Genomic DNA, 56392 nt, shown 5'->3' on the forward strand with positions numbered 1-56392 from the left:
CGGATATACGTGAGCAGTCGATCCGACGACCTGAACTGTGAAATGCTAGCAAGCCGGGAGGAGTCCATATACGCCCCGGCTTCCCTAGACACTTGTGAGCCGTTGGAAATATTGCATCTCATACTCTACCGGCGATAGCCCGTTTGCAGAACGGTGCCAGCGCTTTGAGTTGTAGATCATCTCGATGTAATCGAAGATGTCACGACGGGCGTCCTCCTATGCTCAAAACATAGGGCAGGATTGCCTACTGGAGCCGGGGCAGTCCAATGGGGATGCGGATGTGCATGGATAGACATCAAAACGGCAGCCTCCCCCCTGTCAACCGACACAACTAAACAATTGATAATCAAATAGTTTTTTGTTGACCACCGCACAATTCCCTCGCCGACAGCGTTTCCGCATAAAATGCCCTTCTGAACAGACAAGCAGGAAATAAAGCCAAGCATGGCCACCATTCTGGTTACCGGCGCCGCCGGCTACATCGGGTCGCACACCTGCGTCGAACTCCTCGCCGCCGGGCACGATATCGTCGCCATCGACAACCTGTGCAACAGCAAGCGCGAAGCGCTCAAGCGGGTGGCGCGCATCAGCGGCAAATCGCCACGCTTCTACCAGGCGGACATCCGTGATCGCGCGGCACTTGCCCGCGTGTTCCGCGAGCACGACATCGACGCGGTCATCCACTTTGCCGCGCTCAAGGCGGTGGGCGAATCGGTCGCCCAGCCGCTGACCTACTACCACAACAACGTCGCCGGCACGCTGTGCCTGCTCGAATGCATGCGCGAGGCCGGTGTCCGCCGCCTGGTGTTCAGTTCTTCCGCCACCGTTTACGGCGATCCGCACACGGTGCCGATCCGCGAGGACTTTCCGCTCGGCCCGAGCAACCCCTACGGCCACAGCAAGCTGATGATGGAACAGGTGCTGCGCGACGTGGCGGCGTCCGAGCCCGGCTGGCAGATCACCCTGCTGCGCTACTTCAACCCGGTGGGGGCGCACGAGAGCGGGCTGATCGGGGAAGACCCCAACGGCATCCCCAACAACCTGATGCCCTATATCAGCCAGGTCGCCGTGGGCAAGCTCGAAGCGCTGAACGTCTTCGGCAACGATTACCCGACCCCCGACGGCACCGGGGTGCGCGACTACATCCACGTGGTGGACCTCGCCGTCGCCCATTCACGCGCGGTGGAGAGCGCCCACGACGGGGTGCTGACACTGAACCTGGGAACCGGACGCGGCTACTCGGTGCTGGAGCTGGTGGCCGCCTTCAGCCACGCCAGCGGACGTGACATCCCCTACCGCGTCGCGCCGCGCCGGCGACATCGCCTGCTGCTACGCCGACCCGGCACAGGCGGAGGCGAGGCTGGGCTGGCGCGCCAGCCGTGACCTGGCAGCCATGTGCCGCGACAGCTGGCGCTGGCAGCAGCAGAATCCGGCCGGCTACCCCGACGACGCCACGCGATAACCCCTCCGCCCGGCAATCTGCCGGGCCTCTTGCTTGGCGCGGATGGCGACACCACTGCCGCTCATACCGCCTCGACGTTGCTGTGCACCTCGCTCTGGTGCAGCACCTCCTGAGTCCACAGGACGGCGTCTGTGTGGTAGCGGTTGATCAGCTCGTCGTCGAACTCCAGCATCTTGGCGATGGTATGCACTCGCGCCGTGTCGCCCTGCTCGCATGCCATGGCCAACAGCAGCTGCGGCGCGAACAGCCCCTTGTGGTTGACGATGGCCTCGCGCACCGGCGCCGGCAGTTCGATCGCGTTCAGCGTGTCGGGAAACGGGATATTCAGCAGGGCATCCAGCAAGGAGAACATGCCGGTCAGGAACAGGTGCTCGGCTTCCAGCTTGTTGCCCCGGTAGGCGCCGAGCCTTTCCATGAAGCGGGCGCGGATCAGCGACTTCTCGAGCAACGCCACCGAACGGCCGTCGTCCTTGCGCGCGGTGAACAGCAGCATCGACAGCCACTTGAACAGCGTGTCGCGCCCCAGCAGCATCAGCGTTTCCTCGATGCTCTGCACCTTGCGGCTCAGGCCGTTGACCGGCGAGTTGATGAAGCGCAGCAGCTTGAACAACAGCACCGAATCGAGCTTGAACTGCGCCTCGATCTCGCGGGTATCGGCGTTGGCGCGCAACAGGCGCATCAGTTCCAGCACCCGCACCTGGCTGGCGTCGCTCTTGCCGGTTTCCAGGCCGCGCACCAGCGTGACGAAGGAACCGTGGAACAGCGCGAAGCGATGGCTGCCCGGCGCGTGCAGGCAGACGTCCAGCTCCTCGGCGGTGCCGACGTTGCGCGCCAGCCAGCGTGCCTGCGGGTAGCGCTTGGGAAGCTGGTCGAGGATCGGCCCCAGCACGCGCGTGGACGGCGCGGCGAAGTCGAGCACCATGAAATCCATGCGGCCGAACAATTCCGGCTGCAGCCGCTCGGCCAACGCCTGGCTGTCGTAGCGCGCCGGCTCGACGGCAAACCGCAGGCCCTTCTGCTTCAGGGCATCCAGTCGCGGCAGCAGCGCCTCGGTCAGCGGCTCGTCACTGATCGGGTCGAGCACCAGGATCACGCTCTTGGCCGGCAGCTCGTCGAGCAGGGGCTCGTCGAGCGAGGCGATGGAGATGTTGACGAAGGCGCGGCGGTACGCCAGCAGGCGGAACACGTCCATGTTCTGCAGCGTGGAGAGCATCAGGCGATCGAATTCGCACTGCTTCTTGCCGGTCATCGCCGCCTGCTGAGCCTTGCGCACGGCGAACTCGTACGCCACCACGTGCTGCTGCCGGTCCATGATCGGCTGATGGGACACGAAGCCCAGCGTCGGCGGCAGGGTGACCGGCTGCTCGCGCGCCGCCAGGGTCATCTCGGTGTCGGGAGCGGAAACCGCCTCGGCGGGAGGGGGCTCCACTTCCTTGGAAGAGCCCCCCGTCAGGCTACCCAGCAGATTTTTCAGCATGATCAGAACATCCTTGAAAACCGCACGCTATGCATGAGGCATCGAGCCTCATACCACTCTAGCCGATCCGGCCGGGAATGCGCGGGGTATCGACGTGCACGTCGCCGCATTGCGCGCGATGGCGCAGGGCGTGGTCGATCAACACCAGCGCCAGCATGGCCTCGGCGATCGGCGTGGCGCGGATGGCCACGCACGGGTCGTGACGGCCGTGGGTCTCGACCATGATCGGGTTGCCCTGCTTGTCGATGGAGCGGCGTGGCGTGGCGATGCTGGAGGTCGGCTTGATGGCGATGTTGACCTCGATGTCCTGGCCGGTGGAAATGCCGCCCAGGATGCCCCCGGCGTGGTTGGAGGCGAAACCCTCGGGCGTCAGCTCGTCGCCGTGCTCGCTGCCCTTCTGCGCCACCGAGGCGAAGCCGGCGCCGATTTCCACGCCCTTGACGGCGTTGATGTTCATCATGGCGTAGGCGATGTCGGCGTCGAGGCGGTCGTACACCGGTTCGCCCCAGCCCACCGGGACGTTCTCGGCCACCACGCGCACCTTGCCGCCGACCGAGTCGAGGCTCTTGCGCACCGCATCCATGTAGGCTTCCAGCTCCGGCACGATGGCCTCGTCCGGGGCGAAGAAGGGGTTGGCCGAAACATGCTCCCAGCTGGTGAACGGGATGAGCTTCTCGCCGACCTGGCTCATGTGGCCGCGGATCACGATGCCGTGCTTCTCTTTCAGCCATTTCTTGGCGATGGCGCCGGCGGCGACGCGCACCGCGGTCTCGCGCGCCGAGGAACGGCCGCCGCCGCGCGGGTCGCGGATGCCGTACTTGTGCCAGTAGGTGTAGTCGGCGTGGCCGGGGCGGAAGGTCTCGGCGATGTTGCCGTAGTCCTTGGAGCGCTGGTCGGTATTGCGGATCAGCAGCGCGATCGGGGTGCCGGTGGTCTTGCCCTGGTACACGCCGGAGAGGATTTCCACCGTGTCCGGTTCGCGGCGCTGCGTGACGTGGCGGCTGGTGCCGGGCTTGCGGCGGTCGAGCTCCTGCTGGATGTCCGTCTCGGATAATTCCATGCCGGGCGGGCAGCCGTCGACGACGCAGCCGATGGCCGGTCCGTGGCTTTCGCCAAAAGAGGTAACGGTAAACAGCAGGCCCATGCTATTGCCAGACATCGCTTTATCCCTTGCTTATTTTTCGGTGATCGCGATCGATTTTAGCACGGGAGCGGCTTTGCTTCTGCGGCACGTTCGGCCGGCGCGGCAGGCGACCAACCCGCTACCAGGGGACGCTGCCGCTGCGACGGCGATACCAGCCGGTGACCGACAGGCGCTGCTGGCGGGCGGGCAGCACTTCGTGCCAGAAACAGTCGGACAGGAACAGCACCAGCGTGCCGGCTTCCGGCTCGATGTCGACGAACTGCTGGCATTCATCGTCCAGATAGAGCCGGATCTGCCCGCCCGCGTCCTTCGGCCAACCTTCGTTGAGGTAGAACACCGTGGTCAGGGTGCGCGCGTCGTCGTCGCGGAAGCGGTCGAGGTGTTTCTTGTAGAACGCGCCTGCCGGATAGACCGCGAAGTGCGACTCCAGCTCGGCCAAGCCCAGGTAGAGGCCGCGGTTGACCCCCCACATCACCTCGTCCATCACCGCGTTGTACGCCGCCACCGCCGGTTGTTCGGCCACCTGGTCGAGCCACAGCACCGAGTCGGAACGGATTTCGGCACGCCGCGCCTGGCCGTCGGCGCGGCCGGTGGCGGCCTCGTGGAACAGTCCTTCCTCCCACACGTCCAGGCAGGATTCACGCAGCGCCGCGGTCAGCTCCGCCGGCAGGGCGTGGGGGATGACGATCCAGCCGTGCTCGGCGAGGGCGTCGATGGCGGTGTCGAGATCGAAGTTGAGCGCGCTCATAGGGTCTTTCAGCAAAATCGGTATGCTGCGGTTTCTATCATAGGCGCCAGCCCCTGGCCAATGCGCCAGATCAAGGCGCGGCGGACGAGCGGGACGGATGAGCCCTCAGCGCCTGTTTACGATCTCGCGAGCTAGAGCGAGGCAAGGCAAAAACGGCTGAGGAAGCGGAGTTTACAAGCAGTAAATGAGCATTCCGAAGACGTTTTTAACGCCGTATCGCCGACGCGCAGCAGATCGTAAACAGGCTCTCAGCGCGCCCAGCGGGCGGCGCGCCATTCCGCCAGCCCGGCCTCGTCCAGATAGCTCCACGCCACCAGCCGGCTCGTCTTCTGTCCCTGCGCCATGGCGATGGTTTCCACGCGGCGGGCACCGGCCTGCTTGAGCGCGCGGTACAGGCCCGGCAAGTTGGCCTCCTTCGACACCAGCGACGAGAACCAGCAGCACTGCCGGGCGAAGCTGGCGCTCTCGCTGACCATGGTGCGCAGAAAACCCGCTTCGCCACCGTCGCACCACAATTCCGCATGCTGGCCGCCGAAGTTGAGCACGGTCTTGGCCGGCCGCTTGCCGCTCAGGTTGGTGAGCTTGCGGCGCGTGCCCGCCTCCGCCTCCTGCGCCGAGGCGTGGAACGGCGGGTTGCACAGCGTGAGGTCGAAACGGTCGTCGCGCTTGATCACGCCCCGGAACACGTTGGCCGAAGACGCCTGGCGGCGCAGCCTGACCGCCCCGGCCAGCACCGGGTTGGCGTCGACGATGGCCTGCGCCGAGCGCAGCGCCAGCAGGTCGATGTCCGAGCCGACGAAGCGCCAGCCGTACACCGCGCGGCCAATGATCGGATAGACGCAGTTGGCGCCGACACCGACGTCGAGCGCGTTGACGCGCGCCGGCAACGCCCCGCCGTTGCTGGCGGCCAGCAGGTCGGCCAGGTGATGGATATAGTCGGCGCGGCCGGGGATGGGCGGACACAGGTAGCCGGGTGGAATATCCCAGTGCGCGATGCCGTAATGGTGCGCCAGCAATGCCCGGTTGAGCATCTTCACCGCCGCCGGGTCGGCGAAATCCACGCTGTCGTCGCCGTAGGCATTACGGGCGACGAAGCGTGCCAGATCCGGACAGGCGGCGATCAGCGCCGCGAAATCGTAGCGCTGACGATGCGCGTTGCGCGGATGCAGCCCGGGTTTGGGTGGCGTGGTTTTGGGGTGGGTCATGAAATCGGCCACAAACAGGATGCGGCGGATTGTACGGGGTTTGCTCCCGCCTCAACACTGCCCCGTCGCCGCCGAGCCAGAACGCGGCCTGAGCCCATCCACGCCGGGCACAAAAAAACCGCACGGCCATGGGCCGTACGGTTTGGTGCCGTCCGCGAGAACCGGGGCTTGCGGGGCTCAGGCGTCCAGGTTCTTCGACACGATCTCGTACACGTCGCGCGACAGCGGCAACGCCAGCAGACGCTCCAGCTCGGCCTTCATCAGGCCTCGGCGCACCGGCTCGAGTTTCTTCCAGCGGTTGAACAGTTGCACCAGCCGGCTCGCCACCTGCGGGTTGAAGGCGTCGATGGCGGCGACCTGCTCGGCCAGGAAACGGTAACCGGAGCCGTCGGCGGCGTGGAAGTGCAGCTGGTTGCGGCCGAAGCTGCCCAGCAGCGCACGCGCCTTGTTGGGGTTCTTCAGCGAGAAGGCCGGGTGTTCCAGCGCCTCGCGCACGCGCGGCAGCGTGTCCGGCAGCTGGCAGCTCGCCACCAGCATGAAGTACTTGTCCATCACCAGCGCGTCGTCCTGCCAGCGCCGGGCGAATTCGGCGAAGCAGTGGTCGCGCTCCGCGCCGGCGCGGTCGCGCAGCGCCGACAGCGCCCCCATCTGGTCGGTCATGTTGTCGGCCTGCAGGCACTGCGTTTCCGCCGCTTCGGCCGGCCAGACGTCGTCGAGACGGCACAGCATGGCCAGCGCCAGGTTCTTCAGCGCGCGCTTGCCGGCATCCTGCGGCCGGTAGCTGCGGGTCTGGTAGAGATCGTAGGCCTCGTGCCACTCGCCGCGCAGCGCCTGCGCCAGACCGTCGAGCATCGCCTCGCGCACCTCGTGGATCAGCACCGGATCGGCATCGTCGACCAGTTCCAGCAGTTCCGCCTCGGCAGGCAGCGCCAGCATCAGCGCCTTGAACGCCGGATCGGCGGCATGGTCCTTCAACACGGCGCGGAACGCCGCCACCAGCGTTTCGGAGGACGAGCCCTGGCGCCCGGCCTGACGCTCGGCGATCTGCTGGCGCAACAGGCGCTGCCCCAGGGTCTGGCCCGCCTCCCAGCGGCAGAACGGATCGCTGTCGTGCGCCATCAGGAACGCCAGTTCGTCGTCGCGCCAGGCGAAGTCGAGCCGCACCGGCGCCGAGAAGCCACGCAGCAGCGACGGCACCGGCTCGGCCGGGACGTCGACGAACACGAAGCGTTGTTCGGCCAATGTCACGTCGAGCACGCGCGAGGTGCCCGCCGCGTCGCTCTCGCCCTCCAGCCGCAACGGCAGGTCGGCGCCGTCCTCGCCCAACAGGCCCAGCGCCAGCGGGATGTGGAACGGTTGCTTGTCGGACTGCCCCGGCGTCGCCGGACAGCTTTGCTTTACCGTCAGCGTGTAGCTCTGCTCGGCCGGGCTGTACTGGCCGCTCACGCTCAACAGCGGCGTGCCGGCCTGGCTGTACCACAGCGCGAACTGCGCCAGGTCCACACCGTTGGCGTCGGCCATGGCGGCGCGGAAGTCGTCGCAGGTGACGGCCTGACCGTCGTGGCGCTTGAAGTACAGGTCCATGCCCTTGCGGAAGCCGTCGCGGCCGAGCAGGGTCTGGTACATGCGCACCACCTCGGCGCCCTTCTCGTACACCGTCATGGTGTAGAAGTTGTTCATCTCGATGTACGACTCGGGACGGATCGGGTGCGCGGTCGGGCCGGCGTCTTCCGGAAACTGCAAGGCGCGCAGCTGCTTGACGTCGCTGATGCGGCACACCGCGCGGCTCGACATGTCGGCCGAGAACTCCTGGTCGCGGAACACCGTCAGCCCTTCCTTCAGCGACAGCTGGAACCAGTCGCGGCAGGTGACGCGGTTGCCGGTCCAGTTGTGGAAGTATTCATGGCCGATCACGCCCTCCACGTTGTGGAAGTCGTCGTCGGTGGCGTTTTCCTGTCGCGCCAGCACGTACTTGGTGTTGAAGATGTTGAGGCCCTTGTTCTCCATCGCCCCCATGTTGAAGTCGCCGACCGCCACGATCATGTAGATGTCGAGGTCGTACTCGAGGCCGAAGCGGTCCTCGTCCCATTTCATCGCGCGCTTGAGCGACTCCATGGCATGCGCCACCTTGTCCTGGTCGGCCGCCTCGGTCCACACCTCCAGCGTCACCTGGCGCCCGCCCGGGGTGGTGTGGCTGTCGCGCCGCACCGCCAGCCGCCCCGCCACCAGCGCGAACAGATAGGCCGGCTTGCGGTAGGGGTCGACCCAGCGCACCCAGTGGCGCTTCTTGTCGACCATGCCCTCGCCCACCTTGTTGCCGTTGGACAACAGCACCGGGTACTTCTGCTTGTCGGCGACGATGGTGGTGGTGAACTTCGACATCACGTCCGGACGGTCGAGGTAATAGGTGATCTTGCGAAAGCCCTCCGGCTCGCATTGGGTGAACAGGTTGCCGTTGGAAGCGTAGAGCCCCATCAGGCTGGTATTGGCGGCCGGAACGAGCTCGGTCTCGATCTCCAGGATGAAACTGTCCGGCACGTCGGCGATCACCAGCGTCTCGTCGCCCAGGCGGTAGCGCCCTTCGGCCAACCTTTCGCCGTCGAGCGTCACCGCCACCAGCTTGGCGCAGCCGTCGAGCCGCAGCTCGGTATCGTCATAACCGCTATGGCGCCGCACGAGCAGGCGCGAATAGACACGCGTCACCTCGTCGAAGATGTCGAACTTCAGGTCCACGCGGTCCAGGTTGAACGCGGGGGCCTGGTAATGTTTCAGGTATTTCACTTCGGGTTGCTGGGCCATGTCTTCACCTAATCAAGGGCCGTTTCAGGTGATTCCGCCCTGCTGCTGCTCGCTGGCGTGGTCGGCCAGCCGCGCAGACACCACTGCGGCGGGATAGCGCCGCAGCGACAATTCGGCCCGGCGATGGCGGGCCTGGCGGAATCCGTGTTTCAGTGTTTGAGCCAGCGCGCGCCGGCAGGTTTCAGCAACAGCCGGCAGGTATCGGCCGGGGCCGCCTGCAGCAGCACGTTGAACGTCATCAATTGGTCGCGCCGGAAGGCGTGCAGCTTGACCGTCTCGCCCGGCTGGAAGCGCGCCAGCGCCTTGTCCAGATCGCCCACCTTCAGGCGGTCGAGCGCCACCACCACGTCGCCGCCGGAGAGGCCGGCCTGCTGCGCAGCGCCGCCATCCAGCACGTGGGTCAGCTTCACCCCGAGCGGGTCGCTGGCGCTGCGCACGCCCAGCACCGCCCGCGCCGGCTTGCCTGCCAGCGCGTCGACCACACCACCGCGGTCGTTCGCCCCCTCGGCCGGCGCCAGCGCCATCTCCACCCCCTGGCTCGCCAGCAGCTCCGGCAACGGCAGATCGGCGGTGGAACGCAGCGCACCATCGAAGAAGGCGCGCAGATCGAGCCCGGTGGCCTCTGCCGCGAGGCGCTCCCACTCGTCCTCGGCCAGAGCCTGGCCGTCGGCCAGCCACTTCTGCCACAAGGCGCGCATCACGTCGTCGAGCGACTTGGCGTCGCCGCTCTCGCGCCGGATCAGCAAGTCCAATGCCAAGGCCGCCAAGGCACCCTTGGTGTAGTAGCTGACCAGACTGTTGGGGCTGTTCTCATCCTGACGATAGTACTTGGTCCAGGCGTTGAAACTGGATTCTTCCAGGGTCTGCTTGCGCCGCCCGGCCCCCCGCTCGACGCCGCTGATGGTCTCCGCGAGCAGGCCAAGGTAACGTTTCTCGTCGATCAGCCCGCAGCGCACCAGGGTCAGCTCGTCGTAATACGAGGTCACGCCCTCGAACGCCCACAGCAGGCGGGTATAGTTTTCCCGGCTCAGGTCGTAGGGGGAGAATGCCGCCGGCTTCAGGCGCTTGACGTTCCAGCTGTGGAAGTATTCGTGGCTGATCAGCCCCAGGAGGCGCAGATAGCCGTCGCCGATGGTCTTGTCGCCCGCCTGCGGCAGGTCGTCGCGATTGGCCAACAGCGCGGTCGAGGCGCGATGCTCCAGCCCGCCGTAGACGTCCTTGCCGACGTAGAGCAGAAACACGTAGCGCTCGAACGGCGCAGGTTGGCCGAACAGATTGATCTGCCATTCGCAGATCTTCTTCACGTCGCGAGCCAGGCGCTTGAGGTCGGCACGGAAACGGCCGGCGACGACAAACTCGTGCGGCACGCCGCAGGCCTTGAAGCTGACCCGTTCGAACACCCCCATCTCCACCGGGTGATCGATCAGCTCGTCGTAATCGGCTGCGCGGTAGACACCGAACCCGGATTTTTTCTTGACCTCGTGCGCCGGCAGGCTAGTGGCCAGCTGCCAGTCGGCGAATGCCTTGCCCGCGGGCGGCAGGATCGCCACCTCGCAGGGGCTACTTTGGTAGCCTTCCGCCATCAGGAACACGCTGCTACCGTTAAAAAAGCCGCGCTCGCCATCGAGGTACGCGCCCCGCACCGACAGGTCGAAACAGTAGACCTGATAGCGCAGGGTCAACGTCCCCGCCACCGGCGCCGCCTGCCAGCTATGCTTGTCGAGCTGGGTCAACGCCACCGCCTGTCCGGCGGACTCGGCCTGCAGCGTCACGATCTGGCGGGCGAATTCGCGGATCAGGTAGCTGCCCGGAATCCAGGCCGGCAAACGCACGATCTGCCCCTCGCGGGCCGGGCGCGCCACCGTCATGACGACCTCGAACAGATGGGCTTCAGGCGAGAGGGGGGATATCTGGTAGCAGACGGGCACGGTCATGGCGAATTACCTGTCATGGCGAAAAGCGCCGATTCTAGCATCGCACTGCGCGGAATGCTGCCCGGCAAGCCGAGTTGATCCAAATCAAAGGTCCCTTGCCTGATGACAATATAATCCGGAACAGTCGCAGCATCGGGTGAGAGCACCCGGGAGGGAAATTCCGCGGACCGAAATGCCGGACGATAGGCGCCAAAAGCACAAGCCACGGCTGGTCCGGCCAATGCAATTGTTTTAGAATGATCAGATAAATAAAGGGGGAAACTGCGTCTGTTGCCGCCATGAGCGAGCAGTGGCGCGCCCCGGGCAACGATCATGCCCTTGATTTATCTCAAGTTCGGAATTTCAGCGAGTTGAAGTCCCTTTCCACATGGGGACGGAAAACCGGGCTTCAAGTCGCCACGGATTGTAAAAAAGTTCTGAGTTAGCAACCTTGGAGAGAATCGTAAATGGAATCGCAATCCACTTATAACTATAAGGTGGTGCGCCAGTTTGCCATCATGACCGTCGTATGGGGCATTGTTGGCATGCTGGTGGGCGTCGTCATCGCCGCCCAGCTGGTGTGGCCGGAGCTCAATTTTGGGCCCTACTTCCACTTCGGCCGCCTGCGCCCGCTGCACACCAACGCCGTCATCTTCGCCTTCGGCGGCTGCGGCCTGTTCGCCACCTCGTACTACGTGGTGCAACGCACCTGTAACGTCCGGCTGATCTCGGACAAACTGGCTGCCTTCACCTTCTGGGGCTGGCAACTGGTGATCCTGGCCGCGGCCATCACCCTGCCGCTGGGACTCACGTCCAGCAAGGAATACGCCGAGCTCGAATGGCCGATCGATATCCTGATCACCATCGTCTGGGTCGCCTATGCCATCGTGTTCTTCGGCACCATCGCCATCCGCAAGGTCAAGCATATCTATGTAGCCAACTGGTTCTACGGTGGCTTCATCCTGGCCGTGGCGCTGCTGCACATCGTCAACAACCTGGAAATCCCGGTGACGATGTGGAAGTCCTACTCGGTGTACAGCGGTGCCGTCGACGCCATGGTGCAATGGTGGTACGGCCACAACGCCGTGGGCTTCTTCCTGACCGCCGCCTTCCTCGGCATGATGTACTACTTCGTACCGAAGCAGGCTGGTCGCCCGGTGTACTCCTACCGCCTGTCCGTGGTGCACTTCTGGGCGCTTATCTTCACCTACATGTGGGCCGGCCCGCACCATCTGCACTACACCGCCCTGCCTGACTGGACCCAGTCTGTCGGCATGGTGTTCTCGCTGATTCTGTTCGCACCGTCCTGGGGTGGCATGATCAACGGCATCATGACCCTGTCCGGCGCCTGGCACAAACTGCGCACCGACCCGATCTTGAAATTCCTGGTGGTCTCGCTGTCGTTCTACGGCATGTCCACCTTCGAAGGCCCGATGATGGCCATCAAGACCGTGAACGCCCTGTCGCACTACACCGACTGGACCATCGGCCACGTGCACTCCGGCGCTCTGGGTTGGGTCGGTTTCATCACCATCGGCTCGATGTACTACCTGCTGCCGCGCCTGTTCGGCCGTGAAGAAATGCACAGCGTCAAGCTGATCGAAGCTCACTTCTGGCTCGCTACCGTCGGCGTGGTGCTGTACATCGCCGCACTGTGGATTTCCGGCGTGATGCAGGGCCTGATGTGGCGCGCACTGAACCCGGACGGCACCCTGACCTACGCCTTCGCCGAAGTCGTCAAGGCCACCTACCCGTACCACTTTGTCCGCCTCTTGGGTGGTGCCCTGTACCTGACCGGTATGCTGGTCATGGCTTACAACACCTTCCGTACCGTCACTGCCGGTCGCGCCGTTGACGCCAAGATCCCGTCCGTCACCGCCTCGGCACACGCTTAAGCGGAAAGGGTTAAGAAGAACATGGAAAAGATTCAGAAACTGGTTGAAGAGCACGTCGGCTACCTGATCGTATTGACCGTCCTGGTGATCAGCGTGGCCGGCCTGGTGGAAATCGTACCGCTGATGTTCCAGAAATCCACCACCGAGCCGGTCGCCGGCGTCAAGCCGTACAACGCGCTGCAACTGGCGGGGCGTGACATCTACATCCGCGAAGGCTGCCACGTCTGCCACTCGCAGATGATCCGCCCGTTCCGTGCCGAAACCGAGCGTTACGGTCACTACTCCGTGGCCGGCGAGTCGGTTTACGACCACCCGTTCCTGTGGGGTTCCAAGCGCACCGGCCCGGACCTGGCCCGTGTCGGCGGCCGCTATTCCGACGAATGGCACCGCGTGCACCTGACCAACCCGCGCGACGTGGTACCGGAATCCAACATGCCGGCCTTCCCGTGGCTGGCCAAGAACCTGGTCGACGCCGAAGTGCTGCCAAAGAAGATGGCCGCACTGCGCAAGGTAGGCGTGCCGTACACCGACAAGGACATCGCCGAGGCAACCGCCCAGGCGCAAGGCAAGTCGGAACTGGACGCTGTCATCGCCTACCTGCAAGGTCTCGGTCTTGCACTCAAGAACGTACGTTAAGCCATGGATTGGACCAATCTGGGGCGCAGCCTGTTCACGGTGTTCTGCTTCGTCGTGTTCATCGTGATCCTGCTGGGGGCCTACAGCAAGAAATCCAAGAAACGGTACGAGGAGGCAGCCAACCAGCTGTTCCTCGATGACGACAAGGTGCAGGAGGCCGGCAAGGACTCGCCGGCCTCCAACGGAGCAAAACAATGAGTGATTTCGTAAGTGATTTCTGGGGCGTATACATCGCCGTCGTGGTAATCGTCGGCATCGTAGGCCTTGCCTACCTGCTCTTCAGCCAGTCCAAGACCAACCTGAAGAAGGGCGAGAAGGTCGAGACCGTCGGCCATGTCTGGGACGACGACCTGGAGGAGTACAACAACCCGCTGCCGCGCTGGTGGATGATGCTGTTCTACATCACCCTGGTGTTCGGCGCGGTGTACCTAGTGCTCTACCCCGGCCTTGGAACCTTCAAGGGTATCCGCGGCTGGACGTCGGTCGGCCAGTACAACGAGGAGCGCAGCCAGGCCGAAGCCAAGTACCAGCCGCTGTACGACAAGTTCCTGAAGCAGGACATCCAGACCGTGGCGGCCAATCCGGAAGCCCAGGCCATGGGCAAGCGCCTGTTCCAGACCTACTGCGTGCAGTGCCATGGTTCTGACGCCCGCGGCGCCAAGGGGTTCCCGAACCTGACCGACAACGACTGGCTGCATGGCGGCACGCCGCAGAAGATCGAGGAGACCATCACCATCGGCCGTCACGGTCAGATGCCGGCCTGGGGTGCGGCATTCGGCGAGGAAAAGGTCAAGGACGTGGCCAACTACGTGATGTCGCTGTCCGGCAAGAAACATGACGCCGACCGCGCGGCTCGCGGCAAGGAAACCTTCTCCGCCGTGTGCGCGGCCTGCCATGGCCCGGACGGCAAAGGCAACCAGGCCATGGGGGCTCCGAACCTGACCGACAACATCTGGCTGTACGGTGGCACCGAAAAGACCATCATCGAGACCATCACCAACGGTCGCAACAACCAGATGCCGGCCTGGAAGGACTTCCTCGGCGAAGGCAAGGTACACCTGCTGGCGTCCTACGTCTGGGGGCTGTCCAACAACACCAAGGCTCAGTAAGTCTTGATTCGCAATACTGCCCGCTCGTCGCGGGCAGTATTGCTTGGCACCAATGCTTAGCATGCAAACATAATATAAAATTTTTAATAGAAGCTTTCGGCAAATCGGTATACACCGCTTTCCCAAAATCTTTTCGCAGGAAATCACGATGCCCGAATCACTGAAAGATATCCCCATCAAGGTGGAGCAACGTGCCACGCAGAAGAATGCGGCACAGGACACCACGGAAGTGTCGTTGTACGAAGAGCGTCAGAAAATCTATCCGCGCAGCGTCAAAGGCCTGTTCAACAACTGGCGCATCGTGTTCGTGCTGGGCACTCAGCTCGTCTTCTTCGGCATTCCCTGGCTGATGTGGAACGGTCGCCAGGCCGTGCATTTCGACCTGGTCAACCGCCAGTTCCACCTGTTCGGGCTGACCATCTGGCCGCAGGACTTCGTCTATCTCGCCGCCCTCCTGATATGCAGCGCCTTCGGTCTGTTTGCCTGGACCACCATCGCGGGTCGGCTGTGGTGCGGTTATTCCTGTCCGCAGACGGTGTACACCGAGATCATGCTGTGGATCGAGCAATGGGTTGAAGGCGACCGCAACAAGCGCATGAAGCTCGACAAGCAGCCGATGAACCTCACCAAGTTCCGCATCAAGTTCACCAAGCATACGCTGATGGTGCTGTTCTCCTTGGTCACCGGTTTCACCCTGGTTGGCTACTTCACGCCGATCCGGGATCTGGTCGCCGCCGCGCCGGGCTTCAATTACGGTCCGTGGGAAACGTTCTGGATGTTCTTCTACGGCGGCTTCACCTATTTGTTCGCCGGCATGATGCGCGAGCAGGTGTGCAAGTACATGTGCCCGTACGCCCGCTTCCAGGCCGTCATGTTCGACGCCGATACGCTGATCATTTCCTACGACGAGAAGCGCGGCGAACCGCGTGGCGCCCGCAAGAAAGGCCTCGACCCGCGCAGCGAAGGGCTGGGCGATTGCATCAACTGCAGTATCTGCGTGCAGGTCTGCCCGGTCGGCATCGACATCCGCAACGGTTTGCAATACGAATGCATCGGCTGTGCCGCCTGTATCGACGGCTGCGACGAGGTCATGGACAAGATGGGCTACCCGCGTGGCCTGATCCGCTACACCACGGAAAATGCCCTGGAAGGCAAATACAGCGAGAAGGAGATCGTGTCGCGCCTGAAACGGCCGCGCGTGGTGCTGTACTCGCTGCTTCTGCTCACCATTCTGATCGCTGCCGTCGTCTCGTTCTCGCAACGCAAGCCGTTTAAGGTGGACATTATCCGTGACCGCGCCTCGCTGGTCAGAGAAACCGACGAAGGCTGGCTGGAGAACAGCTATAGCGTGAAAATCATCAACGTCTCGGAACGAACCCAGCGCTTCCAGCTCACAGTCGAGGGTCTGCCGGGAATCAAGCTGGAAACCGACAAGCCGATCATCACGGTCAAGGGTACCGAAACCGAAACCGTGCCGGTACGTGTCGAGGCCGACCCGCAATACGCCACCAAGGGCAGCCACGAAATCCACTTCGTGATCCAGTCCGCCGACGATCAGGCGCTGCGCGTGGAAGAAAAATCAAGTTTCATCGGAGAATAAGAGATGCAGAAGGCCCTCAATGTTTCGCGTCCCTGGTATCGGGAGCGCTGGCCATGGCTGCTGATGGCGGGCCCCGCTATCGTCGTGATCGCGGCCTTCGTCACCTTCGGCATCGCAGTCAAGAGCGACGACGGCATGGTGGTGGACGACTACTACCAGCAAGGCAAGGAAATCAACAAGCAACTGCACCGCGATGAGGTGGCCAAGGCCATGGGGCTGTCGGCCCAGGTTCTGTTCAGTGACGACATGCGCCAGGTGCGCGTCATCACCAGCAGCAAGCAGCCGCTGCCGGCCGAGCTGGAGCTGCAACTGCTGCACCCCGCCCAGGACGACTTCGACCAGCACATCACACTGCACCGCGTCAGCGACAACGTCTACCAGGGCACAGTGAAGCCCGCGCCGGCCAACCACTGGTATCTGCACCTGGAAGACAAGAGCAAGCAGTGGCGGGTGCAGGGCGATTGGCGCTCGACCGAAGGCAACCAGGTTCTGCTCGGCACCCCTGCCCTGACCCCGGTGGAGAACTGAGATGAAGCGCCGACACGCCCTGCTGGGACTGGCCGCACTGGTGTTGAGCGGCTGCGCCACGCAAGGCGGCTATACCCCCGCTTACCTCAACGGCACCGTGTCGCTGGCGGGCAGCCCGCTCGAGCGCGCTGGCAGCATGGTGCGTGTGACCCTGCTCGATGTCAGCCACAGCGATGCTCCGCCGCGCGTTCTGGCGGAACAATACCTGGAACAGCCCCCGACCTTCCCCGCCGGGTTCTCGCTGTGCTATGACCGCCACGCCATCCAGGCCGATGGGCACTACGTCGTGGAGGCACGGGTCTTCGTCGATGGCGAGCTGCGCCTGGCCAGCCGCGAGCCACGCCGGGTATTGGACGGCTCCAGTGCCACGGTGGAAATCAGCGCCGAGCCGGTGGCACGCTGAGCGGCTGTGCCAGATTAAAAAAACGGGGAGCCTGGCTCCCCGTTTTAACATGTTTGTGGGGATTAGTTCTAGTTCCATCTTCCTTGTTAAAGCCTTGCCCAGCAAGGGTTTCCTAGAAAGTCATCTTTGTCGGGGTTACACTGAAATTGTCAGGGTTACGGCTACAACGTAACCCCATGAGTAACCCCAGCGAGGAGATGACACCATGGAATCGTCCCGGTTTACCTTCACCAAGGGCAAGCTCGACGCGCTGCCGCTGCCCGAGCCCGGCAAGCGCATTACCGTCTACGACGACAAGGTGAACGGACTCGCGTTGCGGGTCACGGCCACCGGGCACAAGTCGTTCTCTGTATTCAGGCGTGCAGCCGGTGGCGAACCGGTGCGCGTTTCATGTGGCACCTACCCCGACACCACCATCGCCATGGCGCGAACAAAGGCGCTGGAAGCCATCCGCAAGCTGGCAGGCGGTGAGTCACCAAACGCCGCCAAGCGGGCCGAGAGAGCCAAGCCAGCCGCGATGACACTACGGGAGGCGCTGATGGAATACACCCAGCGAGCCCGCCGTGCAGACGGCAAACCCCTGAAGGAATCGACCCGGCGCGATTACCTGAAAGCGGTCAAGGGCAGCGCTACCAAATCCACCGGGCGCGTCACGAAGCCCGGCCTGTTGGCACCGCTGGCCGAAAAGCGGATCGACCAGATCAGCAGCGACGACATCCACGACTGCTATAGCGCCGCCCAGCTGCGCGGTGAACGGCAATCGGCCTACGCCATGCAAATTTTGCGGGCGACGCTGAATTTCCATGGCGTCACCACCGCCGGCAGTCCCTTCGATAAGAGCACGGCGCGGCGCAACCGCATCACCCTGCCACCCGCGCATGCAGCGGATAAATCCATTGAGCCGGAAGATATTGGCCGGTGGTGGCTGGCCCTGAGTGAGATGGAGGAAACCGCCACAGTGCGGTACATCCAGTTTCTGGCCCTGACCGGCTGCCGGCCATCCGAACCGCTGGAAATCAAGGTTGAAAATATCGACTTCAAGCGACAAACGATTACCTTGTTCGACACCAAAAACCGGGGCGATCATACCTTGGTGCTGTCAAAACAAGCTTGGGCCATCGTCGAAAAGCAGGCGGCAGATAAAGCGCCGGGTGAACTGTTGTTCAAAGCAGCATGGTCATATGAAGCCGTCGCTGCCATTCGGGAAAAATGCGGCGTCCCTTTCAATCGCAAAATGTTAAGAAGTACGTTCGCCAGTATCGCCGAACCGCTGGTATCAACTTATTGCCTCCGAAAAATGTTGAATCACCGACAAGCGGGTGATATCACTGGTAGGCATTACGTTCGCAAATCGGAACAGCAGCTTCGTGAGGCTTGGCAAGCGGTCGCCGACTGGCTCGACCAGCAGGCCGAGTTCGCCAAGGGTAACGTGGTTTCGATAACTGACCGTTTGGCCTGAGTGCAAAATAGCGACACCTCATAGCCGTTATGATACATATCCCGTAAAACACATCCTGATTACCCCTACGACAATGGGCTGGTGAAAACACCAGCCCATTTTGTTTTGTTCGGAATTTAAAAATCGGCTTTAAAAAACCGTGGCAACTGGGATTTGCTTCGCTTCCATTCCTGCGAGTATGGTGAAAATCGTCAAATGTACTGGCGCATTCACCAGCTTAGTTTGGAGGGGAAACATCATGGCTGTCACCAAAATCGACACCGCGTTCGAGCGCCTTAATAACGTTGAGGCAGCTCAATATCTCGGCATTGCAGTATCCACACTGAATCAGTGGCGCTGCGACAAAAAACCGTTTATTCCGTATTTGCGAATTGGCCGTCTGGTGTTTTACCGGAAAGTCGATCTCGACAAATTTATCGAAGCCGGCGCGGTGACGGAATAACGTCGTGGCATTTTCAGAGGGGGATAATCATGAAGCTGAAAAAGGAAAGCCCGCCCATCGGGGAAATGGAGCGGGCACAGGAAGGGAATCTGCAAAACCAGTATAGCATCGCCACCGAGAGTCTTTCCACGCTAGATGGTCAAAAACTCTGGCTGGCGCACCGGGGCGGTATTCCCTACCCGCCGACCTATAAAGAACGCTCCGAACGCTACACTCTGAAAACAGCCTTGGAAGTGGTCGCTGACGAGGTTTTGGACGGAGTATGCCTGTTCAACGGCGAGGGTATTTACCATGACGGCAAGCGGCTGGTGATTATCAACGTGTACACCACCGAGCCGCTTGAATCCCTGCCGTTCGATTTGCTGCGCCGGGTGCCGACGTATATTGAAAAAACCGATTTCGGCTATTGCGCCATGTACTGGTTTCCCGACGCGTGGGCAGCACAGTATTCCGGCGTGGAACATGTATGGTTGGATAATGGCGCACACGTCGAAATCTTTTTCGACCCCGACCATTCTGAAGCCCCGTTCATTCCCTTGACGTTCGAAACAGTGGGACCACCCCACCCTATTGCTTCACCCGCCGATGCCGTCCTCGACGACAGTTTGGGGGGAATGTTGAAGGAGCAAGAAGAGGTCAAATCAGGCGTGGTGCCATTCCCGTCACCGTTCAAGGGACCGATGGCCGAGGCCGTCAAAGCGGCGCGTAACACCGCCTTCAAGGACCAACCGGGGTTGATCTGTCTGGCAGTGCTGATTGGCATGGCGGCGGGGTGTAGCGGCTATTACAAGCGGCCCAATGGGGGCCGGCTCAACCTGTACGGCTGCGGCATCGCCGATACGGGCGAGGGCAAGGAACAACCGCTCCAGACGGCTATCGCGGTGGCAGCACAGGCAGGAGCCCAAGTCTTCGGCAAACCGGCATCAGGACAAGCGCTGGAAGACCTCCTTGTGAGCCGCCATGGCATGCTGCTGGAAATTGACGAAATCGCCCACTTCCTGCAAGCCGTCACCAACAGCCGCGCCCCCTCTTACCAGATAGAGATGGCAGCCAACCTGCTCAAGCTGTTCGGTGCAGGCAAGAGCGCCCACCGCACGCGTGCTAGAGCCAACATGAAGGAGCCACCGCGAACGGTGCAGCATCCTGTTCTGAGCCTGATCGGCTTTGCCACACCGAAGAAGCTGGGGCAGGCCGTCACCGTTGACAACGTGGCGGACGGCTTGCTCGGGCGGTTCCTGTTCGTGCTGGGCGAGGATCACCCCTTGCCACGCCTCGACATTGGTGAACTGACGCTGCCGAAATCCGTGAAGGATGCAGCGGTGGCCGTTCAGCTTGCCCCCGGCAAGCGCATGTTGATGATCGACGGCCAGACGACGACCGACATTACCGTCAACGACACGCCGGAGGGCAAGGCCCGGCTCGGTGAATTGCTGATGGAGTTCGACCGAAGCGCCCATGGGGCATCGTCACCCTTCGCCAAAGCCCTACATGTGCGTAGCGCGGAAAAAACCGAGCGCATCGCCGGAGTATTGGCCGTGTGGGATAGCCCCACCGCGCCGGTTGTCACTCTGGCGCACGTCGAATGGGCAGCAGCAGCGGTACGGGCATCCAACGCAGCGGTATTGGCTTTCGTCGAAAAGCACATGCACGGGGGCGCGGTACAAGAACATGCAGCCAAGCTGCGCGATCTGATACCGCGCATTCTAAGCGGCGAACTCAAGACAAGATCGGGGTCGAAGGCCGAGGCCAACGCCGTGAAGGCTGGATGGGTGCCATGCTCGACGTTGTTGCGGCACTCGGGGCTGTCGGCCAAAGACCTGGATGTTGCGCTATTCCAGTTGGCGGCGCTCGGTGAAACCGAGGAAAGCCGCCTCGATTCCACCCACCCCAACGGGCGGGTAGTGCGGCTGGCGGTGGTGCGGCTAAGGGAAGAGTGACACCCGGGGTAGCGTTCAAGCGTTCAGAACGGTTCATGAAGTGTTCAGTGAACAGTAAACCCCGCACCAGCAAAGGGTTTGAGAGGTATTTATATATGTGTTCACTACTACTCCCTCTCTCTCCAGAAATTAATTATTTTGCCGGGTGAAATTAATTAAAAAATCATTTTTTAATTGTTTTTGTGTGTGTGAGAGGTAGCGTGGGCGTGAACGGGTGAAAACACCCCTGAAAGCCTTGCTGGGCGCGGGTTTAAGTGTTCATGAACAGTAGTGAACGATAGCGAACGATTGACGCGGGTGAAGGAGGGTGTGTGATGGGCAAGATGAAATCCGTGCTGTTAGCGCCGCGCTCGCAGACGCGGGAGGTAAATGAAGCCGAGGCGGCCCGCCTGCTTCAGACCGGCTCATGGTGCCGGGTGGCCGGCGTTGCACCGATCAGCAAAGGCGCAGCGGTGCAAAGGAAGTACCGTGCCCACCGCAAAGAGTTAGGCGAAAAGATGTTTCTGGTCTGGTTGCCGGAAGACGTTTTCGACTGTCTGTTGGCGCTGAAACGCGAGAGTGAGAGCAACGCGGCGCTGGTGGCGCGGCTGGTACGGACGCTCAAAATTATTCTGTAGGCGCGGTGAACATGCCTTGTTCCCGACACACGATTTAGCGGCCAGAATTTTGATCGACCCAAACGCCAAAAAGCCGTTGTTCGGACTAGTAGTCCCGACAATGGAAAGCCGCAAAGCCTTGCCCTGCTTGGCTTTGCGGGTGGTGTTCCGCTGTGGGGTTACGCTGCGGGGTAACACTTGGGGCTGCAAAAGAGGCAATTCTGCACAGCGGAACAACTAGGAGGATGAAGCATGCAGACGACCGCACTCAGCACTGCCGACACCGACCGCAAGCTGTTGGCCGGCGAGCGGCTGACGCCTGCCGAAATTGCCCATATCCATCAGCTCGACGCGGTGGCGCAGACGGCCCTTGCCGCCAAGGCTGGCCGCTCCGCTGGTGCGGCGACCCGGAACGTCAATCAGGCCGCCCCGATGCAAACCGCCATCGCCAAGGCGGCAGCGCTGGCATCGCTGTTCGACGTCAAGCCCTGCCACCGTGTCCGCGAGGTGCGAAAAGTAATCCAGGAATTAACTCCGGCACGCTTCGGCCTGCTGGCGGTGCCGGAGCGAAAGACGGTAAAGAAGGTAATCGACGCGATAATCGATGATGAATAAAGGGACGCCGGAACTGGCGCGGAGATAATCCTAAGAACGGACACGGTCTTATTTCCATGCACCTGATGGAACATGGAGATTCATGAAATGGCCGACAATGCCCTCGCCCCCGCCGAAACCCGCGTCAAAACCGCCGCCTTGCCACGTGGCAACCTGAAATTGCGCGAATACGCAAACCAGACCTTTCGCGCCATCGCCCCGCGCGGCACGACACGCGAACGGCTGACCGATAGCGACTATTGGAGCATCGTGGCCGATTTATTCACGGCTTTCGACGAAATCATCGTGATTTCCGAGAGTCGGGACTTCTATGCCCGTTTGGTCGTGTTATCAGCGGGACGCGGCTATTGCCAGCTCGAACTGCTCGAATACCACGCGCTCGCGCCTCTGGTGGTGACGCAAGAGGGATTGCCGCCCAATCACGAAATTATTCATTTGGGATGTGACGACCTGTACGCGGTGCGGCGATGCAGCGACGGCATTATCTTGGGCAAGGGTTTTCCAAGCCGGGAAGAAGCACTCGCCTTTCTCGTCGAGCACGCGACGCTGAGGTAATCAGCCATGGACCCGGAAACCCAATTGCTCGCCCTTGCTCACACACAAGCCGTCGCCCGGCAGTTCATTGCTTGGCGGGGTGACCTAGCGAGCCTGATCGTATTTATCAGGTACAGCATGGGTGATAAAGCTCCTTCCGCTGATCAACTGGATAATTTCCTTCGCCGTGAATCTACCCAGCGCGTTCTTGAAGGCCGGTATGAAACCGGCTTGTGGCGTGCCAGTGACAAAACTTTCCGCCTTGTGTGCCTCGCGCATCCCATCGACCCCGAAATCGCTAAACGCCGGCTCTCGCGCTATCCGCTGTCGTGCAACCAGTGCTCTTTCTGCCAAATTGATGAAGGCGGTCGGGCCGGGCTAGACCTTATCCAAGAGCTAGACATTCGCCGTGAACCGGTAAGTCCTTCAAGATATTTGCACAGGGCTTGTCAAAGACCCTGGAACGCAATGCGGGCCTTGGTGGAACGCGCCGAAAGCGAGCACGAACCATGAAAGCCATGAAAGCCGTCTCGTATTGGTCAGCGCTCGACACGATACGCGAAACCGCCGTCGATTCTCAATGCGTATGGGCGGGTGATATTGATGCGTTGATGGCGCTGGTGGCGGGTAAGTCCAGAATTACCAAGGCTTATCGCGATTATCTGATGGCCGAATTACAGACTGCTGAAACGGCCCACATCCTTTCCAAGCGCGGCGTTGCCTACCACGCCGAAGCGGGTGAAATCCGCTTTGCGCTATTGCCCCAGCCCAAACCCGAATCGCCCTTCAAGCCGACGCGGAGAAACTTATTGTGAGCGAATTTGACCTTGTGCCCAACGATGGCGGCGACCTTCAGCCCTACCAGCCGGATACCCCGCTATCACCCTCGAACGACGGCTGGCTGATTCCCGCGCCGGATTTCATCACCGACCATCAGTCTTATTCCAGCGGTGGCGGCGTCGAAATCTTCGGGGCCGATCTTCCACCCGGCACCACGATGCAGCAAGCGCGGCAGGGTCTGGTTGAGGTGGGTAAAGTTTTTTCCAAAGACATGGCGTCTTTTGGTTTCGATAGTTGGATGGCCGAGGCTGCTGTGGAATGGCTGTTAGCAAACGCCTTTTTGCCCCCCGCACCAACCGAAGTTCGGCACAACTACAATTTGCACGGTTTCAAAATCCCGCCACAAGATCGTGACGCCACCGTGTCGTTCTTGAACCATATGTTTCGAGCCGGTGCGCCGCTGAAATTCGTACAGGCTGCGCTGTGGTGGATATCCCAGCCACAGCAAGGGCAGCAACGGCAAAGCCAAAACCGGGGACAAGTCCACAGCACGGATCAAATGTCGGACGCGCAGTGGGCGAAATTCGTCGCTAAGAATGAACAGGACGTGGTGAATGGCCAGAATGCGTTACGCCAGCATTGGGGGGCGGCATTCAAGCTCAATATGTCCATCGTCAGCGAGTTCTTTCGCAGCCTGCCAGTAAATGATCGCGAGCGGTTAAACACGACCATTCTGGAAAACGGCGTGCTGGCCATGTCGGACCCGACGACAATTCTTTTCCTATATGACCAAGCCATCGGTGGCCAATTGCCGAGCGGTGCCGCACTGGCCAAGGAAATCAGCGACATCGAGAATTACATGCGAACAAACCGAAAAGCCTACATTCAAAACGAGAGATTGCAGGCTCGTTATCGGGAGTTGGTTTCTCGCCGCGACGGCGGGTGAAAAGGAGGGATTCAAAATGGCTTATGTTTCTTCAGGACTTCGCAAAATCGCCGATCTCGGGTTTGCTTCGACTTCGCAAGGAAATGCCTTATGGGTTTATAGCTCGTCCGACCCGCACGCCACAGTGGAGGGTGTGAACTACTTTAGTGGAACGGCATACGGCTCATATTCAACCAACTGCGTTGGCATGGTGGTGGGTGATATCGTGATCGTGCGTAACGTGTCCACCGCTGGCACCAGCGCCGTGACGGTGCATGCTGTGTCCAGCGTCACCACCAGCACCGGCCAGTTTCACCCCAGCCTGCACGCAACGATCTCGGCGGCTTCGTCATGAGCATCTTGCGACGGCGAAAGCCGGAAGATCACGATCTGATCAGCGCCATCGGTCGAGCGGTTGCACAAGTGCTGGCCGGCGAGGTGCCGGCCACCCCGGACCCACCGCCAGCCGCCCCACAGGGGCGGCACATGCGTGCGCTGCTGCGCGACATGCAAACCCCTTCGCCAGTGGCCAGAAAGCCGCCAGTGCCTGTTTCTGCGCCAGTGCCGGCCCATGCCCAAGAGTTCATCACGCCCGGCGAAGAATACTTGCCGGCTAATACGCCCAAACCCAAGCGCCCGCTTCCGCCAACTAAAATTATTCGTGACGCAGCGGGTCTGGCTTATGCGATGCAAACAGGGGAAGCACACTATTATGTTCAGCGCGACGCGAACAACCGGATCGCTGCCGTCGTCGCCGACAACGGTTTTATCGTGCGCAACAAGCGCGATGAAAATGGCCGTATCAGCGAAATCTGGTCCGAGGGCATTCCACCAAACCCATGGGGTGAATGATGGCCATTTTATTTCAGAGCGAAGACGCAACGCTGTTGAAAGCTTTCATCGAAGCGCGTGCCTTGATGGAGGCGATGGCGACACTGATTCCAGAAAGCCTTCGGGAGAATCTTCCCCGTCCCGAGGCCACGGTGCGTTTCAAATACCGTGACGATGGTGAGATTGAATGCATTTTCTGTGCTGTGGACAAGAGCGATGGCTAGAAAACCCACGGCAGCGGAAAAGGCCGCGCTGATCGGCACGGTACAGCCGTACAAGCGCACGGCCACCGAAAAACGCCCACCAATGGATAAATCGCTGCCCCGGCCCGGTCATGGCTTGTCTAAAACCGGCAATCTGGCCGACCCGAGTCTCAACCGTGGTGGACGGAAACCGGGCAGCAAAAACAAGAAAGAGATATCGGAATCCATGATGTCGGACATTATGGAAACTTATATGGCCATGGGGGGAGTGCGCTGGTTAACTCGCTGGGCCAAAGCTAATTCTGATCTTTTCGTAAAAGTAGTATTGAGCAGGCTGATGCCAACCCCGTATGTGGAGCCCGTTGATTCACCGGCACCCACGGTTTACAACAATCTCACCTTGTTGAATCGGAACGACCCGAACGCCTTGCGCGACGCGGCGCTACAGATTGCCTTCGCCTTGCGCCTCGCCATGGAAGACGACCCGAGTAGAGCGGTTGCCAATTTGCCGTCAGCGCCTGCCCGTATTATCGAGCCTGTGAAGGAACCGCCACCGCCCTATGAGCCGGAAGCCAGCGCACCTATCGATGTGTGCCAGGACAGCCTGCAAGATCAGACTCAGGCAGCGGCGGCGCACGAACTGATCCGAAACACCGTTGAAAAAGACCTTGTGACTTACAGCGGTTCGGGCAGTGAACAGGGCGATTTCCGCAAAAAGAAACCCGCGTCAGGGGCATGAAACGCGGGGGATGACGTACCCCAGGATGGGCAGAACCGGTGATCAAGAAAACGAGCGCCACGGAGGCCCGCCCCTGGCGGCGCCCAGGTCGAGCGCCGCAAGCTATATTGCTCCCTCAGACAGTTCCAACTGGATCAATCCCGGCTCACACGGGGCGCTACAGGCAAGAGTCCCTAGTGCTCAATTAAGCCCGGCCTAAGCTGGAGTCGCTAAGCTACTCGCCCGCCCCCACCATCCAGAGACTAATCTTGGAAGAATTGAACCGCTCACTGTTCCTGATGATCAATGCCGGCTCACATCCTGCGCCGGGAATGCTGGTACTAGCCACGGTCCTTGCCGAGTGGCTGATTGATGGCTTGCCGTTTCTTTTGGCCGGTATGTGGCTCTGGGCAAAACCCGAGGGAAGGCTTGCTGCGGCAAAAGCAGCTTTAATCATTGCCTTGGCACTACTGTTGAACCAGACGATCACCCTGTTGTGGATGCATCCACGACCCTTCATGGTGGGTTTGGGGCACACCTACCTCGCGCACAAACCCGAAGCCTCATTCCCGAGCGACCATGCCACGGTCCTCTTTGCTTTGGCGCTGGCCTTGAGCCAGTGGTCCCGTCCGGTTGGATGGGCACTAACTCTGACGGCGGTGGCAGTAGGTTGGTCCCGTGTTTACCTTGGAGTGCACTTCCCATTTGATATTGTTGGCGGATTCGCTGTAGCAGCGGCCAGTCACTTCATTCTGCAAGGCCGACTGGTCAGCCAACTGATTGAAGCGACGTTGATGGTCTATGCGCAAAAGCTGTACCGCCAGATATTCGCGTGGCCCATCGCCAGAGGGTGGGTGAAGTCATAAAGTCAGGTTGGACCAGGGATAGTCGGCTCAGGGTGCAGATGTACAATGGTCAGGGCGGAATCTGACCGTCTCCCCTCAGCTGCATTGGGCGCTGATTGCAGTGTAGAAGGTGCAGACTGAGGCCTTAGACGGGCATTCTCAGACACGGCTATTCACGAAAGCTAGATCGTAGAGATCGAGTAAGTCGGGAAAGCCGCCACTGCCGCATACCTGGAAGCGCATGAAGTACGACTTACCAACCCGGATAAAGCTGTTCGCTTGGCTGCGATCAACATTGGACAGCCCGTCGATACCGGTCGGCATCGACCACTGATCGCCCCTCTTACTGGTAAAGCGGAAGCTTTCCAGCGTGGCACCGCTCCGACTGAACTGAACGCCATCAACCTTCACCACACCGGCTCGCTGCTCGCAGCCGCTTCCGTTGGCTGTAAGCGCTGCGTTCATTGCCACCAGCCCAACCACAACCTCTTTCGAAACTTTCTTGCCCTTTACCGATATTTCTTTCGTCACCGTCAAGAGCTTCGGAACAGTATCGCTTGGGTCGGCCAATGCAAAAGCGGAGAAGGACAGGGCAACCATGGCGGCTACCACCGTTAGTCGTGTCATAGAAGCTGGCTCCGGTTCATAACCCCAACATCATATCACTGCGATGGTTCGGTGCATCCCACCAACGCGGCAGGCTGGTATGAAGTCACATCGGTAGGGTCAGCAGAAGGCAAAAAGCCCGGCAGCGAAGCTGGGCTTTCTTGAAAGAGGTCGAGTTGCTCAGGGGCGAACAGGTCACCCTGAACAGGGGCAGCGTCTGACATGGTGCAGATTCCTTAGCGTGAACTTGTTAAGCGCCCAGCAAAGAGCAAATCGGCGCTTCACCAATTATAGAAGAAACCCCAGCGTCGGTTATTCAGAATTAAAACCATAACAAATAGGCTCGATCGGAATGACTGCTTCCCTCCGCAGCGAGGGTCGGCAGCCGCGCCAAAGAAGTTAGAAGCACATTGTCTAACAACATTGTGCTCAATCAAAGCAGTCTTCTTCGTCATCAGCTCTGAGCGCCGCTTAGAACCAACTCCAGCCATTTCCCTTACACTGTTTCCTGCTAGCCAATCGTAGTTATCTGCGAGACATTCATGCACAGGTTGAGAATGGAAAAAAACCGTTCAAATTGCTTAATCAGATGTCTTAACCAAATAAAATTGGTATGAGGGCAGTCCGTGCACAATCTTTATTTTGTCGTAAAAAATATTTGAAAATGCATCAATTGCCATTTTAGGAATTTTTAGCGGTGTATTATGCATTTCATAACCGAAATTCCACAAATAATCGTCAAATACCATTAGCCCACCCACTTTGAGTAGTGGGAATGAAAGGACTGCATCGGTTAGAACATCAGCCGCAGTATGTGATCCATCAACATAAACTAGGTCAAATGCATTATGTAGATTTTGTGAGATCAGATTGGCACATCCCATCAAAGAAGTCATCTTGAGCTTTGACAGGTGGATGTCATTTGCTACTTTGCTGGAAGCAATCTGAACATTGTGATCAAATCGACGTTCAACAGCTCCCATGTCATGGTCGAAGGCAACATGTTCGTCACTTCCTCCCCATGTATCAATGCAGACCAAATTGACAGAATTTTTTGCCCCACACTGTTCAATCATGAAACAGGTTGAGTTACCTTCATAGGACCCAATTTCTAAAATAGATTGGTAGCTCCCCGATTTTAAGAGCGCAGTCCACACACTCCGCAGATCTACCTCTACCCCCCGCTCATACACATTACCGCCAAACCAGTCATTGGTGAATTGATATTCCATTTGATAACCTTATAAAGATAGGGCTGCATTGCTCAACATGAGTAATCCACAACAAAGTATACTTTTTTGCGCATGGATGCGTAAGGAAAGCAGGGACCGATAGAAAACAGTTAGGACATTCATGTATTGGCGATGTCGATTGCTGGCCGATAGTGGTCATGCTATCACAATGGCATGAGCGTCCGCTTTGGCCGAACTAGAGGCTGCTGGTGGATGTGCTTCGAACCACTGCTATGGGTCGAAAGTAAGTATTCCTCATGTCAGAAAGCCGACATTGGGCTTCGCGGCATGGAGGATGACGGGTATGTAGCCCTGAACTGACATACAGGGCTGGTGGGATGGAAGACAGCTATGGCCGAGTTGTTCACGTAGGCCAAACGGCAGCTTACAGGGTCAAGCAGCCAATCCAATGGCACGCATCCAGATTTGCCAACCGGCAGATTGTGGCCGCTAGCAGCTATTGTATAGCATTGTCATTATTGCCCGCTGTGTTCCAGTGTGGAGCCAGCCAGAGAAGGAGCCAAGCAGGCTGTGGCAGGGATGGCGACGCGGAGCGCTACCGGCGCGAGGGGCCAGTGGCTGGAACGCAACAGTACGTTCATATCGTAACCCCCATGTAGCCCCAACCCCAAAAGCAAAAGGGCCTTGCATTGCTGCAAGGCCCGTCGTTATTAGCTTTCAGTCCTAATATCTATCTCTCAAAACACAGAGCCTGGCTCCCCGTTTTCATTCCAGCCTCAAACCGGCCGCAGCCGTGCAGTGAAGTGGCGTAGAATCGGCGGCTCGTAATCGAAGCACAAGCCGCGGATCGAGGCGGCACGCCGCTTGACGTCGATCAGGCAGTCGGCGATGTAGTCCATGTGGTCGTTGGTATACACCCGGCGCGGAATGGTCAGACGCAGCAGCTCGAATGGCGACGGCTCCTGGCCGCCGGTCTGGGGATTGCGCCCGAGCAGCAGCGAGCCGATCTCGACACCGCGGATGCCGCCCTCCAGATACAGCTCGCACGCCAGCGCGTGGGCGGGGAACTGCTCGGCCGGGATATGCGGCAACAGCTTTTTCGCGTCGACAAACACCGCGTGTCCGCCGGTCGGGGTCTGGATCGGCACGCCGCCCGCGCGTAGCCGCTCGCCAAGGTAGGCCACCTGGCCGATCCGGTAGCTCAGGTAGTCCTGGTCCATACCCTCCTTCAGCCCCAGCGCCATGGCCTCCATGTCACGACCGGCCAGGCCACCGTAGGTGACGAAACCTTCCATGGGCACACAGCGCACCTGCACCGCGTGGAACAGCTCGATATCGTCCTTGAAGCAGCACAGGCCGCCGATATTGACCAGCGCGTCCTTCTTCGACGACATGGTGAACATGTCGCCATGGCTGAACATCTCACGCACGATATCGGCGATGGCATGGCCGGCGTAATCCGGGTCGCGCTGCTGGATGAACCAGGCGTTCTCGGCGAAGCGCGCCGCGTCGATGATCACCGGGATGCCGTGGGCGCGCGCCAGCTTGCTGGCTTCGCGGATGCTGTGCATCGACATCGGCTGGCCGCCGGCGCTGTTGCAGGTGATGGTGACGATCAGCCCGGCCACGTTGTCGGCACCGACCTCGGCGATCGTTTCGGCCAACCTTGGCAGGTCAAAATCGCCCTTCCAGTTGTAAGCGGTCTCGGTATCGAAGGCCTGCGGCGTCAGCACATTGATGGCGCGGGCACCGGCGATCTCGACGTGCGCCTTGGTGGTGTCGAAGTGGTAGTTGGACAGGAACACCGGCGACGTGCCCTTGACACGCTTGACCAGTTCCGGGAACAAAATCTGCTCGGCCCCTCGCCCCTGGTGGGTCGGAATGGTATGCGCGTAGCCGAACACCTCCCTGACCGTATCGGCCAAATGGTAAAAATTGCGGCTGCCGGCATAGGCTTCGTCGCCCATCATCAGCCCGGCCCATTGCCGGTCGCTCATCGCACCGGTGCCGCTGTCGGTCAGGAGGTCGATATAGACGTCTTCGGCGCGCAGCAAGAAGGGATTCCAGCCGGCCTGCACGAGTGCTTGATGGCGTTGTTCGGGGGTGGTTTGCTTGATCGGTTCCACCATCTTGATGCGGAACGGTTCGGGAATGCGACGTGCCATGAGAGTCTCCCGGCTGTCGGCCGACCGCGGGCGCAACAACGCCAGGCGCGACGAGAGCGACAGCCTCTGTCTTCAGTTTAAACGGTATACGGGGAAAAGACGGATGCCACCGAGCGGCGGCGGAGAAACTCAGGCGCGGGGAAAGTCGTCGGCGAGGACGACGTCGAGGGTGTACCAGTTCATGGGCAGGCTATTGCGGTTGGCCCCTGCCCGGGTCAAGCAAGCCAACGTGTTCATGGAAGTAGCACCTTGAAAAGCATTGCCGGATGGCCAGGCGAGACTACTCCACTCCATCTGCTCCGGCAAGCGTTGCAGGAAAACGGCCGCGCAGATCGCTATCGGCCCCCAGGGCCGTTGTATCATCGTCAGGATTCCTTAAGGGAATGACGCCAACATCGGGTAGAATTGCGCTTTCTCAAAACACACAAATCTTGCCGGGCCGACCTGCCCAGGCAGTACCCGGACGACACCAGAAATACAGGATGAAACCCACTTCTCGACCCGGCTGGCAGCGCCAAGCCTTCTATGTGCTGCTGGCGCTGATCGTGGTGCGCCTGTCGGCCATGGCCCTGATTCCGCTCAATGACACCACCGAAGCCCGTTACGCCGAGATTGCCCGCAAGATGCTGGAAACAGGCAACTGGGTAACGCTGTGGCACGATTACCAAATCCCGTTCTGGGCCAAGCCGCCGCTCTCCACCTGGTTGTCTGCCGCGTTCATGGGAGTGTTCGGGGTGAACGAGCTGGCGGCACGCCTGCCCGCCCTGCTGCTCTCCATCGGGACCGTGGCGCTGACCGCCTCGCTGGCCGCCGCACGCAGCGGTCGCGATGCCGCTCTGGCCTGCGTGCTGGTACTCGCCAGCGGCCTGCTGTTCTTCCTCGCGGCCGGCACGGTGATGACCGACCCGGCGCTGATGTTCTCCGTCACCCTGATCCAGACCGCCTTCTGGCATGCGCTGGCCCAGCGTAGCCGGCGCTGGGGCTATCTGTTCTTCGTCGGCATGGGGGTCGGACTCTTGGCCAAGGGGCCGGTCGCCATCGTACTGGCGGCGATGCCGATCGGGCTGTGGGTGATCGTCCGCAAGCAATGGAAACCCTTGTGGCAGCATCTGCCCTGGTTCGGCGGTCTCGTGCTCACGCTGCTGATCGCCGCCCCTTGGTACCTGCTGGCGGAACACCGTACCCCGGGCTTCCTCAATTACTTCATCATGGGCGAGCACGTCTCCCGCTTCCTCGATCCGGGCTGGAAAGGCGACCGCTACGGCTTCGCCCACGCCACCCCGCACGGCATGATCTGGCCCTATACCGTGGCTGCCCTGCTGCCGTGGTCGCTGGCGATGCTGCCCTGGCTGGCACGCCAGCGCCGCCGCCTGCCGGCCCTGTGTCGCGACCAGGACGGCTGGTTGCTGTACACCGCCCTGTGGACCGTGATGACGCTGCTGTTCTTCAGCCTCTCCGGCAACATCATCTGGCCCTATTCGATGCCGATGCTGCCGGGCTTTGCCTTGTTGTTTGCCGAGTTGTGGCAACGTGCGGACCTGCCACAGCGCGGCCGCTGGCTACCGGCTCTGGGTCTGGTCAGCGCCGTGATCGCGCTGGCAGCCACCGCCGCCTTCGTACTGCGGCCCGAGGCGGTCGGACGCAGCCAGAAACGGTTGATCGAAGCCTGGCAGCACGAACAGCCGAGCCCGGACAGCCAGTTGCTGTACTGGGACCGCCGACGCGAGTTTTCGGCGGAGTTTTATTCCGCCGGCCGCGCCCGCAGCAGTACCGATTCGGCACGTTTCGAGGCGCTGCTGCACAATACGACGCGCGACTACATCGCCGTCGACGCCAAGGAAGTCGCGGAGCTGCCGCCGGCAGTACGGGCCGGCTTCGAAGAAATCGGCCGCTTCCGCAACCTGAAAGACGTTATCCTGCTGCTGCGCGAACACCAGCCGCCACGCCTCGCTGCGCCAGCCACTGAGCCTCTCCGGAGCCCGACATGAAGGAAGAGATCGTTCCTCCCTACCTGCTTGGCCTGCACGCGGCCGAGCGCCCCGCTGATCCATTGGTAAGCTGCATCATCCCGGCCTACAACGAGGCCGAGAACATCGTGCCGCTGTTGCAGACGCTGCACGGACTGCTAAAGGAGCATGGCTATCGCCATGAGCTGATCGTGGTCGACGACGGCAGCCGCGATGCCACGGTGGAAAAAGTGCTGAGCGAAACGGCCCCTCTGCCGGTGACCCTGGTACAGCTGTCGCGCAACTTCGGCAAGGAGATCGCGCTGACCGCCGGGGTCAACCAGGCCGGGGGGGATGTGGCGGTGCTGATCGACGGCGACTTCCAGCATCCGCCCGAGCTGGTGCCGGAATTCCTGGCGCACTGGCGCCGTGGCTACGACATGGTGTACAGCGTACGCTCCAGCCGCGAAGGCGAGAGCCTGGCGAAGCGCTGCTTCACCCGCGTGTTCTACACCCTGCTGAATACCGGGGCTCGACTGAAGATTCCGGAAAACACGCAGGACTTCCGCGTGCTCGACCGCAACATCCTCGACGCCCTGCGCGCCATGCCGGAGCGCGACCGCTTCATGAAAGGGCTGTACAACTGGGTCGGCTTCACCCGGCTCGGGCTGGAGACCCATACCAACGCCCGCCGTTCGGGCCAGAGCAGTTTCAACTTCAAGCGCCTGCTCGATCTCGGGCTGACCGGACTGACCTCGTTCTCCACCATGCCGCTGCGCATCTGGACCCTGGTCGGCAGCGCCATTTCGCTGGTGGCGATCGGCTACGCCTTCTACGAGGTGTTCCGCACCCTGGTCTACGGCAACCCGCTGCACGGCTGGCCGACGCTGGCGGTCGCGGTGACCTTCCTCGGCGGCATCCAGTTGCTCTCGATCGGCATCCTCGGCGAATACGTCGGACGGATTTTCGACGAAGTGAAGCAGCGTCCGAATTACCTGATCAGCCGTATCGTCTCCCCGGCCGACAAGGAACACGCCCCGCACCATGAAACGTGAACTGCTGGTATTCGGCTGCGTCGGCGTCAGCGCCATGCTGGCGCACTTCGTCATCGTCAGCCTGTGGCTGGTGCCGCTGGGCCTGCCGCCGCTGGCGGCCAATGTCGCCGCCTTTCTGCTGGCATTCCAGATCAGCTACTGGGGACACCGCCGGCTGACTTTCCAGGCCCACCATGTCCCACACCGCCAGTCGCTGCCGCGTTTTTTCGGCGTGGCCAGCCTGAGTTTCGGATTGAATGAGGCCCTGTACTTCGTGCTGTTGCGCTTCACCGCGCTGGATTACCGCAGCGCCCTGCTGCTGGTGCTGGTGCTGGTGGCCGTGTTCACCTTCGCGCTGAGCAAGCTGTGGGCCTTTGCCGGGAAGCATCCGGCATGAGCCGCCGCCTGACCCTGTGCGCCGACGATTTCGCGCAGTCGCCCGCCATCAGCGCAGGGATTCTCGAGCTCCTGGAACGCCGCCGCCTGAGCGCCACCAGCGTGTTCAGCCTGTCGCCGCTGTGGCCGGCGCTGGCCGGTGAGCTGGCGCAACGAGCCCCCGATGCCGACATCGGCCTGCACTGCAACCTGACCCACCCGTTCGACGACAGCGCGCGGCCGCTCGGCCACTGGCTGCTCTACAGCCAGCTCCGTCTGCTGTCGCGTCCGGCCTTGCGCGCTACACTGCTGCGCCAGATCGACGCCTTCGCCGAGCATTTTGGCCGGCTCCCGGACTACCTCGACGGCCACCAGCACGTTCATGCCCTGCCGGTGGTACGCGACGCGCTGCTCGAGGCCGTGGCGCTGCGCTGGAACGGCCGGGCTCGACCCTATCTGCGGGCACCGGACCGGCTCGGTGACAGCGGCGACAGCCCGAGCAAGGGGATGGTGCTCAAGGCGCTGTGCGCCGGCTTCACCGGCATGGCCCGGCATCGCGGCCTGAGCACGCCAGGCTGGTTCGGCGGGCTGTACTCCTTGACGGCGGAGGCGGATTTTCCCGGTCTGATGCGGCGCTGGCTGCAGCGCTGCCAAGACGGCGGCCTGATCATGTGCCATCCGGGGCTGCCGGCCGAGGACTGCAGCGACCCGATCGGTGCGGCACGACAGCAGGAATACCGCTATCTGGCCAGCGCGGCCTTCGAGGAAGACTGCCAACGCAACGACATCGTTCTGGAACGCTTCGCCCAACCGCTCAGGCTGGGGAGTTGAGAACCGGCCAGGGCAGCGCCTCGGGTTGCCACTCCTGTTGTTGCAGAGCGGCCTGCAACGCCTCGGAGAGGAACTGCGCACCGTGCCGGGGCGGACAGACGAAGTGGAAGCGTGCGCCATCCAGGTGGAACGCCAGCGAGTAGGCGTGCAGATAGCCCCGGTCGGACGGCGTGCCACCGTACAGTTCGTCGCCCAGGATCGGCGCCGACAGGCTTTTCAGCGCCACGCGCAGCTGGTGCGTCTTGCCGCTGTGCGGACGCAGGATGAACAGCCGCAGCCCCGGCGCCAGCGAGAAGCTGAAGAACTGGGTGATGGCGGGGTTGGCCGAAGACGGCAGCAGACGCCAAGCACCGCCGCGACCCTTGACCATATCGCCCCGCACCAGTCCCTGTTTCTTCTGCGGCTTGCGGTCCGACAGCGCCAGGTAGTATTTCTCGATCTCGCGCGCGGCGAAGGCTTCGGCCAACCTTGACGCCACCTCGGCCGAGCGCGCCACCAGCAACAGCCCCGAGGTGAGCCGGTCAAGACGATGCACCGGCCACAAGGCGTCATCGGCCAATTGCGCGCGCAGTGCCTCCATCAGCCCTGCCTCGTCGCCCTGACGATGAAAACTCACGCCGGGATGCTTGGCGATGACGTAGAAACGGGGATCGGTGGCAATCAGGTCGAACACGGCGCACTCACCATGAAAAAGAGGCCGATTCTAACAGCGAAGCGGCCTCTGGTTTTCAGTCTTGCTCAGGACAACGCTTCGTTCATGCGCGCCTCGGCCTCCATGCGCATGCGCTTGCGGATCTCCGCGTCGCGGAAGCGCTTGCGATGGGTCTCGGTATCGAGCGACAGCGCCGGCACCGCCGCCGGCTTGCCCTGCTCCATCGCCACCATGGTGAAGTAACAACTGTTGGTGTGACGCACCGTACGCTGCTGGATGTCTTCGGCCACCACCTTGATGCCGACTTCCATCGAGGTACGGCCGACGTGGTTGACGCTGGCGTAGAACGTCACCAGCTCGCCGACGTGGATCGGCTGCTTGAACAATACCTGGTCCACCGACAGCGTCACCACGTAGCAGCCGGCGTAGCGGCTGGCACAGGCGTAGGCCACCTGGTCCAGCAGCTTCAGCAGCACGCCGCCGTGCACATTGCCGGAGAAGTTCGCCATATCGGGCATCATCAGTACCGACATCACCAGCTCGCGCTGCGTCGGATGATTGCTCGTTTCAGTCATTTTCTGTGTTCCCTGGGTCATTATCTATCTGTTATGTACTGCAGTAGAATCGCTGTCTACCGCTCCCCGGACGATACCATGAACGCCCTTTCGCGACTGTTCGACTACGCGCGCCAGTACCGGCGGGATGCCCGCCTCGCCGCACTGTACTCGGTGCTCAACAAGTTCTTCGACATCCTGCCCGAGGTGCTGATCGGCGTCGCCGTCGACGTGGTGGTCAACAAGCAAGCTTCGTTCCTGGCACGCTTCGGCATCACCGACACCATGCAGCAGTTGCTGCTGCTGGGCTTGCTGACGGTGCTGATCTGGGGCGGCGAATCGTTGTTCCAGTTCCTGTACGAGGTCAAGTGGCGCAACCTGGCGCAAAGCCTGCAGCACGAACTGCGGCTGGACGCCTACCGCCATGTGCAGAAGCTGCCACTCGCCTACTTCGAGAACAAGAGCACCGGCAAGCTGATGGCCATCCTCAACGACGACATCAACCAGATGGAGCGCTTCCTCAACGGTGGCGCCAACAGTATCATCCAGGTGTTCTGCTCCTCGCTGATGGTCGGCGCGGTGTTCTTCCTGCTGGCGCCCAAACTGGCGCTGATCTCGCTCTTGCCGGTGCCGCTGATCCTGTACGGCACCTTCTGGTTCCAGCGCCGCCTCGCGCCGCGCTACGCCGAGGTGCGCGAGGCCGCCGGCGTCATCAACGGTCGCCTCAACAACAACCTGCTTGGCATCGCTACCATCAAAGCCTTCACCGCCGAAGAGTTCGAAGCCGCCCACATTCACGACGCCAGCGAGCATTACCGCCGCACCAACGCGCGCGCCATCCAGCTCTCGGCCGCCATCACCCCGGTGATCCGCATGGCCATCCTGGCGGGCTTCGTCGCCACCCTGGTCTACGGCGGCTGGATGGCGACCCACGGCGAAATCGGTGTCGGCAGCTACTCGGTGCTGGTCTACCTGACCCAGCGCCTGCTGTGGCCGCTTACCGGGCTTGCCGACATCGCCGACCTATACCAGCGCTCGATGGCCTCGATCGAGCGCGTGCTGGGGGTGCTGGCCACGCCCCAGACCATCCCCTACGAGGGCCGTCATCTCGCAGCGGAACACGTCGCCGGACGGCTGGAATTCGACGCACTATCCTTCGCCTACGCCGACGCCCCCACGCTGCAGGACGTCACGCTCACCATCGAGCCCGGCCAGACCGTCGCCTTCGTCGGCGCCACTGGCTCCGGCAAGAGCACGCTGGTGAAACTGCTGCTGCGCTTCTACCAGCCCCAGACCGGACAGATCCGCCTCGACGGTCACGACATCCAGCAGCTCGACCTGACCGACCTGCGCCGCGCCATCGGCTACGTCAGCCAGGACGTGTTCCTGACCGACGGCAGCGTGGCCGACAACATCGGCTACGGCCTGGGCCAGGTCAGCCGCGAGGCGATCGTGGCCGCCGCCAAGGCGGCGGAAGCACACGATTACATCGAACGCCTGCCGCAGGGCTACGACACCCAGATCGGCGAGCGCGGCCAGAAACTGTCGGGCGGCCAGCGCCAGCGCCTGGCCTTGGCGCGCGCCATCCTGAAGAATCCGCCAGTCCTGGTGCTGGACGAGGCCACCAGCGCGGTGGACAACGAAACCGAGGCCGCCATCCAGCGCTCACTCGACGTCATCTCGCGTACCCGCACCACCCTGGTGATCGCCCACCGCCTGTCCACCGTACGCCACGCCCACTGCATCCACGTCATGGAGCACGGCACCATCGTCGAGTCCGGCACCCACGACAGTCTGCTGGCGCAAAACGGCAGCTACGCTGCGCTGTGGCGGCTGCAGACCGGCGAGCGCTCCGTTCTCGACAGTCCGCCGAGCCTGGTCTGAGTCCGGGCCAGGGCTCAGACGCGGCTCGCGCCCGGGCTACGCTAATCAAGTGATTGTTTAACAATTGTTAAGACGCCGGGATTCACGGCAACCCTGCGTCTATAATCCCGCCCAAGTTGGCCCCAGGCAGCGCCGCGGCAAACCGGTCGTCCCGTGCTAGCGGCTGCACCCACCCTGCCATCACCCCCAGGTCACGCCACGCGCATACCTGTCCCGATTCCCGACTGTTACTCCGTGGAGGCACTCATGTTCAAACACTCGAAAACCCTGCTCACCGCCGCCGTCGCCCTGAGCGTCGGCCTCGCCGCCTGCACCACCAACCCGCAGACGGGCCAAAGCCAGATGAGCAAGACCGCCATGTACGGCCTCGGCGCCGCCGCCGCCTGTGGCATTGCCGGTGCCGCCACCCACGGCAGCAAGGGCGCACGCAACGCGGCGCTGGGCTGCGGCATCGTCGGGGCCGGCGTGGGCGCCTACATGGACTACCAGGAAAAACAGCTGCGCGACAAGCTGGCCAACACCCAAGTCGGCGTCGACCGCGTCGGCGACCAGATCAAGCTGACCATGCCGGACAACATCACCTTCGCCGTCAACAGCGCCGAGCTTCAGCCTTCCGTACGCACGGCGCTGACCGATGTCTCCAACGTGCTGACCCAGTACCCGGATACCACCATCACCGTCGCCGGGCACACCGACAACACCGGCAACGTGGCCTACAACCAGACGCTGTCGCAGCGCCGAGCCCAGTCCGTCGCGGGCTTCCTGCAATCTCGTGGCGTCGCCGGCAGCCGTATCAACCCCGTCGGCTACGGCCAGAACCAGCCGATCGCCAGCAACACCACGGCCGAAGGCCGCGCCAAGAACCGCCGCGTGGAAATCCTGATCAACCCGAAAGCCAGCTAATCGCCGCACCCGGCATGACAATCCAACCGGAGGCGTGTCCTCCGGTTTTTTGTTTTCGCCAGCGGCGGGCAAAAAAAAGGCCGACGAATAGTCGGCCTTAAAAACGCTCAGTAATGGAGGAACTACAATAAAACGCCCGCAAAGCAGCGCCCTGCGGAACCTGACCACACTGCCGCAAGGCGGCAATGCACAGATCCAGGGTGGCTATGCCACCCGTCCTGTCCCCAAACATGGGGCCAGAACAATATTCGTTCAAGTCTAACCTTACCAGGCTGTGCCCGGCTGAAGCATGCCCCAGAAGAGCAACAGCGCTGGCAGGTATCGACTCACAGCAAGGAGGAAGATCAGCGACAGTCTTCTGCGCCGACCCCACACACCCTCCTGCTGCACAACACACACAACACACAGGGAGAGCTCGTAGTATAGTGAGCCCGAATCCATTCTAGAAATGAATTAAAATTATCATTACCATTCACTAACGGAATGCACCAACATGGACATCAAAGCGCTGCGTTATTTCATTGAAGTAGTGCGCCGGCAGAGTTTTACCCGCGCCGCCGATGCCCTGTTCGTGACCCAGCCGACCATCAGCAAGATGGTCAAGCAACTGGAAGAAGAACTCGGCGTGCCGCTGATCATCCGCGAGGGACGCAGCTTCCAGCTGAGCGATGCCGGCAAGGTCGCCTACGAGCGCGGACAAGATGTGCTGGCCGCCATGAGCCGCCTGAAAACCGAGCTGTCGGACCTCTCGGCGCTGACCCGCGGCGAGCTCATCGTCGGCCTGCCACCGATGGTCGGCGGCGCCTTCTTCGCGCCGGTGGTCAGCTCGTTCCGCGCTCACTACCCCAACGTCGAACTGAAGATGGTCGAATACGGTGCGCGCTCGATCGAGAGCAACATCCGTTCCGGCCAGCTGGAAATCGGCGTAGCGGTGCTGCCGGTCGATCGCCAGGTGTTCAATACCTTCAGCTTCGTGCGTGACCGCCTGTGCCTGGTGGCCCCCGACCAGTCGCGCTGGCACGGCCAACGCAACATCAAGCTCGCCGACATCGCCGACGAGCCGATCGTGTTCTACCCCGAAGACTTCTCGCTCTCCACCCTGGTCAGCCAAGGCTTTCGTCGCCTGGGCAAAACCATCCATATCGCCGGACGCAGTGCCCACTGGGACTTCATCGCCGCCATGGTGGAAGCCCGCCTCGGCATCGCGCTGCTGCCGGAAAGCGTCGCGGCCCGGTTGTACGGGCGCCCCTTCGACGTCATCCCGCTCGACGAGAAGGAGATCATCTGGCACCTGGCACTGATCTGGCAAAAGGATGTCTATCTCTCACACGCCGCGCGTGCCTGGATCCAGATGTCGCGCGACATGCTGGGTAGCCTGGAATAGACAAGGAAGCACGATGAAAACCCTGAAACTGCTGCTGCTCAGCCTGTTGCTGGCCGCCTGCTCGACCCTCTCCTGGCAAAAGCCGCAGGTGTCGATCGCCGACATCGAGCCCGGCAAGAGCACGCTGTTCGAGCAGACCTTCACCCTCACCCTGCGGCTGCAGAACCCGAACAACTACGCCCTCTCGGCGAAAGGGCTGGTATTCGACGTCGCCGTCGGCGGCGAGAAACTGGCACGCGGGGTCAGCCCCCAGGCGATCCAGGTCGCGGCGCTGAGCGAAAGCCTGGTCAAGGTCGAGTTGCACACCAGCACCCGCCACTGGCTGAAACAGGTCGGTCGCCTGCTTGAACACCCGGACAGCACGCTGGACTATGAAATCAACGGCCAGCTGCAAGATATAAACGGCCTGGGCACGCTGCCGTTCAGCAGCAAGGGCGAATGGAGCCGTCCGCATTGAACAAGGCGGGCGCCAGGAGACCGGGGCTTGCCCCTCCTGGCAGCAGCGCTCCCGCCCTCCAGCGCGGCGCCTTCCCGTGAAAGACGGGCGAGCCAGGCCCTACAAGAGAGAGTCCGCCTTGCTCGCCCAGGCGCGCAGCGACTCCAGAAACAGCCGAACCCGCCTGGGCTGCCCGCTGGTCGCATAGACAGCATGCATTTGCGGATCCTGGCCACGGGAAGAGGTCACCCGATAATCCGGGCAGACTTTGACGAGGGTCCCCTCCTTGGCCGCCGGCGCCGCCAGCCAGCTGGCCAATCGGGCAATCCCCACTCCATGCCGCGCCGCCTGATACACCGCGACGCCCGAATTGAAACGGTAGCGGGGCTCTACCTTGCTGCGAAACTGCCTCCCCTCCGAGACGAAATACCAGTCCTTCAGGATGCGAGGCGCCGTGTGCACGATAAGCTCATGCTCCACCAGTTCGTCGGGCAATACCGGTAGCCCACGCCGGCGAATGTAGTCCGGGCTGGCGAACAGATGACGGCGGTAATCCCACAAGGGGAAACCGATCAGTTCGCTGTCTTGGGGAAATGCCCCGCGTATCGCAAAATCCAGCTTTTCCCGGATCGGGTCCAGCAGTTCGTCACTGAAACGCACATCGATGCGCACATCGGGGTGCTGGGTGGCGAACTCGGCGATCACCCCCGGCAACACGCCGATGGCGAGGTTTTCCGGTGCGGCACACCGTATCCAGCCCTGCGCCGCCGCGCCGAGGCCGGCCAGTTCCTCCTGAGCCTCCACCTGCAAATCCAGCATCTGCCTGGCGTAGGTGTAATAACTCTCCCCCGCCGCGGTCAGGCTCACCAATTTCTGCGAGCGCTGCAGCAGAGTACTGCCGACCTCGTATTCCAAGGCCTGAATCGCCCGCGTCACGGCGCTGGGAGAGCGCCCCAGCAGCCGGGCGGCGGCGACAAAGCTGCGCTTTTCAGCCACGGTACAGAACACACTGATTTCCCACAGCAAGGGTAGCTGCATCGGCCCTCTCTCTTTGCAATTAACGCAACACGATATTGCAACACAATCCGGGCTGCTCTTCTATACTCGCCGCCAATCGGTTGCTGGCATCTTGCCGCCAGGGCCATGCCATCACCTCGTTCAGAGCGATACCATGCTGACCTTGACCTTGACCTTGCTATGCGGTTTTGCCTTCTGTGCCGGACTGATCGATGCCGCCGTCGGTGGTGGCGGCCTGATCCAGATTCCGGCGTTGTTCAACATCCTGCCTGCCGTGCCGTCCGCCACACTGCTCGGTACCAACAAGCTGGCGTCGGCCTGCGGCACCTCGCTCGCGGCCCGCTCCTTCATCGGCAGAGTAGCGATTCCCTGGAGCCTGGTGCTGCCAGCCGCCTTCAGCGCCTTTGCCATGGCGTTCCTGGGCGCCGCCGCCGTATCGGCGGTACCGACGGCGGTGCTGCGCCCGCTGGTACTGGTGCTCATCGTCGCCATGGCGCTCTATACCTTTTTCAAGAAGGACTTCGGCGCGGTGCGGCGCCCGCTCTCGGTAGGCTGGCGCGAGCGTCTGCTGTCACTGCTGGTCGGCGGGGCGATCGGCTTTTATGACGGGCTATTCGGCCCTGGCACCGGCAGCTTCCTGATCTTTCTGTTCATCCGCTGCTTTGCCTTCGACTTCCTGCAGGCTTCCGCCTCGGCCAAACTGGTGAACCTGGCCACCAACATTGCCGCACTGTGTTTTTTTGTCCCCACCGGCAAGGTGCTGTATGGCGTCGCCGTTCCGATGGCACTCAGCAACATGGTGGGAGCCTGGGTCGGGACCCGCATCGCCATGAAACGCGGCACCGCGTTCATCCGTCTGCTGTTCCTGTGCCTGCTAGCCATCCTGATCGTCAAGCTCGGCTACGACATGCTCAAGGCTTGACCCCGGCCTCCGGCCCTTGCCATGACCTCGCCGGCTCCCGGCCACGCAGCCCCCTGGCAAGCGGGTAGACATCCTGCGGCGGCAGACACGGCCGGACCGGAAAATCCATCTAGAAAAGAAGAGCCGGCGGCCAGCTCGCCGGTCTCGTTTTTCCATAAAAAAACGCCACCGTCTCCGGTGGCGTTTTGCTTGGATCTGGCAGTCGTGACGACTTAGATCATGCCCTTGCTTTTCAGCAGTTCGAACATGGTCTTGCCGATTTCGGCCGGGCTGCGGGTGTAGGCGATGCCAGCTTGCTCAAAAGCCTTGAACTTCTCTTCGGCGGTACCCTTGCCGCCGGAGATGATCGCACCGGCGTGGCCCATGCGCTTGCCCTTCGGCGCGGTAACGCCGGCGATGTAGCCGACCACCGGCTTGGTCACGTAGGCCTTGGCGAACTCGGCCGCTTCCTCTTCGGCGGAACCGCCGATTTCACCGATCATCACAATGGCGTCGGTGTCCGGATCGTCCTGGAACAGCTTCAGCGCGTCGATGTGGCTGGTGCCCGGGATCGGGTCGCCGCCGATACCGATACACGTGGACTGGCCCAGACCCAGGGCGGTGGTCTGCGCCACGGCTTCGTAGGTCAGGGTGCCGGAACGGGACACGATGCCGATGCGGCCCGGGTTGTGGATGTGCCACGGCATGATGCCGATCTTGCACTCGCCCGGGGTGATGATGCCGGGGCAGTTCGGGCCGATCAGGCGGATGCCAGCTTCGTCGACGGCTTTCTTCACGTACAGCATGTCGAGGGTCGGCACGCCTTCGGTGATGCAGACGATCAGCTTCACGCCGGCGTCCACGGCTTCCAGGATGGAGTCCTTGGCAAACGCTGCCGGTACGTAGATCACCGAGGCGTCAGCCTGGGTCTGGCGTACGGCATCCTTCATGGTGTTGAACACCGGCAGGCCCAGGTGCTCGGAACCGCCCTTACCCGGGGTCACGCCACCAACGACCTTGGTGCCGACCTTCAGCGCTTGTTCGGCGTGGAAAGTCCCGTTCTTGCCGGTGAAACCTTGCACCAGCACTTTCGTATCTTTGTTGACCAATACGCTCATTTTGAAATCCTTATGCGGTGCAGGTGATTAGAGGGCGGCGACGGCAGCAACGATCTTCTCGGCTGCGTCGTTCAGGCCCTGGGCGGAGGTCAGCTTCAGACCGGATTCGTCCAGGATCTTGGCGCCCAGCTCGGCGTTGTTGCCTTCCAGGCGCACAACAACCGGCACGGTCACGTTCACTTCCTTCACGGCAGCAATGATCGCCTCGGCAATCATGTCGCAACGCACGATACCGCCGAAGATGTTGATCAGCACGCCCTTCACCGAGGTATCGGCCAGGATCAGCTTGAACGCCTCGATCACGCGCTCCTTGGTGGCGCCACCACCCACGTCCAGGAAGTTGGCCGGCTGGCCGCCCTTCAGCTTGATGATGTCCATGGTGGCCATCGCCAGACCTGCACCGTTCACCATGCAGCCGATGTTGCCTTCCAGGGCCACGTAGTTCAGGTCGAACTCGGAAGCCTTCACTTCGCGTTCGTTTTCCTGCGACTTGTCGCGCTGGGCCAGCAGTTCCGGGTGACGGTACAGGGCGTTGGAGTCGAGGTTGATCTTGCCGTCGACGCAAGCCAGTTCGCCGTTTTCACGCAGCGCCAGCGGGTTCACTTCGAACAGCGCGAAATCGTTGGCCACGAAGGCTTCGTAGGCGCCCAGCATCAGCTTGGTGAATTCGCCAACCTGCTTGCCGGAGAGGCCCAGGGCAAACGCGCAATCGCGCGCCTGGAACGGCTGCATGCCGACCAGCGGGTTCACTTCGACCTTGATGATCTTTTCCGGGGTTTCTTCGGCGACCTTCTCGATTTCCACGCCGCCTTCGGTGGAAACCATGAACACCACGCGCTGGGAACCGCGGTCAACCACGGCGCCCAGGTACAGTTCGCGCTGTACCGGGTACATGTCTTCGCACACCAGCACGCTGTTGACCGGCTGACCGGCCGCGTCGGTCTGGTAGGTCACCAGATTGGTGCCGATCAGGGTCTTGGCGACTTCGGCGGCTTCTTCGCGGCTCTTCACCACTTTCACGCCACCGGCCTTGCCACGGCCACCGGCGTGGACCTGGGCCTTCACAACGGCAAACTTGCCACCCAGCTTGTCGTAAGCAGCGGCGGCTTCTTCCGGCGTGTGAGCCAGAATGCCTTGTTGCACCGGCAGGCCGTACTTGGCCAGCAGCTCTTTCGCTTGGTATTCGTGCAGGTTCATCTATGGTTTCCTTTCGGTGGATAGTCGGCGGGCCTTTCGGCCAACCTTGCTATGCCTGGGATTCTGCAAATTTACCGCCCGCATCACGGGCGGATGGGTCAATCAATCCAGCGCAAGACGAGAGTTCAGACTCGGCGAGCAGAGACAAGACGAGGCGCTCGGAGCGCAGCAACCGGAATGTACATCAAGTACATAAGGGTTCCGAAGCGCTGAGCGAATATAAAATCCGCCCGCCGTGCGCGCAACAGCGTCTTGACACCGTCGCCGGCTGAAAGCCGTTTTAGCCGTGCAGCGCGCGCTTGTCTGCCGCCAGCGCCGCCTCATGTACCACTTCGGACAGCGACGGATGGGCGTGGACGATGCGTGCCAGGTCTTCGCTGGCCGCCTTGAACTCCATCGACACCACACCTTCGGTGACCAGCTCGGACACCATCGGGCCGATCATGTGCAGGCCGAGGATGCGGTCGGTCTTGGCGCAAGCCAGGATCTTGACGGTACCTTGCGCCTGGCCGAGGCCGAGCGCGCGGCCGTTGGCCGCGAAGCCGGACGTGCCTTTCTTGTACTCGATGCCTTCGGCCTTGAGCTGCTCTTCGGTCTTGCCGACCCAGGCGATTTCCGGCGAGGTGTAGATCACCCACGGAATCACGCCGAAGTCGACGTGCGGCTTCTGGCCGGCGATGCGCTCGGCCACGGCCACACCCTCTTCCGACGCCTTGTGCGCCAGCATCGGGCCGCGCACCACGTCGCCGATGGCCCAGATGTTCGGCAGGTTGGTATGGCAGTGGTCATCCACCACCACGAAGCCACGCTCGTCCATCTGCAGGCCGACGCTCTCGCCGCCCAGACCGGCGGTGTTCGGCACGCGGCCGATCGACACGATCAGCTTGTCGAATTCGGCGCTGAAGGCTTCACCGTTCAGCTCGTAGTTGACGGTGACGCTGTCGGCCGCGGTCTTGATCTCGCCGATCTTCACGCCCAGCTTGATGTCGAGACCGGTGTCCTTGGTCAGCGTCTTGAAGGCTTCCTTGGCGATCTGCTGGTCGGCGGCGGCGAGGAAGGTCGGCATCGCTTCGAGGATGGTCACCTCGGCGCCCAGACGCTTCCATACCGAGCCCATTTCCAGACCGATCACGCCGGCGCCGATCACACCCAGGCGCTTAGGGGTAGCGCTCAGCGCCAGGGCACCGGCGTTGTCCAGCACCAGCTGGTTGTCGACCGGCAGGCCCGGCAGCTGACGCGGGTTGGAACCGGTGGCGATGATGACGTGGGTGGCTTCCAGGGTATCCACCACGGCACCGTTGTCGCTGACCTCGATCACCCAGCGCTCGCCCTGGCGGCCTTTCAGGCTGGCCAGGCCGTGGATGTTCGCAACCTTGTTCTTCTTGAACAGGAAAGCGATACCGCCGGCGTTCTTGGTGATGATGCCGTCCTTGCGCTTGAGCATCTCGGCGACGTCCATCTTGGCGCCGTCCACCGTGATGCCGTGCTTGGCAAAGTCGTGCTGCACGGCGTGGAAGTTTTCCGACGACTGCAGCAGGGCCTTGGACGGGATGCAGCCTACGTTCAGGCAGGTACCACCGAGGGAAGGCTTGCCTTCCGGATTCTTGTAGGCGTCGACGCAAGCGGTGTTGAAGCCCAACTGCGCTGCGCGAATGGCGGCCACGTAGCCGCCGGGGCCGCCGCCGATGACGACGACGTCAAACTGCTGACTCATTGAATTCCCCTGTTTCGCGGAGGCCGGTCCAAGCAGACTGCCTGGGCCGGCTCCGTGTCGCCGTCTCTGCAAGAAACGGCGACGCACATTCGTAATGCCCGGGAACGCTCGATCCCGGGCAGGCAAGACCTTACAGGTCGAGGATCAGGCGGGCCGGATCTTCGATCGCGTCCTTGATCGCCACCAGGCTCAGCACGGCTTCGCGGCCGTCGATGATGCGGTGGTCGTAGGACTGCGCCAGGTACATCATCGGGCGCACCACCACCTGGCCGTTCTCGACCACAGCACGCTCCTTGGTAGCGTGCATGCCGAGGATCGCGGACTGCGGCGGGTTGATGATCGGGGTCGACATCATCGAACCGAAGGTACCGCCGTTGGAGATGGTGAAGGTACCGCCGGTCAGCTCTTCCACGGTCAGCTTGCCTTCCTGGGCACGCTTGCCGAAGTCGGCGATCTGCTTCTCGATCTCGGCCAGGGAGAGTTGGTCAGCGTTACGGATCACCGGCACCACCAGGCCGCGCGGGCTGCCCACGGCCACACCGATGTCGAAGTAACCGTGATAGATGATGTCGTTGCCGTCGACCGAGGCATTCACGATCGGGTATTTCTTCAACGCGGCCACGGCAGCCTTCACGAAGAAGCCCATGAAGCCCAGCTTGATGCCGTGTTCCTTCTCGAAGCGGTCCTTGTACTTGTTGCGCAAGTCCATCACCGGCTTCATGTTCACTTCGTTGAACGTGGTCAGGATGGCGTTGGTCTGCTGGGAGAGCACCAGGCGCTCAGCCACACGCTGACGCAGACGCGACATCGGCACGCGCTGTTCCGGACGACCGGAGGTCAGGCTGGCCACGTTCACGGCCGGGGTGGAGGCCAGAGCGACACCGGCAGCCGGAGCGGTCGGAGCCACTACCGGGCCGGACTGGGCCGGAGCGGCAGCCGGCTTGGCAGCAGCGGCAGCCACATCTTCCTTCAGGATACGACCGTCACGGCCGGAGCCGCTCACGTCGGCCAGGTTCACGCCGGCTTCGGCGGCCAGCTTGGCGGCGGACGGCATGGCCGCGCCACCCGGTGCCGCGGCAGCAGCGGTCGGAGCTGCAGCCGCAGGGGCCGCAGCAGCGGCAGCCGGAGCAGCCTCACCCGCCTTGGCTTCGGTGTCGATCTGGGCAATCAGTTGGCCCGAGGTCACCGTGGCGCCGTCTTGCTCGATCAGTTTCACGATGACGCCGGCTTGCGGAGCCGGCAGTTCCAGCACGACCTTGTCGGTTTCCAGATCGATCAGGTTTTCGTCACGGTTGACGAACTCGCCGACCTTTTTGTGCCACGTCATCAGGGTGGCTTCGGAAACCGATTCCGGCAGCTGAGGAACTTTCACTTCGATCAACATTATTGTCTTCTCCGTTGACGGGGGGAGCCCTCCCCCCGTGTGCACTGTCAGGGTGTGTTATTTGTTCAGCGTCATTGCTTCGTCAAGGAAGTCCTTGAGCTGGGCAACGTGTTTGCTCATGTAGCCAACGGCGGGCGAGGCGGACGACGGGCGGCCGGCGAATGACAGCGTCTGCTTGGCGCCCAGAAGGCCCTCGAGACGATGGCGGATCTGGTACCAGGCGCCCTGGTTGCGCGGCTCTTCCTGCACCCACATGACTTCTTTCAGCGCCGGGAACTTGGCCAGTTCGGCGGCGACCTGCTCGGTCGGGAACGGATAGAGCTGCTCGATGCGCACGATGGCGATGTCCTGCTCCAGCTCACGCTCCTTGCGGGCGTTGACCAGGTCGTAATACACCTGGCCGGCGCACAGCAGCACGCGCTTCACCTTCTTCGGATCCTGGATGCCGGCGTCGCCGATCACCGGGCGGAACGAACCCTGGGTCAGGGTCTCGACCGGGCTCATCGCGTCCTTGTAGCGCAGCAGGCGCTTGGACAGGAAGATCACCAGCGGCTTGCGATACGGGCGCAGCACCTGGCGGCGCAGCACGTGGAACATCTGTGCGGCTTCGGACGGCATCACGATCTGGATGTTGTGCTCGGCACACAGTTGCAGCCAGCGCTCCAGACGGGCGGAGGAGTGCTCCGGGCCCTGACCGTCGTAGCCGTGCGGCAGGATGGTGGTCAGGCCAGACAGACGGCCCCACTTGGTTTCGCCGGAGGTGATGAACTGGTCGATGGCCACCTGGGCGCCGTTGGCGAAGTCGCCGAACTGGGCTTCCCAGATCACCAGCTGATCCGGAGCGGTGCAGGAATAGCCGTATTCGTAGGCCATTACCGCTTCTTCGTTCAGGATCGAGTCGATCACCAGGAACTCGCCCTGGTTGTCGGACATGTTGCGCAGCGGCACGTAGCTGCCCTGGTCCCAACGCTCGCGGTTCTGGTCATGCAGCACGGCGTGGCGGTGCGAGAAGGTACCGCGGCCAGAGTCTTCACCGGAGATGCGCACGCCGAAGCCGTTGGTCACGAGCGAAGCGTACGCCACCGTTTCCGCCATGCCCCAGTCGACCGGCTGCTCGCCAGCGGCCATGGCGACGCGGGCGTTCAGCACCTTCTGCACCGTCGGATGCGGCTTGAAGCCTTCCGGTACCGTGGTGAACTTCTCGGTCAGGCGCTGGATATCGGCCAGCGGCAGCGAGGTGTCGGTCGGGTGAGCCCAGTGGGTGCCCAGGTACGGGGTCCAGTCCAGCGCGTGTTCGCGGCGATAGTTGGTCAGCACGGTCTGCTCGACGTGCTCGCCCTTGTCCAGCGCGTCACGGTAGGCGCGGATGAAACCGTCCGCCTCTTCCGCGCTCAACACGCCTTCGGCCACCAGGCGTTCGGCGTACATGGCACGCACGCCGGCATGCTTGGCGATCTTTTTGTACATCATCGGCTGGGTCAGGAACGGGTCATCCCCCTCGTTGTGGCCCAGCTTGCGGTAGCACACCAGATCGATCACCACGTCCTTCTGGAAGGTCATGCGGTAGTCGAGCGCCGCCTGCATCACGTAGCACACGGCTTCCGGGTCGTCGCCGTTGACGTGGAAGATCGGTGCTTCGACCATCTTCGCCACGTCGGTACAGTACAGCGTGGAGCGCATGTCGCGGGTGTCGGAGGTAGTGAAGCCGACCTGGTTGTTGATGATGATGTGGATGGTGCCGCCGGTACCGTAGCCGCGCGTCTGCGACAGGTTGAAGGTCCCCTGGTTGACGCCGAGGCCGGCGAAGGCCGAGTCACCGTGGATCAGCACCGGAACCACCTGCTTGCGGGCGCTGTCCTTGCGGCGATCCTGACGGGCACGAACCGAACCTTCCACCACCGGGTTGACGATTTCCAGGTGCGACGGGTTGAACGCCAGCGAGACGTGCATCGGACCGTCGGCGGTCGGGATATCGCTGGAGAAGCCCATGTGGTACTTGACGTCGCCGGAGGCCAGTTGCGTCATGGCCTTGCCTTCGAACTCGGCGAACAGGTCGCGCGGCAGCTTGCCCAGCGTGTTCACCAGCACATTCAGACGACCACGGTGGGCCATGCCGATGATCAGCTCCTGCACGCCCTGGCTGGTGCCGTTCTGGATCAGGTGATCCAGCGCGGCGATGGTGGATTCGCCGCCTTCCAGCGAGAAGCGTTTCTGACCCACGTAACGGGTGTGCAGGTAACGCTCCAGCGTCTCGGCAGCCGTGATCTGCTTGAAGATGCGCTTTTTCTTGTCGCTGTCGTAACGCGGCGTCGACAGGTCCCCCTCGAAGCGCGTCTGCACCCAGTGCTTTTCGGTCGAGGTGGTGATGTGCATGTACTCGAGGCCGATGTTGCCGCAGTAGGTCTGCTTCAGACGGGCCAGGATCTCGGACAGCGGCAGTTTCTTCGGGCCGACCAGCGAACCGGCGTTGAACAGCACCGCCATGTCGGCGTCGGTCAGGCCGTGCGTGGCCGGATCGAGTTCGCGGATGGTGGCCTGATCCATGCGCTTGAGCGGATCGAGGTTGGCCTGGCGCGAGCCGAGCACGCGGTAGGCCGAGATCAGCTTGAGCACGGCGACCTGCTTCTGCATCGACTCCCAATCCGTGGCCGCGCTGCTGCGCTGGCCCAGTGCCGGCTTCTTGGCCAGCTGGATGAAGGATTCCTGGATAGGCTGGTGCGGCACATCACGCTCGGCGGCGCCCGGAGCCTGTGCCAGCTTGTCGAAGTAGCTGCGCCACTCGCTCGACACCCCGTTCGGATCCGCGAGGTACTGTTCGTACAGCTCCTCGATGAACGGTGCATTCCCACCGAACAGGTAGGAATGACTGTACATGGATTGCATCATTGTTCGACCCTTTATTTTGTCTGTGTTGCTGTGTTGCTCGGTTAGACCTGCAACGCCCGGTGCCGCTGACGTTACAAAAGCACTGGGGAAATGGCGCATCGGTGCACCGATCTCCATTGCCGCAAGGCTCGTGTCGCCACGTTGCTACGGAATTTTCACCCCGCGGAAGAAAAGTTGGCCGAAGGAAGCTTCGGCCAACTTCTCACCTAGCGATGACTCAGCGCTGTTCGACCGCGATGTAATCGCGACGTTCTGCGCCGGTGTACAGCTGGCGCGGACGGCCGATCTTCTGCTGCGGATCGGAGATCATCTCGTTCCAGTGGCTGATCCAGCCCACGGTACGTGCCAGCGCGAAGATCGGGGTGAACATCGACACCGGAATGCCGATGGCCGACAGCACGATACCCGAGTAGAAGTCCACGTTCGGGTACAGCTTGCGCTCAATGAAGTACGGATCGGACAGAGCGATCTTCTCCAGCTCCATGGCCAGCTTGAACTTCGGGTCGTTGTGCAGACCCAGTTCGTTCAGCACTTCGTCGCAGGTCTGCTTCATGATCTTGGCGCGCGGGTCCATGTTCTTGTACACGCGGTGGCCGAAGCCCATCAGCTTGTAGCGCTTGTCCTTCACGCCCTGCATGAAGTCGGCCACGTTGTCCACGCTGCCGATCTCGTCCAGCATCTTCAGCACGGCTTCGTTGGCACCACCGTGGGACGGACCCCACAGGCAGGCGATACCGGCGGCAATACACGCGAACGGGTTGGCACCAGACGAACCGGCCAGACGCACGGTCGAGGTCGACGCGTTCTGCTCGTGGTCGGCGTGCAGGGTGAAGATGCGGTCCAGCGCGCGGGCGGTAATCGGGTTCACCTTGTACTCTTCGCACGGGGTCGAGAACATCATGTGCAGGAAGTTCTCGGCGTAGGACAGGCCGTTCTTCGGATAGGAGAACGGCAGACCCTTGTTGTAGCGGAAGGCCTGAGCAGCGATGTTCGGGATCTTGGCGATCAGGCGATGCGCCGACACTTCGCGGTGGTGCGCGTCGTTGATGTCCAGCGAATCGTGGTAGAACGCCGACAAGGCACCGACCACACCAACCATTACCGCCATCGGGTGAGCATCGCGGCGGAAGCCCTTGAACACGGTCAGGATCTGATCGTGCAGCATGTTGTGACGCAACACCTTGCGGTCGAAATCGGCCTTCTGCTCGGCGGTCGGCAGTTCGCCGTTCAGCAGCAGGTAGCAGACTTCCAGGTAGTCGCTCTTCTCGGCCAGTTGCTCGATCGGGTAACCGCGGTAGTACAGCTGGCCCAGGTCACCGTCAATGAACGTGATCTTGGATTCGCAGCTGGCGGTCGCCAGGAAACCCGGGTCAAAGGTAAACATCCCGGTCTTGCCAAAAGAACGGATGTCCACCACGTCCGGACCCAGCGTGCCTTCCAGCACCGGCAGTTCCAGAGCGTCTTTTCCTTCGTTGTAAGTGAGCGTCACTTTACGGTTGCTTTCCACAGCAATTCTCCCAGTCTGGTTTATGGTCGTTGTAATCGGTGCGCCTTGCAGGCCGGCCGTCAGATCGCCCTCAGGATCTCCACGATCTGCATGATGGCGGGGTCGTCGAGGTCCGTCTTGCCGTTGACGACATCCAGAAAATCATTATCAGGCAGTTCGAGGAGCGCCTTGTAGGCGGACATCTCCGCCGGGGAGAGCGAATCGAAGCGCTGGGCGAGGAACCGCTCCAGCACCAGATCCAGCTCCAAGAGCCCCCGACGGGAATGCCAACGGATCCGTTTCAGTTCGACCGGATCAAAGTCGGTCATACCGCACGCCTTACCATCAGATCCTTGATCTTGCCGATCGCCTTGGTCGGGTTGAGACCCTTCGGGCAGACGTCGACACAGTTCATGATGGAGTGGCAACGGAACAGGCGGTACGGATCTTCCAGGTTATCCAGACGCTCGCTGGTCGCTTCGTCGCGGGTATCCGCAATGAAACGGTAGGCGGCCAGCAGGCCGGCCGGACCGACGAACTTGTCCGGGTTCCACCAGAACGACGGACACGACGTCGAGCAGCACGCGCACAGGATACATTCATACAGGCCGTCCAGCTCCTTGCGGTCTTCCGGCGACTGCAGGCGCTCGCGCTCAGGACGCGGGCTGTCGTTGACCACGTACGGCTTGATCGAGTGGTACTGCTTGAAGAACTGGGTCATGTCCACGATCAGGTCGCGGATCACCGGCAGGCCAGGCAACGGACGCAGCGTGATCGGTTCCGCCAGGTCGGCGATATCGGTGATGCAGGCCAGGCCGTTCTTGCCGTTGATGTTCATGGCGTCGGAACCGCAAATGCCTTCGCGGCAGGAGCGGCGGAACGACAGGGTGTCGTCCATGGTCTTCAGCTTCACGATGACGTCCAGCAGTTTCACGTCGTTCGGGCCGATTTCGACCTCGTAATCCTGCATGTACGGCTTGGCGTCCTTGTCCGGATCGTAGCGGTAAATGGAAAAACGCATTTTCTTCATGTTGAATCTCCGTTTGCCGCTTAGAAAGTACGCTCTTTCGGCGGGATGTAGTCCACCGACAACGGCTTGGTGTGCACCGGCTTGTAGCTCAGGCGACGTTCGTCACCGTAGTACAGGGAATGCTTCATCCAGACCTCGTCGTCGCGGTTCGGGAAGTCGGCGTGAGCGTGGGCGCCACGGGACTCCTTGCGCGCGTCGGCGGCAATCAGGGTCGCCACGGCGACTTCGATCAGGTTTTCCAGTTCCAGTGCTTCGACGCGGGCGGTGTTGAAGACCTTGGACTTGTCCTTGATCTGGGTGCGCTTCACGCGCTCGGCCACCTGCTGGATTTCCGTCACGCCCTTGGACAGGTTGTCCGCGTTGCGGAACACGGCAGCACGAGCCTGGACGGTGCGCTGCATCGCGGTGCGCACGTCGGCCACTTCTTCGCCGTTGGTCTGACCGTCGAGACGGGCGATACGCGCCAGCGAGCGATCGGCGGCGTCGGCCGGCAGATCCTTCCAGGTCGGCATCTCGTTCTTGATGTACTCGACCATGCTGTCGCCAGCCGATTTGCCGAATACCACCAGATCGAGCAGGGAGTTGGTGCCGAGGCGGTTGGCGCCGTGCACCGAGGCGCAGGCACATTCGCCGGCAGCGAAGAAACCGTTGACGCGGGATTCGGGGTTGTCGCCCTGCGGGATAACCACTTCACCACGGTAGTTGGTCGGAATACCGCCCATCATGTAGTGGCAGGTCGGGATGACCGGGATCGGCTCCTTGATCGGGTCGACGCCGGCGAACTTGATGGCGATCTCGCGGATACCCGGCAGACGTTGCTTGATGATGTCCGGGCCGAGATGATCCAGCTTGAGCAGCACGTAGTCCTTGTTCGGACCGCAGCCACGGCCTTCCAGCACTTCCTGCTCCATCGAGCGGGCAACGAAGTCACGCGGAGCCAGGTCTTTCAGGTTCGGCGCGTAGCGCTCCATGAAGCGTTCGCCGTTGGCGTTCAGCAAGATACCGCCTTCGCCGCGCACACCTTCGGTGATCAGGACACCGGCGCCGGCCACACCAGTCGGGTGGAACTGCCAGAACTCCATGTCTTCCAGCGGAATGCCGGCACGCACGCACATACCCAGGCCGTCGCCGGTATTGATGAAGGCATTGGTCGACGCGGCGTAGATACGGCCGGCACCGCCGGTGGCGAACAGCACCGCCTTGGCGTGCAGGATGAACACTTCGCCGGTTTCCATTTCCAGCGCGGTCACACCGACCACATCGCCGTCGGCGTCGCGGATCAGGTCCAACGCCATCCATTCGACGAAGAACTGGGTATTGGCGCGCACGTTACGCTGATACAGCGTGTGCAGCATGGCATGGCCGGTACGGTCGGCCGCGGCACAGGCGCGCTGCACCGGGGTCTGGCCATTGTTTTGGGTATGGCCGCCAAACGGGCGCTGGTAGATCTTGCCGTTTTCCAGACGGTCGAACGGCATGCCGAAGTGCTCGAGCTCGATCACGGCTTCGGGCGCCTTGCGGCACATGAATTCGATGGCATCCTGGTCACCCAGCCAGTCCGACCCCTTCACGGTGTCGTACATATGCCATTCCCAATGGTCTTCCTGCACGTTGCCGAGCGAGGCGGAAATGCCACCCTGCGCCGCAACCGTGTGCGAACGGGTCGGGAATACTTTGGACAGCACAGCCGTTTTCAGGCCGGACTCGGACAATTGCAGGGCCGCACGCAGACCTGCGCCACCGCCGCCAACGATGACAGCATCAAACCGACGAACAGGTACGCCCATTACAGCCCCCATACCACTTTAATCGAGTAAATAACACAGGACACCAGCCATACCAGCGTGAGCACGTGCAGCGTCAGACGCACGCCAACCGGCTTGATGTAGTCCATCCACAGGTCACGGATACCAACCCAGGCGTGCATGAACACGGCCAGCAGGGTGGTCTGGGTCAGCACCTGCACCCAGGTCTGGCCGAAGAATGCTTTCCAGCCTTCATAGCTGGACGGCATGGCCAACAGGAACAACACCAGCGCGAAGGTGTAGATCGCCATGATCACGGCAGTGACGCGCTGCAGAACCCAGTCGCGCAGACCGTAATGAGCGCCGACGACGATGCGGTTTACCATAGAACGACCCCCAGAATGACAGTCAGGGCAAGACTGATAACGATCACGGACTTGGCGGTAGCACGAGCGGTTTGCAGCTCGAGGCCTTTATGCACATCCAGGAACAGGAAGCGAATGCCAGCGCAGAAATGGTGCATGAAGGCCCACAGCAGACCAATCAGAACCAGCTTCATCAGGGGGTGGGAGACCACGGCACGGTAGGCATCGAATGCTTCAGCCGAACTGAGGGTTCCGTGGAGGAGGTAAATCAAGAGAGGGAGAGAAAAGAACAGCGCGACACCGCTGATCCGGTGCAAGATCGAGACGATACCCGGGATGGGTAGCCTGATCTTGGCCAGATCCAAGTGCTTTGGTCGTTGCTTCTGCATATGGCTTCCTTGGATGCTTTTTTTAACCAAGTGGTTATACCGTGGCTTCATGACTGAAGCCGCCCAGTGACGATCGCATTTTGTTTTGTAAAGCGCACGACCGTCGATTCGACTCTCACGCTGCACCCCACTGCGTCGACTCGCTTGCTGCAGGTGCAACATGAACCCGGAATTTTATCAAAAACCCTCACCGGCTTGGCCGGTTTTTACAAAATCCTGTCGTTTTTACCCAATTATGGGATCCGCGGCCCACCGCAAGAAATCCCTGCTTTGCCGTTGATCTAGGGCGTGACGACATAGGCGAATTGTTGCGTCAGGCAGTAACGCTGGCGCCATTCGACCGGCTCTCCGGTCATCGACACCGACAGTCGCAGCAGCGACAAGGCAGGCACT

Annotated in this window: 56 protein-coding genes and 2 pseudogenes (1 of these 58 cut by a window edge); 32 read left to right on the top strand and 26 right to left on the bottom strand. The window is 61.7% G+C overall.

The genetic code is table 11. From position 1 onward, the window contains the following. Window positions 1–84: 84 nt before the first annotated feature. A pseudogene (locus AC3WG5_RS09560) lies at window positions 85–216 on the bottom strand (IS3 family transposase); the annotation flags it as partial. Window positions 217–444: 228 nt separating this feature from the next. Between AC3WG5_RS09560 and galE the strand changes: the two are divergent. Then, a pseudogene (gene galE, locus AC3WG5_RS09565) lies at window positions 445–1462 on the top strand (UDP-glucose 4-epimerase GalE). Window positions 1463–1523: 61 nt separating this feature from the next. On the opposite strand, the gene AC3WG5_RS09570 reads toward galE, so the two are convergent. The 7 genes from AC3WG5_RS09570 to AC3WG5_RS09600 all read right to left on the bottom strand — a co-directional run bounded on the left by AC3WG5_RS09570 (window position 1524) and on the right by AC3WG5_RS09600 (window position 11083). Further along, window positions 1524–2939 (bottom strand): EAL and HDOD domain-containing protein, encoded by a 1416-nt coding sequence (locus AC3WG5_RS09570; protein WP_008953105.1) that lies wholly within the window; start codon window positions 2937–2939, stop codon window positions 1524–1526. Between the two features lie 58 nt (window positions 2940–2997). After that, window positions 2998–4098, bottom strand: a complete 1101-nt coding sequence (gene aroC, locus AC3WG5_RS09575; RefSeq protein ID WP_492568515.1) for a chorismate synthase — start codon at window positions 4096–4098, stop codon at window positions 2998–3000. 103 nt (window positions 4099–4201) lie between these two features. Then, window positions 4202–4831 carry a 2OG-Fe(II) oxygenase gene (locus tag AC3WG5_RS09580; protein WP_492568516.1) on the bottom strand — a complete coding sequence of 210 codons (630 nt, stop codon included), beginning with the start codon at window positions 4829–4831 and terminating at the stop codon, window positions 4202–4204. A gap of 248 nt (window positions 4832–5079) precedes the next feature. Further along, complete coding sequence (gene rlmF, locus AC3WG5_RS09585) at window positions 5080–6036, bottom strand: 23S rRNA (adenine(1618)-N(6))-methyltransferase RlmF (protein WP_492568517.1); 957 nt, start codon at window positions 6034–6036, stop codon at window positions 5080–5082. Window positions 6037–6213: 177 nt separating this feature from the next. Then, window positions 6214–8835 carry an aminopeptidase N gene (pepN, locus tag AC3WG5_RS09590; protein ID WP_492568518.1) on the bottom strand — a complete coding sequence of 874 codons (2622 nt, stop codon included), beginning with the start codon at window positions 8833–8835 and terminating at the stop codon, window positions 6214–6216. Window positions 8836–8984: 149 nt separating this feature from the next. Then, window positions 8985–10769 carry a M61 family metallopeptidase gene (locus AC3WG5_RS09595; RefSeq protein WP_492568519.1) on the bottom strand — a complete coding sequence of 595 codons (1785 nt, stop codon included), beginning with the start codon at window positions 10767–10769 and terminating at the stop codon, window positions 8985–8987. Next, window positions 10766–11083: a hypothetical protein gene (locus AC3WG5_RS09600; RefSeq protein ID WP_148282942.1), complete on the bottom strand. Its 318-nt coding sequence runs from the start codon at window positions 11081–11083 to the stop codon at window positions 10766–10768. The genes AC3WG5_RS09595 and AC3WG5_RS09600 overlap by 4 nt, the downstream gene beginning before the upstream one ends. Window positions 11084–11215: 132 nt before the next feature. Here AC3WG5_RS09600 and ccoN point away from each other — a divergent pair, with 132 nt between their 5' ends. The 21 genes from ccoN (at window position 11216) to AC3WG5_RS09705 (ending at window position 26825) form a co-directional block, all read left to right on the top strand. Next, window positions 11216–12643, top strand: coding sequence for a cytochrome-c oxidase, cbb3-type subunit I (gene ccoN, locus AC3WG5_RS09605; protein WP_014086303.1), 1428 nt, complete (start codon window positions 11216–11218; stop codon window positions 12641–12643). A 21-nt stretch (window positions 12644–12664) separates the two neighbouring features. After that, entirely contained in the window at window positions 12665–13279 is a 615-nt protein-coding gene (gene ccoO / locus AC3WG5_RS09610; RefSeq protein WP_008953112.1) for a cytochrome-c oxidase, cbb3-type subunit II, read from the top strand. A gap of 3 nt (window positions 13280–13282) precedes the next feature. After that, the gene (locus AC3WG5_RS09615; RefSeq protein WP_008953113.1) at window positions 13283–13477 is read left to right on the top strand and encodes a cbb3-type cytochrome oxidase subunit 3; all 195 of its coding nucleotides are present in this window, start codon (window positions 13283–13285) and stop codon (window positions 13475–13477) included. Beyond that, window positions 13474–14388 carry a cytochrome-c oxidase, cbb3-type subunit III gene (gene ccoP / locus AC3WG5_RS09620; protein ID WP_008953114.1) on the top strand — a complete coding sequence of 305 codons (915 nt, stop codon included), beginning with the start codon at window positions 13474–13476 and terminating at the stop codon, window positions 14386–14388. Before AC3WG5_RS09615 ends, ccoP begins: the two co-directional genes overlap by 4 nt. A gap of 148 nt (window positions 14389–14536) precedes the next feature. Continuing rightward, window positions 14537–15988 carry a cytochrome c oxidase accessory protein CcoG gene (gene ccoG / locus AC3WG5_RS09625; protein ID WP_482583040.1) on the top strand — a complete coding sequence of 484 codons (1452 nt, stop codon included), beginning with the start codon at window positions 14537–14539 and terminating at the stop codon, window positions 15986–15988. Window positions 15989–15991: 3 nt separating this feature from the next. Beyond that, the gene (locus AC3WG5_RS09630) at window positions 15992–16516 is read left to right on the top strand and encodes a FixH family protein (protein WP_492568520.1); all 525 of its coding nucleotides are present in this window, start codon (window positions 15992–15994) and stop codon (window positions 16514–16516) included. Window position 16517: 1 nt separating this feature from the next. Continuing rightward, the gene (locus tag AC3WG5_RS09635; RefSeq protein ID WP_492568521.1) at window positions 16518–16919 is read left to right on the top strand and encodes a YbaY family lipoprotein; all 402 of its coding nucleotides are present in this window, start codon (window positions 16518–16520) and stop codon (window positions 16917–16919) included. Between the two features lie 205 nt (window positions 16920–17124). Beyond that, entirely contained in the window at window positions 17125–18378 is a 1254-nt protein-coding gene (locus AC3WG5_RS09640) for a tyrosine-type recombinase/integrase (RefSeq protein ID WP_492568522.1), read from the top strand. 238 nt (window positions 18379–18616) lie between these two features. After that, complete coding sequence (locus tag AC3WG5_RS09645) at window positions 18617–18820, top strand: helix-turn-helix domain-containing protein (RefSeq protein ID WP_492568523.1); 204 nt, start codon at window positions 18617–18619, stop codon at window positions 18818–18820. A 29-nt stretch (window positions 18821–18849) separates the two neighbouring features. Further along, window positions 18850–20757 carry a YfjI family protein gene (locus AC3WG5_RS09650; RefSeq protein WP_492568524.1) on the top strand — a complete coding sequence of 636 codons (1908 nt, stop codon included), beginning with the start codon at window positions 18850–18852 and terminating at the stop codon, window positions 20755–20757. A 314-nt stretch (window positions 20758–21071) separates the two neighbouring features. Then, the gene (locus tag AC3WG5_RS09655; protein WP_492568525.1) at window positions 21072–21374 is read left to right on the top strand and encodes a hypothetical protein; all 303 of its coding nucleotides are present in this window, start codon (window positions 21072–21074) and stop codon (window positions 21372–21374) included. A gap of 231 nt (window positions 21375–21605) precedes the next feature. After that, entirely contained in the window at window positions 21606–21968 is a 363-nt protein-coding gene (locus AC3WG5_RS09660) for a hypothetical protein (RefSeq protein ID WP_492568526.1), read from the top strand. 87 nt (window positions 21969–22055) lie between these two features. Next, a complete protein-coding gene (locus AC3WG5_RS09665) occupies window positions 22056–22523 on the top strand; it encodes a hypothetical protein (protein ID WP_492568527.1) in 468 nt (155 codons plus the stop codon). 6 nt (window positions 22524–22529) lie between these two features. Further along, entirely contained in the window at window positions 22530–23015 is a 486-nt protein-coding gene (locus tag AC3WG5_RS09670) for a hypothetical protein (RefSeq protein WP_492568528.1), read from the top strand. After that, a complete protein-coding gene (locus AC3WG5_RS09675; RefSeq protein WP_492568529.1) occupies window positions 23012–23317 on the top strand; it encodes a hypothetical protein in 306 nt (101 codons plus the stop codon). Before AC3WG5_RS09670 ends, AC3WG5_RS09675 begins: the two co-directional genes overlap by 4 nt. After that, complete coding sequence (locus AC3WG5_RS09680) at window positions 23314–24228, top strand: hypothetical protein (protein ID WP_492568530.1); 915 nt, start codon at window positions 23314–23316, stop codon at window positions 24226–24228. The genes AC3WG5_RS09675 and AC3WG5_RS09680 overlap by 4 nt, the downstream gene beginning before the upstream one ends. Window positions 24229–24244: 16 nt before the next feature. Next, a complete protein-coding gene (locus AC3WG5_RS09685) occupies window positions 24245–24562 on the top strand; it encodes a hypothetical protein (RefSeq protein ID WP_492568531.1) in 318 nt (105 codons plus the stop codon). Continuing rightward, a complete protein-coding gene (locus AC3WG5_RS09690; protein WP_492568532.1) occupies window positions 24559–25059 on the top strand; it encodes a hypothetical protein in 501 nt (166 codons plus the stop codon). The genes AC3WG5_RS09685 and AC3WG5_RS09690 overlap by 4 nt, the downstream gene beginning before the upstream one ends. After that, on the top strand, window positions 25056–25262 hold the full coding sequence (locus AC3WG5_RS09695; RefSeq protein ID WP_492568533.1) for a hypothetical protein: 207 nt from the start codon (window positions 25056–25058) through the stop codon (window positions 25260–25262). Before AC3WG5_RS09690 ends, AC3WG5_RS09695 begins: the two co-directional genes overlap by 4 nt. Next, window positions 25255–25980: a hypothetical protein gene (locus AC3WG5_RS09700; protein ID WP_492568534.1), complete on the top strand. Its 726-nt coding sequence runs from the start codon at window positions 25255–25257 to the stop codon at window positions 25978–25980. Before AC3WG5_RS09695 ends, AC3WG5_RS09700 begins: the two co-directional genes overlap by 8 nt. A 248-nt stretch (window positions 25981–26228) precedes the next feature. Further along, window positions 26229–26825: a phosphatase PAP2 family protein gene (locus AC3WG5_RS09705; protein ID WP_492568535.1), complete on the top strand. Its 597-nt coding sequence runs from the start codon at window positions 26229–26231 to the stop codon at window positions 26823–26825. Between the two features lie 138 nt (window positions 26826–26963). Here AC3WG5_RS09705 and AC3WG5_RS09710 read toward each other — a convergent pair whose 3' ends face one another. From AC3WG5_RS09710 to AC3WG5_RS09720, 3 genes are all read right to left on the bottom strand, one after another. Continuing rightward, window positions 26964–27404 (bottom strand): hypothetical protein, encoded by a 441-nt coding sequence (locus tag AC3WG5_RS09710; RefSeq protein ID WP_492568536.1) that lies wholly within the window; start codon window positions 27402–27404, stop codon window positions 26964–26966. Window positions 27405–27991: 587 nt separating this feature from the next. Continuing rightward, window positions 27992–28642, bottom strand: a complete 651-nt coding sequence (locus AC3WG5_RS09715; protein WP_008955111.1) for a class I SAM-dependent methyltransferase — start codon at window positions 28640–28642, stop codon at window positions 27992–27994. Between the two features lie 737 nt (window positions 28643–29379). After that, entirely contained in the window at window positions 29380–30768 is a 1389-nt protein-coding gene (locus tag AC3WG5_RS09720; RefSeq protein ID WP_492568537.1) for a tryptophanase, read from the bottom strand. A gap of 482 nt (window positions 30769–31250) precedes the next feature. Here AC3WG5_RS09720 and AC3WG5_RS09725 point away from each other — a divergent pair, with 482 nt between their 5' ends. From AC3WG5_RS09725 to AC3WG5_RS09740, 4 genes are read left to right on the top strand one after another with little or no spacing between them, the layout of a single operon-like run. Next, window positions 31251–32756, top strand: a complete 1506-nt coding sequence (locus tag AC3WG5_RS09725; RefSeq protein WP_492568538.1) for an ArnT family glycosyltransferase — start codon at window positions 31251–31253, stop codon at window positions 32754–32756. Next, window positions 32753–33769, top strand: coding sequence for a glycosyltransferase family 2 protein (locus AC3WG5_RS09730; protein WP_008953121.1), 1017 nt, complete (start codon window positions 32753–32755; stop codon window positions 33767–33769). Before AC3WG5_RS09725 ends, AC3WG5_RS09730 begins: the two co-directional genes overlap by 4 nt. After that, on the top strand, window positions 33759–34145 hold the full coding sequence (locus tag AC3WG5_RS09735) for a GtrA family protein (protein WP_008953122.1): 387 nt from the start codon (window positions 33759–33761) through the stop codon (window positions 34143–34145). Before AC3WG5_RS09730 ends, AC3WG5_RS09735 begins: the two co-directional genes overlap by 11 nt. Beyond that, complete coding sequence (locus AC3WG5_RS09740) at window positions 34142–34954, top strand: ChbG/HpnK family deacetylase (RefSeq protein WP_492568539.1); 813 nt, start codon at window positions 34142–34144, stop codon at window positions 34952–34954. The genes AC3WG5_RS09735 and AC3WG5_RS09740 overlap by 4 nt, the downstream gene beginning before the upstream one ends. Here AC3WG5_RS09740 and AC3WG5_RS09745 read toward each other — a convergent pair. Further along, window positions 34938–35627, bottom strand: a complete 690-nt coding sequence (locus AC3WG5_RS09745; RefSeq protein WP_492568540.1) for a TIGR01621 family pseudouridine synthase — start codon at window positions 35625–35627, stop codon at window positions 34938–34940. The genes AC3WG5_RS09740 and AC3WG5_RS09745 overlap by 17 nt on opposite strands. Window positions 35628–35692: 65 nt before the next feature. Then, window positions 35693–36181, bottom strand: a complete 489-nt coding sequence (locus AC3WG5_RS09750; RefSeq protein ID WP_008953125.1) for an acyl-CoA thioesterase — start codon at window positions 36179–36181, stop codon at window positions 35693–35695. A gap of 78 nt (window positions 36182–36259) precedes the next feature. Here AC3WG5_RS09750 and AC3WG5_RS09755 point away from each other — a divergent pair, with 78 nt between their 5' ends. The 4 genes from AC3WG5_RS09755 (at window position 36260) to AC3WG5_RS09770 (ending at window position 40788) form a co-directional block, all read left to right on the top strand. Beyond that, the gene (locus tag AC3WG5_RS09755; protein ID WP_008953126.1) at window positions 36260–38044 is read left to right on the top strand and encodes an ABC transporter ATP-binding protein; all 1785 of its coding nucleotides are present in this window, start codon (window positions 36260–36262) and stop codon (window positions 38042–38044) included. A gap of 246 nt (window positions 38045–38290) precedes the next feature. Continuing rightward, complete coding sequence (locus AC3WG5_RS09760; RefSeq protein ID WP_008953127.1) at window positions 38291–38947, top strand: YiaD family glycine zipper/OmpA-like lipoprotein; 657 nt, start codon at window positions 38291–38293, stop codon at window positions 38945–38947. Window positions 38948–39440: 493 nt separating this feature from the next. Then, window positions 39441–40331 (top strand): LysR family transcriptional regulator, encoded by an 891-nt coding sequence (locus AC3WG5_RS09765; protein WP_492568541.1) that lies wholly within the window; start codon window positions 39441–39443, stop codon window positions 40329–40331. Window positions 40332–40344: 13 nt separating this feature from the next. Then, entirely contained in the window at window positions 40345–40788 is a 444-nt protein-coding gene (locus AC3WG5_RS09770) for an LEA/WHy family protein (protein ID WP_482583049.1), read from the top strand. 99 nt (window positions 40789–40887) lie between these two features. On the opposite strand, the gene AC3WG5_RS09775 is transcribed toward AC3WG5_RS09770, so the two are convergent. Then, complete coding sequence (locus AC3WG5_RS09775) at window positions 40888–41805, bottom strand: LysR family transcriptional regulator (protein ID WP_492568542.1); 918 nt, start codon at window positions 41803–41805, stop codon at window positions 40888–40890. Between the two features lie 133 nt (window positions 41806–41938). Between AC3WG5_RS09775 and AC3WG5_RS09780 the strand changes: the two genes are divergently transcribed. Then, the gene (locus AC3WG5_RS09780; protein WP_492568543.1) at window positions 41939–42706 is read left to right on the top strand and encodes a sulfite exporter TauE/SafE family protein; all 768 of its coding nucleotides are present in this window, start codon (window positions 41939–41941) and stop codon (window positions 42704–42706) included. Between the two features lie 212 nt (window positions 42707–42918). Here the strand turns inward: AC3WG5_RS09780 and sucD are convergent, their stop codons facing one another. From sucD to sdhC, 11 genes are all read right to left on the bottom strand, one after another. Further along, complete coding sequence (sucD, locus tag AC3WG5_RS09785; RefSeq protein ID WP_008953132.1) at window positions 42919–43803, bottom strand: succinate--CoA ligase subunit alpha; 885 nt, start codon at window positions 43801–43803, stop codon at window positions 42919–42921. Between the two features lie 27 nt (window positions 43804–43830). Next, window positions 43831–45000 carry an ADP-forming succinate--CoA ligase subunit beta gene (sucC, locus tag AC3WG5_RS09790; protein WP_482583052.1) on the bottom strand — a complete coding sequence of 390 codons (1170 nt, stop codon included), beginning with the start codon at window positions 44998–45000 and terminating at the stop codon, window positions 43831–43833. A 280-nt stretch (window positions 45001–45280) separates the two neighbouring features. Then, window positions 45281–46714 (bottom strand): dihydrolipoyl dehydrogenase, encoded by a 1434-nt coding sequence (gene lpdA, locus AC3WG5_RS09795; protein ID WP_008953134.1) that lies wholly within the window; start codon window positions 46712–46714, stop codon window positions 45281–45283. A 130-nt stretch (window positions 46715–46844) separates the two neighbouring features. Further along, a complete protein-coding gene (gene odhB / locus AC3WG5_RS09800) occupies window positions 46845–48098 on the bottom strand; it encodes a 2-oxoglutarate dehydrogenase complex dihydrolipoyllysine-residue succinyltransferase (RefSeq protein ID WP_008953135.1) in 1254 nt (417 codons plus the stop codon). 57 nt (window positions 48099–48155) lie between these two features. After that, window positions 48156–50984: a 2-oxoglutarate dehydrogenase E1 component gene (locus tag AC3WG5_RS09805; protein WP_492568544.1), complete on the bottom strand. Its 2829-nt coding sequence runs from the start codon at window positions 50982–50984 to the stop codon at window positions 48156–48158. A gap of 217 nt (window positions 50985–51201) precedes the next feature. Further along, entirely contained in the window at window positions 51202–52491 is a 1290-nt protein-coding gene (gltA, locus tag AC3WG5_RS09810) for a citrate synthase (protein WP_008953137.1), read from the bottom strand. A gap of 59 nt (window positions 52492–52550) precedes the next feature. Continuing rightward, window positions 52551–52799, bottom strand: a complete 249-nt coding sequence (locus tag AC3WG5_RS09815; RefSeq protein WP_014086287.1) for an FAD assembly factor SdhE — start codon at window positions 52797–52799, stop codon at window positions 52551–52553. Then, window positions 52796–53500, bottom strand: a complete 705-nt coding sequence (locus AC3WG5_RS09820) for a succinate dehydrogenase iron-sulfur subunit (protein ID WP_008953139.1) — start codon at window positions 53498–53500, stop codon at window positions 52796–52798. The genes AC3WG5_RS09815 and AC3WG5_RS09820 overlap by 4 nt, the downstream gene beginning before the upstream one ends. A 20-nt stretch (window positions 53501–53520) precedes the next feature. Next, window positions 53521–55287 carry a succinate dehydrogenase flavoprotein subunit gene (gene sdhA, locus AC3WG5_RS09825; protein WP_492568545.1) on the bottom strand — a complete coding sequence of 589 codons (1767 nt, stop codon included), beginning with the start codon at window positions 55285–55287 and terminating at the stop codon, window positions 53521–53523. Then, window positions 55287–55631, bottom strand: a complete 345-nt coding sequence (sdhD, locus tag AC3WG5_RS09830) for a succinate dehydrogenase, hydrophobic membrane anchor protein (protein WP_008953141.1) — start codon at window positions 55629–55631, stop codon at window positions 55287–55289. Before sdhD ends, sdhA begins: the two co-directional genes overlap by 1 nt. Further along, the gene (gene sdhC / locus AC3WG5_RS09835) at window positions 55625–55999 is read right to left on the bottom strand and encodes a succinate dehydrogenase, cytochrome b556 subunit (protein ID WP_008953142.1); all 375 of its coding nucleotides are present in this window, start codon (window positions 55997–55999) and stop codon (window positions 55625–55627) included. Before sdhC ends, sdhD begins: the two co-directional genes overlap by 7 nt. A 66-nt stretch (window positions 56000–56065) precedes the next feature. Here sdhC and AC3WG5_RS09840 point away from each other — a divergent pair, with 66 nt between their 5' ends. Continuing rightward, the gene (locus tag AC3WG5_RS09840) at window positions 56066–56284 is read left to right on the top strand and encodes a hypothetical protein (protein ID WP_482583057.1); all 219 of its coding nucleotides are present in this window, start codon (window positions 56066–56068) and stop codon (window positions 56282–56284) included. Here AC3WG5_RS09840 and AC3WG5_RS09845 read toward each other — a convergent pair. After that, window positions 56281–56392, bottom strand: partial view of a GntR family transcriptional regulator gene (locus AC3WG5_RS09845; RefSeq protein WP_014086284.1) — the final stretch only. 620 nt of this gene lie beyond the right edge of the window; only the last 112 of its 732 coding nucleotides appear in the window; its start codon lies beyond the right edge, outside the window — the gene reads right to left on this strand; it ends in the stop codon at window positions 56281–56283. The genes AC3WG5_RS09840 and AC3WG5_RS09845 overlap by 4 nt on opposite strands.

This window comes from Pseudogulbenkiania sp. FW507-F1, assembly GCF_058781125.1.

Coding starts and splice junctions, on each gene's coding strand:
- AC3WG5_RS09570 (WP_008953105.1), bottom strand. CDS start 2,939: ATGCTGAAAAATCTGCTGGGTAGCCTGACGGGGGGCTCTTCCAAGGAA.
- aroC (WP_492568515.1), bottom strand. CDS start 4,098: ATGTCTGGCAATAGCATGGGCCTGCTGTTTACCGTTACCTCTTTTGGC.
- AC3WG5_RS09580 (WP_492568516.1), bottom strand. CDS start 4,831: ATGAGCGCGCTCAACTTCGATCTCGACACCGCCATCGACGCCCTCGCC.
- rlmF (WP_492568517.1), bottom strand. CDS start 6,036: ATGACCCACCCCAAAACCACGCCACCCAAACCCGGGCTGCATCCGCGC.
- pepN (WP_492568518.1), bottom strand. CDS start 8,835: ATGGCCCAGCAACCCGAAGTGAAATACCTGAAACATTACCAGGCCCCC.
- AC3WG5_RS09595 (WP_492568519.1), bottom strand. CDS start 10,769: ATGACCGTGCCCGTCTGCTACCAGATATCCCCCCTCTCGCCTGAAGCC.
- AC3WG5_RS09600 (WP_148282942.1), bottom strand. CDS start 11,083: ATGATCGTTGCCCGGGGCGCGCCACTGCTCGCTCATGGCGGCAACAGA.
- ccoN (WP_014086303.1), top strand. CDS start 11,216: ATGGAATCGCAATCCACTTATAACTATAAGGTGGTGCGCCAGTTTGCC.
- ccoO (WP_008953112.1), top strand. CDS start 12,665: ATGGAAAAGATTCAGAAACTGGTTGAAGAGCACGTCGGCTACCTGATC.
- AC3WG5_RS09615 (WP_008953113.1), top strand. CDS start 13,283: ATGGATTGGACCAATCTGGGGCGCAGCCTGTTCACGGTGTTCTGCTTC.
- ccoP (WP_008953114.1), top strand. CDS start 13,474: ATGAGTGATTTCGTAAGTGATTTCTGGGGCGTATACATCGCCGTCGTG.
- ccoG (WP_482583040.1), top strand. CDS start 14,537: ATGCCCGAATCACTGAAAGATATCCCCATCAAGGTGGAGCAACGTGCC.
- AC3WG5_RS09630 (WP_492568520.1), top strand. CDS start 15,992: ATGCAGAAGGCCCTCAATGTTTCGCGTCCCTGGTATCGGGAGCGCTGG.
- AC3WG5_RS09635 (WP_492568521.1), top strand. CDS start 16,518: ATGAAGCGCCGACACGCCCTGCTGGGACTGGCCGCACTGGTGTTGAGC.
- AC3WG5_RS09640 (WP_492568522.1), top strand. CDS start 17,125: ATGGAATCGTCCCGGTTTACCTTCACCAAGGGCAAGCTCGACGCGCTG.
- AC3WG5_RS09645 (WP_492568523.1), top strand. CDS start 18,617: ATGGCTGTCACCAAAATCGACACCGCGTTCGAGCGCCTTAATAACGTT.
- AC3WG5_RS09650 (WP_492568524.1), top strand. CDS start 18,850: ATGAAGCTGAAAAAGGAAAGCCCGCCCATCGGGGAAATGGAGCGGGCA.
- AC3WG5_RS09655 (WP_492568525.1), top strand. CDS start 21,072: ATGGGCAAGATGAAATCCGTGCTGTTAGCGCCGCGCTCGCAGACGCGG.
- AC3WG5_RS09660 (WP_492568526.1), top strand. CDS start 21,606: ATGCAGACGACCGCACTCAGCACTGCCGACACCGACCGCAAGCTGTTG.
- AC3WG5_RS09665 (WP_492568527.1), top strand. CDS start 22,056: ATGGCCGACAATGCCCTCGCCCCCGCCGAAACCCGCGTCAAAACCGCC.
- AC3WG5_RS09670 (WP_492568528.1), top strand. CDS start 22,530: ATGGACCCGGAAACCCAATTGCTCGCCCTTGCTCACACACAAGCCGTC.
- AC3WG5_RS09675 (WP_492568529.1), top strand. CDS start 23,012: ATGAAAGCCATGAAAGCCGTCTCGTATTGGTCAGCGCTCGACACGATA.
- AC3WG5_RS09685 (WP_492568531.1), top strand. CDS start 24,245: ATGGCTTATGTTTCTTCAGGACTTCGCAAAATCGCCGATCTCGGGTTT.
- AC3WG5_RS09690 (WP_492568532.1), top strand. CDS start 24,559: ATGAGCATCTTGCGACGGCGAAAGCCGGAAGATCACGATCTGATCAGC.
- AC3WG5_RS09695 (WP_492568533.1), top strand. CDS start 25,056: ATGATGGCCATTTTATTTCAGAGCGAAGACGCAACGCTGTTGAAAGCT.
- AC3WG5_RS09700 (WP_492568534.1), top strand. CDS start 25,255: ATGGCTAGAAAACCCACGGCAGCGGAAAAGGCCGCGCTGATCGGCACG.
- AC3WG5_RS09710 (WP_492568536.1), bottom strand. CDS start 27,404: ATGGTTGCCCTGTCCTTCTCCGCTTTTGCATTGGCCGACCCAAGCGAT.
- AC3WG5_RS09715 (WP_008955111.1), bottom strand. CDS start 28,642: ATGGAATATCAATTCACCAATGACTGGTTTGGCGGTAATGTGTATGAG.
- AC3WG5_RS09720 (WP_492568537.1), bottom strand. CDS start 30,768: ATGGCACGTCGCATTCCCGAACCGTTCCGCATCAAGATGGTGGAACCG.
- AC3WG5_RS09725 (WP_492568538.1), top strand. CDS start 31,251: ATGAAACCCACTTCTCGACCCGGCTGGCAGCGCCAAGCCTTCTATGTG.
- AC3WG5_RS09730 (WP_008953121.1), top strand. CDS start 32,753: ATGAAGGAAGAGATCGTTCCTCCCTACCTGCTTGGCCTGCACGCGGCC.
- AC3WG5_RS09735 (WP_008953122.1), top strand. CDS start 33,759: ATGAAACGTGAACTGCTGGTATTCGGCTGCGTCGGCGTCAGCGCCATG.
- AC3WG5_RS09740 (WP_492568539.1), top strand. CDS start 34,142: ATGAGCCGCCGCCTGACCCTGTGCGCCGACGATTTCGCGCAGTCGCCC.
- AC3WG5_RS09750 (WP_008953125.1), bottom strand. CDS start 36,181: ATGACTGAAACGAGCAATCATCCGACGCAGCGCGAGCTGGTGATGTCG.
- AC3WG5_RS09755 (WP_008953126.1), top strand. CDS start 36,260: ATGAACGCCCTTTCGCGACTGTTCGACTACGCGCGCCAGTACCGGCGG.
- AC3WG5_RS09760 (WP_008953127.1), top strand. CDS start 38,291: ATGTTCAAACACTCGAAAACCCTGCTCACCGCCGCCGTCGCCCTGAGC.
- AC3WG5_RS09765 (WP_492568541.1), top strand. CDS start 39,441: ATGGACATCAAAGCGCTGCGTTATTTCATTGAAGTAGTGCGCCGGCAG.
- AC3WG5_RS09770 (WP_482583049.1), top strand. CDS start 40,345: ATGAAAACCCTGAAACTGCTGCTGCTCAGCCTGTTGCTGGCCGCCTGC.
- AC3WG5_RS09775 (WP_492568542.1), bottom strand. CDS start 41,805: ATGCAGCTACCCTTGCTGTGGGAAATCAGTGTGTTCTGTACCGTGGCT.
- AC3WG5_RS09780 (WP_492568543.1), top strand. CDS start 41,939: ATGCTGACCTTGACCTTGACCTTGCTATGCGGTTTTGCCTTCTGTGCC.
- sucD (WP_008953132.1), bottom strand. CDS start 43,803: ATGAGCGTATTGGTCAACAAAGATACGAAAGTGCTGGTGCAAGGTTTC.
- sucC (WP_482583052.1), bottom strand. CDS start 45,000: ATGAACCTGCACGAATACCAAGCGAAAGAGCTGCTGGCCAAGTACGGC.
- lpdA (WP_008953134.1), bottom strand. CDS start 46,714: ATGAGTCAGCAGTTTGACGTCGTCGTCATCGGCGGCGGCCCCGGCGGC.
- odhB (WP_008953135.1), bottom strand. CDS start 48,098: ATGTTGATCGAAGTGAAAGTTCCTCAGCTGCCGGAATCGGTTTCCGAA.
- AC3WG5_RS09805 (WP_492568544.1), bottom strand. CDS start 50,984: ATGATGCAATCCATGTACAGTCATTCCTACCTGTTCGGTGGGAATGCA.
- AC3WG5_RS09815 (WP_014086287.1), bottom strand. CDS start 52,799: ATGACCGACTTTGATCCGGTCGAACTGAAACGGATCCGTTGGCATTCC.
- AC3WG5_RS09820 (WP_008953139.1), bottom strand. CDS start 53,500: ATGAAGAAAATGCGTTTTTCCATTTACCGCTACGATCCGGACAAGGAC.
- sdhA (WP_492568545.1), bottom strand. CDS start 55,287: ATGGGCGTACCTGTTCGTCGGTTTGATGCTGTCATCGTTGGCGGCGGT.
- sdhD (WP_008953141.1), bottom strand. CDS start 55,631: ATGGTAAACCGCATCGTCGTCGGCGCTCATTACGGTCTGCGCGACTGG.
- sdhC (WP_008953142.1), bottom strand. CDS start 55,999: ATGCAGAAGCAACGACCAAAGCACTTGGATCTGGCCAAGATCAGGCTA.